A 57,671-nucleotide genomic window follows, 5' to 3' on the forward strand; every position below is an offset into this window, starting at 1 on the left:
AATATATGATAAAAAGCCGCATTCATGGATGCGGCTTTTTTATTTTGCTAAGCAATTAATTCATTGCAAGCTTTATGCTAATGACTAAATATCAGATTCTTTAAATTCGGCAATCGATTCACCGCGAAATTCCTTTTTGAGTTCTGACTTAGACAGCTCATTAATTTTACCACCAGCACCAATTGTAAAATGATCTGTTTGGGTTAATTTACGAGCTTGATAAAGCATAACGACCTGCAAAGTTGATTCTTTTTGCTCATCAGATAACACTGTACCGTCGTCCCACTTTCCTGTTTCAGCGGCTGAACGCAGGCGATGGTAAACTTCTTCAGGCATGTCATCGATGACTTTATTGATATCATTCATACGCTTTTCCGTTTGTGTAATACAATTCTGGCACGAGTAACACTATAGCCAACAAAACCAAAAACAAAGCAGCCAGTTGCTATATGAGACTGAATACCGGTTGCAGTTTCACCGCCCCAAAACCAAATCACCACACCTGCAATAAATAAAGTTAAAAACACAAAGCTCTGAGTCATTAACTTATTTGATTGCTGAATATGACTAATAATACGAACAGATTCATTATCACCGTCAGTTTTAGAACGGCAATGAGAACATTCTTTCGCTTTACTGGAAATACGCTTTTGACATGAAGGGCATTCAATTAACGCCATAACTTGACTACTCTGTTAAATTATCAACAACAGCAAGCATAGCCACTAGCGATGCTTCACCTAGGTATTCACAACGTGCTGGAGACCAACCTACAACAGGATCTGGTAAGTTGTCGTTGTCTTTAAATGGCATTTCTAACGTGTTTGCAAGACATTTAAATGTATTACCTACCCAGTTAGAACCGACCGTTAAGTTCGCTTTACCAGGCTCATCTTTGTCATAACCATATTTAGTTTGGAAATCAGCACTAGCCATTCCTAACGCAACAAGGAACTGTTCTTGTAACTTGGCCATATGTGGAGTGTAATTTGGTGCGCCTTCACAGCCTGCAACAAACACATAAGGTAAGCCTTCATCACCGTGGACATCATAGAATAAATCTACACCTGTCTCTTTCATCTTATTAGTAACGTAATACACTTCAGGGCTTCGCTCTAAACTAGGCGACTGCCACTCACGGTTTAAGTTAGTACCTACAGCATTGGTGCGTAAATGGCCTCTTACACTGCCATCTGGATTCATGTTCGGCACAATGTAAAAGTTGGCTTTATCCAGTAACAGTTTCGCTGTTGGGCAATCACTATCTAACAATTGGTTTAATAGACCTTCAATTAACCACTCAGCCATTGTTTCACCTGGATGCTGTCTTGCTGTAATCCAAATGTTCTTTTTAGCTGGGTCGTTATCACCTATTTTAAGTAAGCTCATGTCACGGCCATCAAGAGTTAAACCTAAGTTTTCAAGGCTTACAGATGGGTGCAATTGCACTGAACTAATTAAATCTAAATGACGCTCATAGCTGTATGGTGCAAAGTACGCAATTTGAATTGCTTCGCAGTCTAAGTCAACTTGAATCGTTAGCTTGCCGTCTTGGTAGCTAGTTGGTAGACGGAACCAGTGTTGGCGATCGTAACTCGCTACTGCTTGATAGTCTTCCCAACCTTTAGGGTATGATGCAGAACCAGCATTCATAATGTTTAAATTATAAGTTTGGCCGATGTCACCCTCCATACGGAAGTTAAACCATTGATAGAACTCGCCGCCTTCATCAGGTCTGATAGCCAATTGAATGTCATCGTGCTTGTCTAGATTGATAGTCTCAATGTTACCACCATCAAAATTCGCGCTAATACGCATAGGACTTCCTTATGTAAGGTTATTATCGATTTTTATGCCTGCATCTTATCAAATGCCGTTACTCAATAAAATCAAATGGTGAACAACTGCTAAACATCTGCTCAAATTATGTCAGGTTTTAGTCATAATATGGCAGTGATACAAACAAAGCATCACAGTATGGGCTATCTAACAATAATGAATGTAGTGGATTCAAATACAAAAATGCCGAATATACAGATATTCGGCATCTAAGAATCTTTACAGTGAAATGATTTTAAACAATGTCCGTCGTCTTCATAGTAAGTTTGACTGTCGCCAAAAACTTAAATACTGCGACTTATAACATTGTAATAAAAGCTTTAAATCAAAATTGGACTAAAACAATAACCTTTACCACGCACAGTGTTGATTAACTCACGTGGTAAAGAATTTTTAGCCATTTTTCGGCGTGTATTACTGATGTGCATATCAAGGTTACGATCAAACTCACCTAATTCTTTGTGCAATACTCGCATTTGCAACTCAGCTTTAGTAACCACTTCGCCTTTTCGTTGGAATAAGTACTTAAACAAGCGGTATTCAGTTTGAGTCAGTTTTAAATGCTGAGTATTTAACATGACGGTATTATTTACGTCTTCAAATAAAATATCATCAAAATCTGACCGATGAACAACCTTTTCACTACGGCGCCGCAAAACATTTACTCTCAATAACAATTCTTTTACGTTAAAAGGTGCTGCTATGTAATCATCTGCACCTTGTTCAAATGCATTAATGCGCTCTTGATCTACATTGTTGTTCGCCAACACAATGACTGGCGTTTGACAGTGCTTAGCCATGAGTAACCAAAAAGAATCCATCTTAGGGACATTGTAATCCAATAAAATTACTTCAAATTCGTGTCTCTCTAATTCAACCAGCGCATTAAAGCCATTATCGACGATGTGAATTTCATATCCCATCGACTCCATTTGTTGGCATAGGTGTAAGCTATTGGTGAGTTGTTGATCAATCAAGAGAATCTTTTTCATAGCGGTCTTAATCTAAACGAGAACAATTACCATTTAGATTATCACCATGAATTTATTATTACTAGCAAATTAATGTAAATTTGCGAACCAAGCTTTGTTTTGATCTGTTAATTCAATGGATTTTTTCTAGTCTGTAATTAATCATTGCAAGTATTTGATGAGAGGTATATATTAATCGTTAATCGACGATTGACTATGGGTCACAACTAATAACTAAGTACAAGTATGCCGTTCGTAATCATAGTGAGTAAGTTATTTAGACTTATAAAATGTTTTATAGAATTTAGTCATAGTCAAAACAAGCTCTACACCAATTTACGTTGGATATAGCTGGTTAGTTTTTACGTCATCTACATCAATAGGATTTTTCGTTATCTACATCAATAGGATTTTACGCTATGGCACAAGATTGCAGTCAGAAATCAGCGCTCGCATTTAAAGCCACAGAGCAGCAATTAAACGATGAGAAGTCATTTGCGGCTCAAGCTAAAGCGATGGCCCACCCTGCCCGCATAAGGATCCTCAAAATACTGTTTAACTTAGATAAACTTGGCGGCTGTTTAAGTAGTGATTTAGTAGCCGAAGTTGGATTGGCGCAATCCACTGTGTCAGAACATATTCGTATTTTAAAACAAGCAGGTTTTATTAGTGCTGAACCGAATCCACCTAAAATTTGTTATCGCATCAACCGCCAAGCACTTAATAATTATCAGCAGCAATTTAATCAATTATTTTAACTATTCTGATAAACAAAGTATTTGACTAAATCTTTTAATATCTATGGAAGATTTTAAGATCTTATATCGTACTTCGACGATAAACGAAGCAATTGTTAGAATATACAAACAAAGAGAACTGACCATGAGTGAAATGAATACAGACTCAGCCACCAAGAAAATGAGTTTTCTTGATCGCTACTTAACCCTATGGATATTTGTCGCTATGGCACTTGGTGTGTCTATTGGTGCCCTATTCCCACAAGTCGAACAAATCACCAATTCAATGAGCGTGGGTAGTACTAACATTCCACTCGCTATTGGTCTTATTTTGATGATGTATCCACCACTAGCAAAAGTAGATTATCGCTTGTTAGGTAAAGTGACAAAAGATAAACAAGCTATCACCCTTTCATTAATCATGAACTGGATTGTTGGCCCAATCTTAATGTTTATTCTGGCTATTACATTTTTAAGTGATTACCCAGGTTATATGGTTGGCATTATTTTAATTGGTATTGCACGCTGTATTGCTATGGTGCTTGTTTGGAATGATATTGGCGGAGGTAACAAAGAACTAGGTGCAGCACTTGTTGCAATTAACAGCTTATTCCAAATATTAACTTACAGTGTGATGGCATGGTTGTTTATCACTGTTTTACCACCGATATTTGGCTACGAAGGTTTTGTTGTTGATATTTCAATGGCTGATATCACCCAAAGTGTACTAATTTACTTAGGTATACCTTTCTTAGCTGGTTTTTTAAGCCGTAAAATCTTAGTCGCTCGTAAAGGTGAGCAATGGTACAACGAAGTGTTTATCCCAAAGATATCGCCTATGACCTTAATTGCGTTATTGGGTACCATTGTATTGATGTTCAGTTTAAAAGGAGACATGATCCTTGAGCTACCAATGGATGTACTCAGAGTCGCTTTACCGCTGGGGATTTACTTCATTTTAATGTTCTTTATCAGTTTCTTTATTGGCAACAAGATGGGTATTCCTTATGACAAAAATGCCTCGATTGCTTTCACTGCAACCGGTAACAACTTTGAACTCGCCATTGCAGTATCCATCGCTGTGTTTGGTATTCATTCTGACCAAGCGTTTGCCGGTGTTATTGGACCATTAATCGAAGTGCCTGTTTTGATAGCATTAGTAAATATTGCATTAAGAATGAAAGCTAAATCAGAACAAAAACATAATCAAGTGGTCTCTAACTCATAGCATTATTTCATAACATAATAACGTTAATAAGCTGAATTAAGTCGAATACAAGCCTGTAATGACAGGCTTGTATTATAGAACGGGCCATAAATATCACTACATAATGACTCTTTACTTATCACTGCATCACGTATCTTTTCCTCAGCAGTTAAAGATTTAATCTTATTTACTGATTAATAAAAACTGTCTAAACATGGCACCCCACCTCATTACAGAGTCCACATCGTTCCAATTGTCGTCATATTACTCTAATATCTTGTATTAGTTATTAAATTAAAGGGATACATTCATGACAACTCGCGTATACGTATTAGCACAGTTTAAGCCTAAAGAAGGCAAAGAAGCTGAACTGTTTGAAATTCTTAAAGCCCTAGAACCTGACTCGTATCGTGAGGAAGGCTGCATTCAATATATGCTGACTCGACAAATCGATCACCCAAGTGCAACCAGAAACGAATACCCAATTGTATTCAACGAAATCTGGGACAATGCCGAGTCTTGGGCTGCACATGGGCGTAGAAAGCAAATTCAACATTTCTTTGAAACTCAAGTTCAAGCTGAATCAGGTTTAGTAGAAGATGCCAAAGTAACGGCATACTCAGACGAAGGTTATCACTATGATGCGCCAATTTATGAATAGAAACGCTTAATAGCAGCACTGTTTTTTTAATTACCGATTCTCTAACTTAACGATTAATTCAAAAGGACTTGAATACGATGACTTACCCACTATTTTTCAAAAGAGTTTTCATTTTGGCGATGTTGCTAAATTCGCCTCCATTGATCGCGCTAATTTTAATTCCGATTGGACTGGAACCTGTGCTACTGATTATGTCATTAGCATTTTGGGCAAATATTCCGCTTTAGTTAGGCCTAGGCAATCTTACAGCTGAACCTAATATCGTTTATAGCAAGTTTGGCGTGATGGATACGTCATTGACGATAATAATGACTACTGTGATGTTTTGGGTAGTATGCGCTGCAATTTTATCTTTGTTGAGTTTATATATTCCAAACAAACATCAACTTAAATGACATATATCTACTTCAAATATATGTAAATGATTTAGTGATTGATATGCTCGAAATATAGATACAAAAAAGCCGACTTTATTAAGTCGGCTTTTTGATGTGTACTTAACCGTAAACTGAGTTATTTATTGGTCATCAATTGCTTAATGTACTTAACAGGTGCGCTACCATAGCTTAAGAACTTTTCATGGAACTCTTTCAAATCAAAGTCGTCTTTTTGAGCTAGCTTTAACTCTTCTCGTAAATCGTAAATTTCACGATAACCTGAGTAGTAGCTTGTTAATTGAACTTGGCTTAATGTTGCACGGCGCCACTTGCCTTCAGCTTCCGCTTGTTGCTGGAATGCTTCATTGGTCATTAAGTCGATAGCCTGTTCTTCTGTCATGCCATTCACTTGAATGCTGTAATCTAAAATGGTGTTAGCAATAACGCGTAAGTTCCACTTGTAATACATCAACCACATTTCAGGTTCAAAATCACCATAGCCTTCTTCAAGCATCATACGCTCAGTATAAACCGCCCATCCTTCAACCATTGCACCATTACCGAATAAGCTTTTCACTAAACTTGGTGACTCATTTGAATACACTAGTTGAGTGTAGTGACCAGGAATCGCTTCATGAATATTGAGCACTTGTAAAATCCAGTGGTTATATTCACGCAAATAACTCTCTGCTGATTCGTCACTCATACCATCAAGAGGAGTCACATTGTAATAGGTATTCGCATCCTTTTCGTAGGGACCAGGTGCACTGATTGATGCACCAGCAAAACCACGCATATACTCTGGGGTTTCACGTACAACTAACGGTTTTGAAGGATCTAACGTCATCAGTTGTTTTTCGTTGACGAATTTCACTAACTCAGGGATTTGTGCTCTGACTTCATCAACAAAGTCTTCGCGCTTTACGTGTTTAACTGATAACACATCGATCAGTTGCTTAATGGCCACATTGTCATCTTGTGGTTTAGGGGTATCAATATACTTAGACCAAATGTCATTGGTGATCTTTGCCATTTCCGCTTGCACGCGATGTTTATCAGCAGTCGCTTTTTCAAATAGTGCTTTGCCTGACATGCCTGCTTGAATATCTAAGGCAAATTTTTCTTCATACAATTCCTCACCAATTCTAAAGCTACGCGCGCCTTCTTTTTCAAGTTTAACTTCAAGCTGAGTTAACCATTCAATGTGTTCAGTTACTGCTACTTTGGCTAGTTCAAAACGCTTAGTAAATAGGTCTTTGTCAGCTTGAGTTAAACCAGAGTCCGCAACTTTTTGAGCAAGATCATCAGACAGTACTGAAAAAGCACCTTGGTTTTGCATGATCGCAAGTTGAGTATGCTCGATGGTTGGGTTGTTGATATTTGCTTGCGCAGCTTGGTAATAAGCAGGCACATTTTCTAAACGAGCCACTACAGATTTAAGTCTTTCATCCAAAGGGGCAAAATCTTCGTTAATGATCTGGGCAAACCCGCCAGCTACATTGTATTGTGAAGGGTTCCACTGCCATGCTTTAAAGCGCTCTTGCTGCCATTTGATACTGGCTAATAAGTTTGAAATTAATTCATAATCAATCAAATCATTGGTACTTAATGTGCTTTTATCAAACGCTGACAACTTAGCTTGCTGGGTATTTACAAACGCTAATGTTTTCGCTCGAGCAGCTTCATTTGGCACTTCTAAGTAACCATCATTAACATGCTTGCCACTGTACAGTGCCCAAGTCGGTGACCATTGCCATAAATCGTTAATGAACCCATCAGAAAAATCCGCAAAATTAACTTGAACTTGTTCAGCAGCGGTTACGGTTTCGCTTTGAGTACTAGCACTGTTACAACCGGCTAATGCACTCAATCCAAGTACAACAGCAAGTGAGATTGTGGCTTTTTTCATTGTCTGGCTTCCTTTAATTAATGTGATAATTTTATTATTATTTTTAACTAATTCGCTTTAATAAACCGATTAGCATTTTGTTGTTAACTTTTTTGTGGCATAAGTAAATCATGAACTTAAATAAATTTCAGCTCAATTCCTGTATTTGACATCTTTTGTGACATCTTTTAGTGGTACTTAATCTAGTGACAACTCGAAACTGGTACAACTGAATTGTTAACTAAATAAATGATCGAGTTCTTTATAATGTTTGAAAAGGAAAACACAATGACAGCAAAACGGTTTAGTCTTATTCTTAATGGTAAAAAAGCTGGGATACTGGAAATACGTAATGCTGTTTATGCACTGAGAGAGCAAGGTTATGACTTAGCAGTCAAAGTAACTTGGGAAGGCGCTGATATGCAGCGTTTGATTCAAGAATCGATGAATGCAGGTTTTGATAGAGTTATCATTGGTGGTGGCGATGGTTCACTTAACGAAGCAGTAACAGCTTTAATGCATCTAAAAGCCCAACATAAAGAATCGCCACTGTTATTGCCAGAGGTTGCCGTGTTACCGCTGGGAACAGCCAATGACTTTGCAACGTCAGCTCAAATTCCAACCGGAATAACTCAAGCTTTAACCTTTGCAATTACAGGAGAGGCATCAGCGATCGATTTAATCGCCGCTAACGATCGCCACTTCATTAATGTCGCAGCTGCAGGCTTTGGCGCACAAGTGACCGCTGAAACACCTGTTGAATTAAAAGACTTTCTAGGTGGTGGTGCGTATACCCTTACAGGTTTAGCTAAAGCCATTGGCTTCAAACCTTATGAGGGTACTATTAACACTGACAAAGGCAGCTATAGCGGAAATATAGTCGTAGGCGCAATGTGCAATGGACGCCAAGCTGGTGGCGGACAAGTACTCGCACCTAATGCCAAAATTAACGATGGATTAATGGATGTCACGCTATTAAAAGGGTTTACTCCCATAGACTTACCAAAAGTCATTGAAGAAATCAGCTCCTCTAACACCGATGGCGAGTTTTGTTTTCACTTTCAAACCCACTGGTTAGAAATCGACTTCCCGTTAACTTTGCCATTAAACCTTGATGGTGAACCATATCATTGCGAGCAAGTTCGTTTTGAAGTGAAACCCAAGGCAATTCAATTTGTTATACCACAAACTAGTCAACTACTTTAATAGTCAATTTACGAATAAATTCTAATAACTTTCTTGAACTCAAATACTAAAAAAGCTCGTTATTTTGCAGTAACGGGCTTTTCTAAAAACAGCATAGAGGTGGGATTTGAATCCAAGGCTTTCTTATCAAATGTAAAACAAGTCGATTATTTTACAATTGGTTACGAAATAAAGGGTTAATTATAAGCGCAATTGCTAATTAAGATTGGCTATTTTTCTGAAAAAAAATCGCGAGTAATAAGTTGCTAGTTATTCTGATGAGTTTAAGCGAGACTTTAAATTACTCAGCTGCGCTTGCTAGGGATAAACTAACAATATCTGGTGCGCTGAAAGTAAGGTATAATATTTATAATAAGATCCAAAATATTATCTTGTTAGCCGTAGCCAAGGAGCTAACCCTTCTGTTTTATATTGGCCGTGTTCAATACGTTCACTGCGATAAGTACCACAAGTTTGTAACCTTTCTCACAAAATCTTTCGCTGCAATACCACCGGACATGCTTGAACCCACGACGATCACATCAAAATCCATATTATGCGCTTTCATGCTTATTCATTTGAATTAACCTTAAACTGTTAAAGCCAAACTCGGCCAACCTCGGAGAGTTTAATCTCCTGATATGGCCCTAGGATGGAGTCAAATTTTAGAGCTTGGGTAGCACCGATTTTTGAAATGTAATAACCAATCACAATCAGTTGTTTAAGCTTGCGATAGAATGTATTTTGCTCAGAACCTTGGTACCTGTAACAATCAAGTATCTCTATTGACTTAGCTTGTTTATTGGATGACAGTTCTAAAAAGCTTGGATTAGCATTAAGTTAATTATCTAACTGGTCAACAAACTTAATTCGTTCATCAGGGGTCATAAAATGATGAACATAATAGTCAGCATACAAGTGCGCATCGGCTTCGCTGGCGCTGGGTGTATCTGTATGAGTAATAATGATATCGCTTATTAACTTAATACATTCCAATTGTTTTTCAGTAAAGCCTGTCTTTATTGTTTCACTCTCAAACGCAGATGTAACCGCGAGCACCATGCTATTAATTAAGGTAATAGTACAACCTAAAACAACGGAAAGGTTGATTAACAATTGGCGTCTATTTATACCAGTAACATCCATGAAATACAGATAAGAATTTAGAAACCGTTATCAGCTATCTAACAGCAACTCTTAAAACCTAGTGAAATAATAATGTTTTAATACAATAACGGTAACATTGTCTATTGCCTTCAATATAACAACTGTTTTTATTCTGCAATTAACTTGGTAATTTGACTGGTTGTTTTAAAAAGAGATTCAAGCAGGTCTTGATTCCCATTACTCCCTTTGTCTTGTACCTTAAAAGTTGACACACTCAAAGCAGCAATCACTTTTGCATTCGGTTGGCCTATGAGTACTGAATAATCTTTTACCCCAGTCAGTAAGCTATTAGACTGCACAATGAATCCAGATTGTAGAATAGCCTCTAAGTCTGTGGTTAATTGACTTCGTTCAGACGGCCCAAACTGACAATAAGTCGGATCATGCTCCATTAACATCGTCTGTACCTCTGCATTACTATTGGCTAATAGTAATTTTCCCGCAGTTGATTGACTAAGCCGAAATATTGCGCCTTCTGAAATACTAAGGTGAACTTGGCTAGTGCTTCTGGCATTCACAACGACCATTGCTTGGCTTTGATATAACATACTCAAGTAGCATGATTGGCCAATATGAACCGCTAAGTCTTCCATAAAAGGTAACGCTGATTGCCTGACGCGATCGATAGGCGAAATATTGCGAGATAAATGAAACAACTTCAATGATAAGCTGTATCGACCAGAGTTTATGTCCCGCTGTAAATAGCCTCGTTTTTCAAGTCCAACTAACACCCTATATATTTCATTTGGGCTACGTTTTACACCTCTGGCAATTTCGGTTTGTGTACACGCGATTCTGATATTAACCAAATATTCCAAAATATCTAATCCCTTATCTAACGCGGGAACAGCGTACTTATCCTTTAATACATCATTCATAACATCCCTTCTGCTTTAATCGATTCTTATATAAATTTAAAAATAAATTTATCTGTACATTTACAAATTTCAATTAACTATCAGCCACTTAAATATATTTAATTGATTCATATTTGAATGTAACGTTTTTATATAAATATAGGTTGAAATTATGAAGCCTTCGAGCGATTATTGTCAACAATAAACAAAGATTAATCATTAAGGATAGCATCAATGACTCGTTCATCACTTACGGAAGAGCAAATAGCTGAATTTGAACAAAAAGGTTTTCTTATCATAAAAAGTTATTACAACACCGAGGAAGTCACGCGATTACAACAGACTACATTTAATGATGAATCGCTTTATGACCGAGCATGGGATAAGAAAGATGCTCAAGGTGCGGTAAGTAAAGTTTGCCTTTGGCAACAAACCAGTGATGACTTTTACAGTATGTTTTCCCGCGGAAGACGCTTAGTTGATGTATGCGAGACCTTAATAGGTGAAGAGGTTTACCACACCAGTACAAAAATCATGATGAAAGAGCCTTTTGTGGGTGGCGCTTGGGAGTGGCATCAAGATTTTGGATATTGGCATCGTGATAATTATATGCTTTATCCTAAATGCATTAGCTGCATGATAGCCATCAACCAAGCCACGCAAGAAAATGGTTGTTTACAAGTTTTGGAAGGTTCACATCACCTAGGCCGTTTAGATCACAACAAAACTGGCGATCAAAAAGGCGCAGCCATCGAGTTTGTTGAACAAGCAATGCAATACCACTCGCTTGTTAATGTTGAGTTAGCCCCTGGCGATGTGTTGTTTTTCCACTGTAACTTACTGCACAAATCTAATCAGAACCGTTCTTCTGCGCCGCGATGGTCAATGATCAGCGCCTATAACGCTGTCAGCAATCAGCCGTTTAAAGAAAATGAAGCCGTTTATTACCCGCTAACTCCTGTTGATGATGATGCCATTTTGAACTGGCAACAAAGCAGTCTGTAATATTCACAAGTTTAATTAAACCTGAATCAGACTCAGTCATTAACGCTATTGTAAAACGTTCAAAAAGAGAAAGTTATGGTGCACACGTTATCAAATAATAAACAAGATTCTGAGCCGCTAAAGAGTCAACATCTAGAGGCTAAAGTGCTGGACACTGAGCATGCAATTCCAATTAATAAACAAGATCCCCATGGAAAAATCATCGGGGTCGGTGACTTTACTTATAAAGTCGATGCTCACTGGGGCAAGCTTGATCCCCAGCAATACCCAATCGAGAATTGTCATGGATTAGCGATAGATTCTCAGGGTCGTATCTTCATGGTGACAGACAATACCAGTAACAACATTCTGGTATACAGCCAACAAGGTGAGTTACTGGATGCATTTGGAAGTGGCTTTCCTGGTGGTCACGCAATAAGAATCGTTGAAGAAGAACAACAAGAATTTCTTTATGTGGTCGATTGTGGTTGGGTCCTGAACCGCCATTGGGACGGAAAATGTGTCGACCAATGGGACAACCCTAATAATAAGGTCATTCCTCAAAGTGGCTTTATTGCCAAAATGACCTTAGATGGTGAATTAGTCTATACCATAGGTCACCCTCAAACCTGCGGTGCATATACGCCAGAGCAAGCGTTTCGACCAACCGATATCGCTATTAGTCCAAACGGTGACCTGTACGTTACCGACGGCTATGGCAGTGATTATGTGCTGCATTACGATAAACAAGGTCGATACCTCAATCATTGGGGGGGACATGACAATAACAACCCCAATGATAATCTGCACAATACCCATGGAATTGAAGTCGATTTACGTGACAATGAACATCCAACAATAATGGTCAGTTCTCGCTTCGAACAATGTTTAAAAGTGTTTTCACTTGATGGAAAATTTCTCCATAAAATTGATGCAAATGGCGCTTATATTGGTGGACCCGTATTTAAAGACGATATCTTTTATGCGCCAGTGTGTTGGTCTCATATCAATAATCATAATGCCGATAATACTGGCTTTATCAGTATTTTTGATGTTAATAACACCCTAATCGCTAATCTAGGCGGAACAGAGCCTATCTATAAAGATAATGATTTACAGCCAATGCAAAGCACTGAAGATGTGTTTAATCACGTACATTGTATCTGTGTTGATCAAGACGATAATTTATATGTCGGTCAATGGAACGCTTCACAAAGTTACCCATTAAAATTGATCAAACAGTCAACATAAAATTCTCTATAAACAAGCGGCTTTCATGGCCGCTTCGATGTGTTATTGATTCTATTATGACAGCTTAGTTTGATGCTAGTTGGATGCTCGTTTGGACTCTTGTTTTGGTGCACATTTAAGAATTGGACAAAGTTTCAATGACAAGATTTAGCGGTCAAAATGTACAAACACAAGTTAAAAAGGACGATTTGAGATGGGCAATTTGAAATAGGCTATTTGAAACGAGACATTTGAAACAAGCGGCTTAAAATGAACGAAAGAAAATGGATAAAGGCATGAAGAAACCATCAAGTTACTGCGAGCCCTTTTCAATAAAGGACGACTATGAATTTGAGATCCATTATGTGAGTCACTTACAACATGATAGTTATTCCTGCTTTTTACACTTTCACCAAGTACACGAATTTATATTCTTTGAGCAAATAGAAGGGAAATACTTTTATCATCAAGGAGAGTCATTACTTGCAGATTTTGACGCCGTCTTTACACCCGCGATGGAAAGCCACGAATTCAGTTTAAACCCGCGTCCAAAGTCATGGTATATCGTGCAATTTATCCCAGAGCGACTTAATCACCCTGCCCTGATTGAATTCAGTCAAATATTACAATCGGGGTTACACCTTACATTCTCAGCGGAGATTAAAAACAAAATTCATTTGCTTCTATCATGGCTATTGAGTGAGTTTAGCCAAAACCCCAAAAGTAAAACCTGTCATCAACTGTTTAATAGTCTAGTGACTATGGTATGTGAATACGGTCAAACCAACTTACATCATCAACAATCACCATTGAATATTTCAAACAGCTATCGAAAACTCACCCCTGTGATGGATCAATTAAAAGTGAATAACAGCCACCAATTATCGTTGGAGCAAGCCGCTGAAATGTGCCATTTATCTCCGTCTTATTTTTCGAGGCTATTTAAAAAACATTTCAGAGTGACGTTTTCTGATTACCTAATCCAGCATAAGCTTTATAACGCAGCAAGATTATTAGGCCAAAGTACAACTTCGGTTACTGAAATTTCATATGAATTAGGTTTTACCAGCTCGTCATACTTTATCAAACAGTTTAAACAGCACTTTAATGTCACCCCACACCAATATCGGCAACAATTAAAGAGCTAATTTAATCGTTAGCTAGCAATTAACTATTAAAAAGAGTCTCTTTTGACAGAGGGGTCGACTGCTCGCTCAGAATTGTTTTATTCACCGTTAACCCTAACTTAATTGCCTGTGTCCCTAATACGTAAGCTTTTGCATGATTAACCGCTTCAACGCATAGCAAGGTGTTACCGCTAAAATACCAAACAGAAAATTGCTCAGATGATTCCTGTCGAACAAGATATTGATCATAGCCTTCTGATAAGCCGACAATTTGTAATTTATACTCATATTGATCTGACCAAAACCAAGGAACGGATAATGATTTAAGTTCCCTAGAATTTAAATTAGTACCAGAATTAGCAACTGATTCAGCTTCAGTATTAGCTTCTAATTTAATATTTGCTTTAGCATTAGCTACAATAAACTGCGCTGCAATTTTTGCCTGTTCAACCGCATTTTGTATCGACTCGAGTCTTATCCAGCGTTGATATCGTTGACTATAGTGCTGACTACAATCACCAATCGCAAAAATATCCGCAGATGATGTTTGGCATACCTCATTAACGTTAATGCCCTGTTCTACTGTTAGATTGGCCGCTTTTGCAATCTCGGTATTAAGCCTCACACCTACGCCAACTAAAATAAAATCCGCAGGATATTGGCTACCATCACTGCAAACAACGGTATGGCGTTGATTCTGGTTTTGACCTTCTGCTAACGGTTGATTTTGATGTACCACTTCAACCACATCTTTACCCATGGTTAACTCAACACCTTTGATTAAATGAAGTTGCGTTAAAAAATCAGACATAGCGACAGATGTGACTCGAGAGAGTATTCGAGGTTGTTTTTCAATCACGGTGACATTAGCACCTAGAGACATAAATGATGCCGCGCATTCTAGTCCGATATAACCGCCACCAATAATCACTACTCGCTTATGTTTACTTTGGTTAAGCGCTGCTTTAATCGCTATGGCATCGGCAAAAGTTCGCATTGAAAAATACTGACGCTTACCTTCAACGTCTACCGTTTCACGCAGTCCAGCAATGGGTGGAATAAAAGCTTGGCAACCGGTCGCGATAACTAACTTATCAAAACCAAGACATGTTCCGTTAGCTAACGTCACCACACGAGTTTGTTTATCAATTACTGCTACGGTTTGGCCTAACATCAAGTTAATATCATTATCAGCATATGCTTTCAGTGGTTTTAATGGGCTTGAGATAACCTCGACTGATTGGATTGTTTTTTTCGATAGAGGCGGCCTGTGATAAGGCAACTCGGTATCGCGATCTATCAGGGTAATGTTTCCCTGCCACCCTTGCTGACGTAAGTTAAACGCTAGGTTTACCCCCCCATGACTGGCACCTATGATCACCACCGTTGGTGTTTTTGAATGGTTAGTATGTTCTTGAATCATAGTTTAATCTGCCTCCAGCAAGGGCTAACGAGTTTTTAATTAGCAACAACAAATGTCATTCCATCAATTGAGTCTGATACCGCTATTTGACAGCATAAACGGCTGTATTCAGTCACCTTGTCATCGAGTTCTAACATGTCAGTTTCAACTTCTTCTGCAGCTGCTAATTTGTGTGCATCTTCAGCGGTCACATATACATGGCAGGTGGCGCACGAACATACCCCGCCGCAATCACCATCAATACCAGTAATGCCATTTGCTGTAGCAAGTTCCATTAACGAACCACTATCCCCCTCAACTTCAATGGACTCACCTTGTTGAGTAATAAAAATAACTTTAGTCATGACTATTCCTTAATTCGTTTGATTGAGTATTTCGCTTGATTGAGTAATTGCTTAATTGAAATAATTAACAGCTAGATGACTTGGCCACGAAACGGACATGCAGTTGATTAAAACCCACTTTTCTTGAGGTGGTGCCTAACTGCTCTATTTTTTCATCTGCTTGAATGGGGTGAATTTCAGCCACTCTATTGGCAAGTGAAGTAACCAAAAGGCGTAAAATCTGGCGGGCGTGAGTTGCCCCTAAACAATTATGATGACCGAATCCAAAACTCACATGGGGGTTCACTTTACGATCAAAGTCGACGGTATTAGGCTGGTTAAAAACCTTGTCATCGCGATTAGCCGATGCCCAACATAATGAAATACGGCTATCCTTTTTGATTGCATGTTCGCAAACAGAAGTATTTTCAGTGGCAACACGGCCCATCTGAGTTAACGGGGAGAAATATCGAATGAGCTCTTCAACTGCTCTATTTACAATCTCTGGTTCGTTAGCGATTCTCGTCAAATCACTGATGTTTTCACTAAAATAAGCAAGGGTATTAGTAATTGCATTAATCACGGTATCTCTGCCGCCAGCAAAGGTTAGGATCATCACGCCCTTCACTTCTTCTTTAGTGAGCTTTTTACCATTAGCTTGTGCATTTAATAGCACTGAGTACAAATCATCACTTGGATACTGCATGGCTTTATCAATTTGAGTATCAATATAGTCATATAAGATATTGGCTTTACTCGCATCAAGGTCGCTTTCTTCACTACGAAATACGTGAGTGCCCCAATCTATCCATGTTTGCGCTTCGTCAGCCTTAGTATTTAACAATAGAGTCAGTGCTTTTGATTGCAGCGTTAGCGCAAATTCAGCAACAAGCTCTATTGTGTCAACCGACAAAGCATAATCAATTGTGTCATCAATGATCTGTTGCAGCTGCTTTTGGTATTGCGCTTCCAATGGTCTTTTAAACCAAGGATTAAGTAACTCTCTGAAGCCTTTATGTTCAGGTTGGTCAACTTCAAAAGGGATTTGACGAGTCTCTCGAATCGCGACTTCTGAAGGAATGACAATACGTCCAGGTTTTGCGCCTGATTGAAAAACAACACTATTATGCGCAGCTTTACGGACATCTTTTAATCCTAAAACCATAGTAACGGGATCGTTTTGATCGTCCATATAACCCAAGCCTGTCGTGTCGCGCAGCTTGGCAAATGCATCATCAAACTGGCTTATCCCACTTACTCGAACAGGTGACGTTTTTTCAATCATGGCGAATCCTTAAAAGTAATATCTACGTCATATCCTAGCGGCCAATTTGAATGCAAAATACACAGATAAAGGTTAAAAATATCACTTTGATGTCATTTTTATGATTTCAGTTATTGATGCATCCTGCTGGTGGTATTTATATAAAAAAGTGCTAACACAATGTGTTAGCTCTTCAGTTTTTGCTGATTACAATTTTAGTGATGCTATGACTACTAGCAGCTTGTTAATTCGCCAATTTTTGTTGATATAGGTTCGAGGTCACCTCTTTAACAGCATCAATGAGTTGGGGATAAGGCGTATCGGTCACTGTGACAAAACCGATGTTGGCATTTTCACCATCAAAAGCTCTTCCCGTTAACGGCTCATCCATATATTGAAACCAATGGGCGCCAACCATATACGGTTTTTCCAATACACTTTGCATGTATCGTTTGTATTTGTTAGCTCTATCTTGCTGCCCACTAGCATGAACAATTCCAGGATTAAGTAAGCCTGAACCTTCTGTGCTACCGATATGAAATTCTCCAATCACTACGGGTAAATCGACTTCTTCTAAGAACTGCCAAAAATGGGTTTGCATGCCTTCTTCATAAATATTAAAACTCAGCACATCTGAATACTTGATGGAGGCTTTAATAATTTCATCAGGCATGCCCCAGTTAGCCATTCTCGCGCCCATATACAAATGATTGGGCATTTTTTTGGCAAGCGTATTGTGGACGACGGTGAAGTATTGTTCACCTAACATTTCAAGCATTCTCGATAAATCCGCGACTTGCCTTGTGGAGTGATGCTCTGATGTGAAGCCTGCATCAAAACTAGACCAATCAGAAATTTCAGTCTGCCATGCTGTATTTAGCTTGTTAATTTCACTGTATTTATCTTTTAAGTGAGTGCTAAATGCCTTTTTAGCGGGGCTGTTAGTCGAATTCTTTGATAACGCATCTAAAATAACCCCATAACGAGCAGCAATTGAGCCTTCTCGTTCACCCCAACTCTTTTCATTATCAATAAAAATACCCGCACACCATGGTGAATCTTTTACTGAACGAGAAATTTCATCAATGGTCACTTGAGCGCGATGAGCAAACTCAGGATCATATGGATCGGGCATGAGCCCCCAATGGTTCACTGACCCAGATAAGGTTTGAAAGTCACCAATAATCCAGCCATTTGCAAAATACGGCACTTTATTGGCTTGATAAAACGCAGGATCAACCCAATTACCAAATGAGGTAAATCCCCAGTCTTTCATTCTTGCAAGGGTAACTTCGTGCCATTTAGTTAAATATCCATCTGCATCATTTCCATATTTGCGTTCAAGGTTTGCTTGATAAAAACTAAAGGTTTCACCGTGTGGTATCGCGCCTTTATGAGTTGAGCGGCGATAGCTATAGTGTTTCGCTAAAGGCTCATCATATTCGGGTAACCAATTGAACATATTGTGGCGTAAAGGCGACGCCACATAAGCAGTGTCTTTAATTGATTGCGGAACCTGTATTGTGCCCATTGAATCTTCAGGAGTGGTTTCATTGGGGTCGCGATATCTCACTTTATCGTTTTTATAATCAACCCCTGTTAAGGTCGACATATTAGCCATCCTGACATTAGCGGGTCCATGTGAGAAAAAAACATTCCCCAATGGATCGATCATCCACCATTTCCCGTCAATTTTTTCAGTCCTAAAAAAGCCAGTGGCTTTTCGCTTTGCAGCAGCCGTATAGCCACCGTAGATAGAGCGATTAGCCATACCTTTTGAGCTATCTAACTGTGCCAATTCTTTTGTCGTTTGGTTTTTAAGTTGTTCATCAGTTTTGATTTTTAATGGATAATCAATTTGAGCATGTTGGCCATACTTATCGACAATATTATGCATCCACTTGGGATCTAAACTTGGGTTTTGTCTTATACGTAGGTTATTAACTGTAATCTCATGACTTTCTAACAAACCAATAGTAAAAAACTTAAGCGCTGCGATTTGGGTTAAATCAACATTATCGTCACGCCACGATCGCCAAACCATTAACAGATCCTTGGTATCCCAAGGTTTAGCATCACCCCAAAAACCTGTTTCAGTTTCAGCCTCGACCCCATCAAGAGGAAAGAATACGGTGCCGGTATAATTAGGTTTAATACTGATAGAACGGCTTTGTGATTGACCAGAGTCATTTTCAAGCGCTAAGTAAAAATGGACTGATTTATCTTGGGGATTCACGACATCAAACGCCAAATTGTATCGGCTAAAATCAGATAAATCCCACGCGTTATCAGGGGTAATTGTTACTGTGGAAATATTATGTTTATCTGAAAATAAGATGCTTAATTTATCATCTTCAACTTGGCTGGTAGCTGATGTTTGTTGAATCCATTGTTGCTGTTTCGTCATTGAAAAATCAATCAATGATAATAACGGACTGGTTTCATCATTGGGTAATAGCTCTGTAGGCTTTGAAGGTTGGTTTAGTGGCTTTTTAGCTGATAAGGCTTGGCTGGATATATTGGCATCGTTGCATCCTATTAATGCTAATGCACTGACTAATAATAATGGTCGATATGGAAAAGGCATGTTAATACGCTCCAATCTATAATGTTTCTAATGAATTCATTGATAACTTGTTGATTATTCATTACTGATATTTGGTCTGTCTGGCTTGGATTAACCCTATGATGGTTTGCAATAGAGTTAGCACAACTCACTAATTTAATGATAAAAAAAAGGGCCACCAAAGTGACCCTTTTATACATTATCTAATTAGAAGTTCATTCGTGCGTTTAAGCGGAATGTACGACCTGTTTGATATTGGTAAACCGTACGAGAATCTGTAGCACCTCCACTGAGTGGGCTGCCTTCATCTAATACTTCACCATTCACATTTAAGAAGCGGCTAGTGTAGTACTGACGTGTACCTTCGTCGGTTAAATTAACCGCTTGGAATGAGAACGTCACATAATCATTCAGTTGATAGCTTGCTGAAAAATCTAATGTTTGACGACCTTCTTCCCACAACGAACCTGACTCCCATGAGCGCTTGGCTAACTGATCGCTATTACCACGGTATGATAAGCGAAGTTGATGGCCATTCTTCTCCCAAAAAGCGGTTAAGTTGTAGCTATGCTCCGGCGTGTAAGCCACTTGCAAAGAAGGCAACTTAACGGAATCATCGATTGATGAAACTTCTTGATCATACTCACTGTCTTGATAGGTATAATTGGTTTGAATACCTAAACCTGATAACCAACCAGGCAGCATATCAAAGGTTTGAATGTATTGAAGTTCAACACCTTGAATGGTTGCTCCTTTACCATTTTTGATTCGAGTGGTTTTAAACTGAGCACACATTTGTTCTAAGTCGCCAGAGTACATCCAATCTTCACTGAACTCATCGTTACCTTGAAAACGTTTAGGCATACATTGCTCAAGACTGTCTTGACCGGCAATTAACACCAAATCATCAGGATTGTAGCTGTCACCTTCTGTCAGACCCACATCACGTAAATCGTCCATGTATGTAACAACGGTTTCTGACTCTTCAAAGTTTGTCATGTCTTTATAGAAAATACCTGCAGATAGCATGCTGGTATCGTTAAAGTACCACTCATAAGATAAATCAAAATTGATTGATTCAAGTGGATCAAGCTTAGGCGATGTTAATGTGATGGTGTTATTACGGTTGTAACCACCCCACTGAGTTTCGCTCACTTTAAAGCCTGGACGCAGGGAATCGATTTGTGGTCTTGCCATGGTTTTAGATGCGGCAAAACGTAACACGGTATCGTCTAACAACATGTAATTTAAGTTAATACTCGGTAAGAACACATCGTAATCATGGGTTCCTGTTACCCCAAATGAACGCTTACTTCTGTCTTCTGTTGCAACTAGCTGACCATTTTCATCAAGTTGTCTGTCACCGTAAGCGTAAAATTTCTCAGTTGAAATATCACTGTGGCGCCATAACCACCAATCGGACTCATTCGGATTACCTTGTACGGCATTAGGGTCAAAACAAGCTCCCTCATTAGCACGAGCTATATCATCAGATAAATCTGTTGTTCCTACAGTGTCATATCCGTTACCGTCAACACGAGCCCAACGGGTTTCTGCATTCCAGTCAGTCCCATAAAATGGGATGCCACTGCATTCAGGTAGACTAGCATCACGCAGTTCAGCTAATTTGAATGGATCCATTAAGCGACCGACATTGCCTGGGTCAAACGCAAACTGCACCCCTGAAGACCCCGCGGCTTCAACCTCAGTTTTCACGTAACGCACCCCTAAATCACCCGATAATTTACCATCGAATAAATCAAAGTTAGCTTTTAAGTAAGTCGCAAAATTTTCTAACTCTGCAGAGCGGGTATTAGAGTTATCTGGTGTGAAGCCTACAGAAGGCGAACCTAATGCAACGTCAAAGGCTTTAAATGCCGAGAAAGTTGACCAACCATCGGTAATAGAATCACGACCATAACCGTTACTAGACATAAAGTTGTCTACTGGGAAGTTTTCATCAGTTGCAAATAAGTCACCACTTAATGAATTAAGTCCATCGTTAAGCACGGTAGGTGCGCCAGTATAAGGGTTATTAATGACTACCCCTTCACCAACACTGTTAAATGCGTTCTGTTGATTATCGACATATTTTTCACGATTCGAATATTTAGCACCAAATTCAATACTTCTTAAAGGACCAACATCTACAATCCAATCAAAATCAACAAATGCCGATTTTTGTGTATCTTCTACCGCGACGACTGAACGATTTAAGAAAGTCAGATGCTGTGCATTTAACTCATCAGCATTGAAACCGGTAGTGGAATAGTTATCCCAAACATTTAGCGGGTCGCCAAATTCATTATTGGCACCAAAATCAATTAAGCCGCTGCCACCAACAATGGTACAAGGACCGCCAGTACAGTCATAACCTACTGGTTCAATGTCTGTTTCTGGAACATTCTTAATTAACCAGCGGTTAATATTGCTGTAGTTTTGCAGTGCGATATAAACTTGATTATCTGGTATACGTTCAGATTTAGAGTAACCAACACCCGCATTTAAGATCAGGTTATCGGTGAGATCTTGACGTAAGTCGAAAGAGATTACCGTGTTTTCTTCATCATATTTGTTTTCAGACTGCATTAAGCCGCCATCACCAAAACGATTTAGATATTTAGTAAAGGTGTTGGTTTTAGTATCAATGGTGTGCCAGTTTTCTTGAGGATCCGTCCACAGTGAAGGTCCGCCGCCCAAACCAGGATCGACACCTTCGATCATATTGCCTTGTTGACCACTTCTGACTTGTACACCATGCATCGAGCTATCAAAAGATTGTTTGGTAAAGTTAGTGTTTAAATTAAATTCTGTTGAATCTGTTGGAGCCCACTGCAAACCTAAGTTGAAGTTCATACGGTCTACATCGTTATTATATAATTCATAACGCGTGTTTTTATTGGTGATGCCCCAAACGTCTTCAACTAGGTTACCTTGTGTGTCAGCAGCAAGGTGGGAATATTCAGACACCCAATTGTCCGCGGCGTACTGATCTTTACGGTAAGTATTAGTTTCTTTAACGGCAGTAAAAATAACACCGAAAGTTTCATCAAAAAACTTTTCAGAAATCGTGCCTGAAATTTTGTAGTTTTCGTCTTCAATCAAATCGTTGTAACGACCTTCAACCGTAAGGGTTCGAATGTCATTACTGATATCAAGTGGCTTGTTGGTGATCAAGTTAATGTTAGCGCCTAATGCACCTTCTTCATGATCGGCACTGGGCGTTTTAACCACTTCAATTTTTGATAAAATATCAGATGAGTACTGAGATAAATCAACACTTTGGCTAAAATCCGTTGTACCAAGTTGCACGCCATTCATACTAACGTTATTTTGCTGTGAATTTGCACCACGTACAGTAATACGAGTACCTTCACCGTCAACAGACTGAGCTGTTACACCTGTGACACGCGATAGCGCATCTGCAATGTTTTGGTCGGTTGATTTACCGATATCTTCTGCATTGATTGAATCAGTTAAGTTCTCTGCAAAGCGTTTATCGTTGATTGATTTCTTTAAACTGCCCTTCAGTCCTTTTACCTGAATCACTTCCATCTCTTCTGAAGCTTCATCTGTTGTTTTTTCTTCAGCAACAACTTGCATCGACATTGCAGTTAACAATGCAAGATACACAGAGCTGTATTTATATTTTACTGTCTTAATTGGCATATCTACTCCCCCAAGAGCGTTTGTGTTTCTGCCTAACTGAATTGCAAAAGTTAAGATAATGTTGCAACTCTGTTTACAGACATTACTGATCAAGGGAATAACTGTCAACATAATTTTGTTAACAATCTTCAATTAGTATAAATCAATTTGTGATGTGTATTCCAATAGAACCTTTATCAATCTTGGTGTGATTATACCGCATTTAACAAACTGATAACCATCGAGGTAATAATTGTTTGCTACTGATTTAAAAGGGTTTTGTGACAACAATTATTTACGCCAGCATCAATTAACATCATCCACTCATATCCGCCTTTATCCAGTTGATATCACTTTATCTATTATCTCTCAACAGTCATACATGCTAATAAATTTGATCTTATATGTAAGTTGAAACCAATAGTTGTTTAAAAACAAATGTTAAATCACAGCTAAAATCTACCCGTTTTAATTTGTTAATTGAACGGACATAAACAATTTCTGAAATGTGAGACACAAAAAAGCCATCCGAAGATGGCTTTAACTTAATGTGACATTTCTGTTTTAAAATTTGTGTATATATGGCCAACCAGCAAATTGTTTACCTTGAGTTGGATCGGTATCCCACTCCCAGCATTCGAATTCAAATTGTTCGGCATGATGGTTTACTTTTACAATACCGTAGCCTTCACTTTTTAAGCTCCTATCAGCTAAATAGTTACTCCAGGAATTATTGGTTTGCTGTTTAAAATCATCATAGGTCACCTTAGGGTTGGCAACGGCTAGTACCCGCATCTTATTACCAAATGTATCGGTAAAATTACCCGTGTTAGGATCATTATTAAATTGATTATCAAGTTTATCTAATCCTTCAAACCATCGCTGCCAAAAGGCGGCTCCAGCAGGGCCAGCATAAAATAATGGTCCATCTTCAAAGGTGTCTAACCCTTGTTTAGCCACCATGGCTAAATGTTGATCACCGCAAATGACTACAGCGCCTGCGTCTTTAATCAATTTGACTGCGCGAGTTCTACCGTCAGGTGGATAGCCGTTTGAGTCGTAATCTAACAATGGTTCTAAATTACTTTTGGTCTGAGGCGAGCCCCACATGGATGCAGCAATACAGATTTTAGGCAGTGCTTTATCCATATCTGCCCATTCGCGTAAAAACTGCTCTTGCCTATGACCCAATAACTCACCTTGGGCATAAATCGGATCGATATTAATATTACGGCGGGATTTAAACTTTCTATCTTCTACCATGGCAAAACTGACACCACCATAAACGAAGGCACCATAAGTCACAGAAATACCGTGTTCTATTGGTGTTGGATCGTATGCATCAGGATTATGACCATGTTGCATTCGATAAACCATTTTGACCAAGGCTTTGGTTTGCATATAGCCACCGTCTTCTTCGGTGCGTTTATCACCTTCTAATACAACGGGGTCACGGCCACCTACTCCCCATAAATTACCTTGTAGCACGTCATGGTCATCCGCTAACAATATTGCGGGTTTATTTCGAATAGAGTCTTTGAATGTCCAATACCAAAGATACCAGCGATAAAGCATGTCTAAGTGTGAGTCAGGTCGATTACGCCATACTTGTGTTGGCGTTGCTTCATAATACTGATCACCACAAAATACATACATATCTGGTTCGTGCTTGTCGCAATTATTCACCAGTTCTGTATGAGGAAACAAAATATTCTCAGGACTAAAACGACCTAATTGCTTTTCTTGTTTTAATCGGGTCTTGAAATGCTCAATATCTAATGACTGATTGGTGGCCACAAGGCAAGAATATAAAGCGATAGATAATGGCTTGGTTTTACCTGGATCTTTTAGCACTTGGCCTTGGTATAACACGTCCACCTGATCTGATGTGCTATCGGTAACTACTCGATAATTGTGTGTTTGGCTGTTATCCCAGTTATCGACACGGTATTGAATAATGTAACCGGGCTCCATTTGGGATGAAGGCGCAGAGACCCACTCCTTACTGCCGGCGATTTGATATTGTAACTTGGCAGTTTGATACTCATCGTCAGCAACTGGCATAAACTGGGCACTGAGTTTTAATACCGACTTATTGACACTGTGCATACAGCCCATAACAGGCCCAATGGCTTGTCGATCAAGCTTCGATAGTTTTTCACCACCCGTTTGAATATCTGAAAATGCCCAGCGCGCCCCACTTTGCTTAGGTGGCGTTGAAGATAACAACATCACCCCGCCTAGTAGTTCATCATTAGCAACGCCAGTTCTAACAATAAACCCAAGCTCTTTACCGGTTTTACTGTCAATGGCAACTAAACGAACATCAAATGACGTTTTTGATACAGGATCAATATGGCAATCTAAGATAATCTCACGATCATGAACAGCGCCAATATTAACGCTATTGGTTCTCACGATTTTTTCATAAGCCAATGGTTTTTGTTTGTTAGTGAAGTCATTAAAACTAAGTTCACCTTTTTCATTAATGACAGCCATAAAGCCGCCATTTTCACCTGATGCCCTTTGGATCAAAGCGCTGGCTCGATAATCTAAACTATCCGAACCCGCCCCCAATAAAAAACCGCAAAAGCCGGCTTTATTAGGTGTTAAGTTTGAAACTTTTGCTTTAATACGAGCAGGCTTAATACTGTTATTAAGTTGTCGCGTTAATATCGACACCGTGCGCATTTCAAAGCCACGCCCGTTTCGAATGCATTCAATTTTACCTGCATTCAATCGCCAATCTTGCAGGCGATTACCCCAAAAAGCAGAACCAAGCCAAGGACGTTTACTATTACTGACTAATGTTTCCACTAAAGAAACGTCAGTAACAGACAATCTATTGGCTGCCGCTCTAGCTGCTTGAGATGGGAATAATAAGCCACCCGTTGCTAAAGCCGAAAGTTTTATAAAACTGCGTCTATCCATACCTTCCTCAGTTTTGTTTACAAGAGTCCATTTGTACTCAATAAAGCGATTAAGTGATGACAACACCAGCCTTTAGCCGAACATTCTCTGTTATAAAGCAAAAGCAACGACGTAAAATCATTAAGGGGTCGAGGCCATATACGATAAAATTAGCATCGGGTTCGATGCCCTAACTAGTAGCTACTAACTGCCAAGTACTAACTGCTAACGACCAGTCACTTGCTAGTTACTATTTTGAAAAGTCCCAGCATCTAACACTTGTCGTTTGATGTTAAAGCGACAAATAAAATTCCAGTTCCAAGAAGCATCATATTGATGACAAAGCCCCCAAGTTAGGCCGGGTCTTTGGCTGTCATTCACACCTACATCTGAGCTACTTGCTGCAACACTGTTAGGCTGAGTAGGTCTAAACAAGCCAATGGCTTCTGGTGCCCCTTTTATGTGGGCTTTAATATCAAAATTTAGGCCATCATCTGCAAACTGAATGGTATTTTTTTCAGGACCATCAGTTGTTAATAGCGAAGCTATGCCACCTTCAAAATTCCACACAACCACTTCATGACCACTGTTTGAAATAGGGTTTAACTCAGACTTGATATAGGGGCCTTCAATGTTGTCAGCAATCGCTACACCGTGTTTAATTTCGCGGCCACCAAAGTTCATTTCTTCACCCATGGTTTCACCTTTGTAGTAAAGGTAAAACTTGTCATTAAAAAACTGTAGACAAGGATCATGCACTTTGTGACTGTCAAAACTTCCCTTACTGTTCACATGAAAACGGTTGTCTTCATCCCCTCGCCACTGGCCATCTTTACTTGGGCTTAGGATTGGCGATGCAGACTTAAGCCATGGACCATATGGGCTGTCAGAACTGGCTAGTGCAATTTCTTCAAACTGCCTATTGGTATAAGGCGTGGTGACGGTTTGATAAACAAGGTAAAAGCGCCCATTGTGCGCCAGCACTTCTGGGGTAAAAATGGCGCGATCATCATATTGGCCAGCTTGACCACGTTTAATCGCAACGCCTTGTTCTTTCCACGTTTCGCCATCGTTCGATGTCGCGTGCCACACTTCAGTCAAATCCCATGGGAAAACTTTATCCTCAAGGTTATCCGACCCAAATCCTACGGTTTCCCCTTGGCCTTTGGTGTACCAGCAATGCAACACACCATCAACTTCAATGACCGAAGAAGGGTCACGCCTGATGACTCCATGCTCAAAAGCAAAGTCCCCTTTAAGCGGTGTCACTGCAAACTCGACCATCCAATCAGAGCGTGTTTTATCGTAACCACGCTCAATAGCGCGTCGACTTGCAAGGCTCAATGGTTTATTTGAATTCATAACTATTCCTAAACGTCAGGTAGTGCCACGTCATAGTTGACGGTGGTGATTTTGATTTTGTTAAAGGGCAACATAGCGATTGACTGATGTTCTCATTCACTTGTTAATCGTCTTATTGAGTCAGTAAGCTTTGCTGCGCTGTTTTAATCTCTTGGTAAATATCGGGGGCTAATATCGCCCCTTTATGCTGCACGACTTCTCTGGCAACAAGACATGCTTCACCTAACGATGTCTCTATATCATGCTCGCAATTACGGCTCGCAAGATAAGTTCCAGCAAAAGAGTCTCCTGCTGCAGTCGAGTCAACTTGAATAGGCGCTGGATTAAAAGGTTGATGGGCGATCAACTCACCACACTCATATGCGTAGGTTCCGTCTAAGCCGCTTTTTACAATAATCTCTTTGGCACCCAAAGATTGGCAATGCAGCATCACTTCAATGGCTGTTTGTTGCCCGTATAAAGCGTCATGTTCTTCAATACCTGGTAAAGCGATATCACAATGCTGGTATGCAATATCAAACCACGTTTTAGCATGACTGACCGATTGCCACATCGCTTGGCGATAATTAGGGTCAAAGGCAACCAATGCACCTTTTTGACGTAAAGCTTGAATGAGTTGCATCATTAAGTGCTTATCTTCATCAGCTAAAATACCTAACGAGATACCACTAAAAAAAACAATATCCACAGAGCCAATTCGTGAAACTAACGCTTCAACCGCTACAACTCCCATCATTTGTGTTGCAGCAGAATCCTTTCGCCAGTAACTAAAACTGCGCTCACCTGCATCATCAGTCGCAATCGCATAAATGCCAACTGTCGCGGTATCTATGGTTAACACCGCTTGATCATTAATACACTGTTTTTGCCATGCTTTTCGCATTGCACCGCTGGTTGCATCATCACCCACTGCAGTAAACAACTGGCAATCGATATTGGCGTTATAGTGTTTTGCGTACACTAATGCATTGTAGGTATCACCCGCAAATGCCCGTTTTAATAATGATTCTGAATGCTCAGTCAATTCCATCATGCATTCGCCAATCGCTAGAATAGACTTCATCACTACGCTTCTCTTTTCGCTAATGGCAGAGTGTCATCACTCGTGTCTTTGGTATTTCGAGACAGTAAAATTTCAATTTCTTCAATGGTTTTGTTTTTAGTTTCAGGCATAATTTTGAACAACAATACAAACCCTATTGCACCGCAGATTGCATAAAATAAGAAGATTTCGTCGGCTCCAAATACACTCAACTGCCAAGGGAAAAACTGTTGAACTAAGTAGCTTACAAAACTGGTAATGAATGCAAATACCGGAATGGCAACACCACGAATATGAGTTGGGAATATTTCAGAAAACAATACCCACATGATTGGGCCAATTGAGAAATGAAATGCAGCAATAAAGCCAATAATTCCGCCAATAATCAAATTGGCATTTATTGAAGCTGCACTTTGTAATAACTCGCTTTCGTATAACTTGGCATCAGACTCACCTAACACTGAAATTAACGCCGTTTTAAATTCCACATCACTGTGAAAGACCACATTTGCCATAGAGGTGAGCTCTGACACATTCATCTGTCCAGCTAGCGCCACTAACGCTTGATCGGTTAATGAATAAGTTGCTTGGCTAAAGCCCCAGTAACAAGCAAATAAACTGATGGTTGCCGTTGCAAGCCCCCAAATGACGAGTGGTCTTCTACCTAATCGGTCAATGAGTAATATTGCCACCACAGTAAAGATGATGCTGACTAAACCTACCACTACAGCTTGAAAGAACGCTGCATCTGTGCCAATACCTAACTGTTCAAATACAGTTGGGGCATAGAACATAATGGCGTTAATACCGGTAATTTGCTGAACAATACCAATGGTCAGTCCGATGATCATGACGCCACGTACTTTGCTATCAAATAAGCTTTTAAATAACACCCAAAATGATTCTTTATCATTGTGGCTTTTTAGGCTTTGTTTGATTTGCGCAATTTCTTCTTCACACTGAGTGGTATTGTTAAACTGATTAATAATGAGTTTGGCTTTTTCTTCTTTACGCTTCATGATCAACCAGCGCGGGCTTTGAGGAATGTTAAGTAGTAATAAGAACCAAACAATAGCGGGCAAAATTTCAATCCCAAGCATCCAGCGCCATGTTTGAGTGTCTATTTGTAATGCTGACACCCATGGATGACAACTTTCTGAAAACTCTAAAATGGCAAAATTAGCAAAGTAAGCGATCGATAAACCAACCACTATGTTGATTTGAATGATTGACACCAGTTTACCGCGTAAATGAGACGGCGCTATCTCGCCAATATACATTGCGGCAACAGATAAAGAGGTAAATGCTAAACCACCGATAAATCGTGCTATTACCAGTGATTCAAAGCTAGTTGCCATGACTGACATCACTGCTGAAATGATATAAATAAATGAGATAATGACTAAGGTTTTTTTACGACCGATTTTGTCACAGATGACACCTGTCACCATTAAGGCAAATATCACCCCAAAGCCTGGTGCACTTACCACGGTTCCGATTTCTAAGTCGGTTAAATTAAACTCGGTAGTGACAAATCGTACTGTGCCAGATATCAACGCTGCATCTAAGCCGAAAATAAAACCGCCTAATGCCACAACTAGTGCGCAATACAAAACACTGTGACTTTTAATAATCATATACACATCCACTATCAATTAATTTATCTACTTATGTTTGTGCTGAACAACTTGTTCCAACAATTTGGTATGCTATATAGAACAAATAAATCCATTCTCTTAGCCTCTCAACTCGCCAAACCCGTTAACAACTCAGATAACATTACATTAGCATTAACATGAAATAGATAGCAACTATTGTTAACAATTTACTAAAAACCAATAGCTCATTGACGTACTTTATATATTCCAAAAGCTCGATAACTTAGTTAACCTACCGTTTTGTCTATACATTTATTTTTGGAAGATTAAATAAAAGCGTATCCAGTTTGTTACAACACAGCTCGTTTCGAAATTATCACGGCATTTTTCAAATTAACGTATTGCCAATAAAATATTAACAATGTAGATTGTTAACAATAAAGTGTTTCTGATTATTGAATTTTAAAATGCACAATGGATATGAACATGATCAATAAATTGAACGTTAAATATGCCCTTACAATGAGCTTGCTTGCTGTAGCAATTACCCAAAGCTTGGGTTGCCAGAACGATACACAAACTGCCACTGATGTTATCAAGCCTGCTAATACCCTTGATGGCACAAGTGACGCAGTCCCTCAATCTCAGTCGATGGATTTAGTTAATTTTGATCCTGCTAACAGTGGAATGATTAAACCTGTCGCAGCAGATACATCAGTCACTAATGGTGTCCTGCACGTTAAATTTAATGCTAAAAATAATAACTACAGTGGCATCAGTATTCAGCCAGAAAAAGCTTGGGATTGGAGTGATTTAACTGACTTTAATTTAGCGTTTGATATTGTGAATACTGGCGAGCACAGTGTGCAATTATATCTCGATATCAGTGATATAGACGGGTTTAACTATACCCGCACTGTGAATGTTCCGGTGGGTAATAAAGTGCAAACTTATTATGCAAAAATGGCAGGACACGATCTGGGTGTGATGGACAGCGATCATAAAGTCGAACTTAACTTTACTTCGGGGCTGCGTTCAAACCCAGATACTTGGGAAAGTGACGAACATCAGTTCACTTCTATGTGGGGTAAAAAGAACCTCAATACCAGTGGCATTGCAAAAATTAACTTAAGTGTTCAAAGCAACCTACATAACAAATCAATTGATATTAGCCGAATACAAATCAGGCAAAACCCTGAATTTAATCAACAATTCTTAACAGATATCGTCGATAAGTATGGTCAAAATAATACAACAGACTTCGTAGGTAAGATAACTAACGATCTTGAACTTGAACAACAACGCATAAATGAAGCTAAAACATTCAGTGGTGACGTTGCAGCTGACAGAAGCCGTTACGGCGGGTGGTTATCAGGACCTAAGCTTGAAGCAACGGGTTACTTTCGAACAGAGAAAGTGAATGATAAATGGTCATTAGTTGACCCTGATGGTTACTTATACTTAGCCACAGGCATTGATATTATCAGGCTGTCTAATTCATCGACCATCACCGGATTTGATTTCAAGCAAGAATTTATTGTTCAGCCGACTAAAGACAATGTTACCCCTGAAGACTCTCAAAAACTAAACCGAGTGTCAGATGATGCGATAGCTAGTCGCTTTGTCGCATCGAATATGCGAACTGACATGTTCAGTTGGTTACCAAGCTATGACGAACCACTGGGAAAACACTTTGGTTACCGCCGAAGTGCTCACTCAGGGCCATTAAAGCACGGTGAAACCTACAGTTTTTATTCAGCAAACCTAGAAAGAAAATACGGTGAACAACCTGAAGGTTACATGCAAGCCTGGGAAGACACCACTGTCAATCGCATGCTGAATTGGGGCTTTACGTCGCTAGGTAATTGGACCGACCCGCGTTACTACGACAACAATAAAATTCCTTTCTTTGCCAATGGCTGGATTATCGGAAATTACAAAACCGTATCAAGCGGCGATGACTTCTGGGCTCCAATGCCAGATGTATTCGACCCAGAGTTTGAAACCCGTGCCATGGCAACGGCTAAAGTTATCTACGACGAAGTAAAAGGAAATCCTTGGTGCGTGGGTATATTTGTCGATAATGAAAAAAGTTTTGGTCGTTCAGACAGCACTGAAAGTCGTTACGGTATTGTGGTCAACACATTAACTAAAGACGGCGCTAACGTGCCAACCAAAGCCGAATTCACTCGATTAATGCAACATAAATACGGTGACATCAGCAAGCTAAACCAAGCATGGAACAAGTCTATTGCCAATTGGGACGAATTTGATAACGGTATCGACTCCAGTATCAATAATCCTGTCCAAATCACAGATTACGGCATACTGCTGACCGCTTATGCTGATAAATACTTCAGCACCGTCAATAAGGCGGTTAAACATTACATGCCTAATCATTTGTATCTGGGTTCGCGATTCCCTGATTGGGGAATGCCAAGAGAAGTGGTCAACGCTTCAGCTAAACATGTGGATGTGATTAGCTTTAATTCTTACAAAGAAGGCTTAACGAAAAAGTCATGGGCATTTTTAAAAGAAATCGATATGCCAAGTATTATCGGTGAGTTTCATATTGGTGCTAAAGATTCAGGTTTATATCACCCTGGGTTAATTTTGGCGTCAGACCAACAAGACAGAGCCCAAATGTATAAAGACTATATGAAATCAGTGATTGATAATCCGTACTTTATTGGCGCACATTGGTTTCAATATATCGACTCACCTATCACAGGACGCGCATACGATGGAGAAAACTATAATGTCGGTTTTGTCTCTGTCACCGACTCGCCTTACCCTTTTATGGTTAATGCTGCTAAAGAAATAAACCAGCAGATGTACCAAAGGCGCTTTGGTAAACAAGAGTAATCCTATCTCTCACCGTTTTACTTTTCATTGATTAACTGACAATGAGTCAATGAAAGTAAAAGTGGTGATTCATCAAAACAACTTTGTGAAGTATTTTCCTCCCCATTAAGTACTTCTTTTTTGCTCCAACCGTTTAGGTTGATTGATATCTGATTAGGTCTTCAGATAGTCCATTGTGCAGCTTGTTAGCAATGTTTGTTGTTAACAATATATCTGCCAATGGGCATTTTTTTGATTTTTTACTCAAAGGTATCAATTTAAACATCATAAATTCAGTTAGTTACATAATTAATTTGTGTATATTTTTAACAATATGACATTTGACAATTGTAATAAAACGCCTAAGTGTCTAGAATGTTAGAATATTATGATCAAACTGGGTATATCATGGCAGCAGCTAAACCAACCAAAATTTTATCGGTAAAAGATCAAATTGCCGACCAATTACGTTCAGATATCATTTCTGGAGATTTGGCGCCAAATACCAAATTAAATGAGCAAGAATTAGCAAAACGCTTTGGCCTTTCTCGCGGTCCTATTCGAGACGTAATCCTACAATTGACCAAAGAAGGTCTGCTCATTTCTAAAAACAACTGTGGCGCGTCGGTCAACAGTATTTTAGAACCGAAACTGCAAAAGTTAATGATCAACCTTCGCCAAAACATCGAAGTGTATGCCATTGAAAACTTTAAACACAATCCAATAACTGACGATGATGTTGTGCAATTAGAAGCGATACTTGATGAGTTACAAGGCGCGTTTGATAGAGAAGATTTTACTGAAGTCACAAAAATCGATATCTCGTTCCATAATTACCTTATTTATAAAGCTGGCGGCGAAGATTTAGTTAATATCTGGTATCCATATGTGATGCGCATGCGCCTTAACTACAAGCGCATTACCAGCAGCTCTGAGTGTGTTGATGAGCATAGAGGAATTTTACAGGCGTTACGTGAAGGCGATATTAGCCGTGCAGCAAAAGCGATTAAAGCTAACATAAAATAATTACCAAGCCACCATATCTTAATAAAATGGGCAGTATTCACTGCCCTTTTTTATTGCCTGGATTAATGATTATTACCGTCTTATTTATTTCTCATTTTATATTGCGTGCTGCAATAGGCCCTATTAACACTGCTAGAACGTAATTTAAGGTGCTTAGTATTGCGACCTGACACCCTGCTTCGCCACAAATTAAAACTGCTACGTTTTAAATTTTTTCGCATAAACTGAATAACCGCGCTTTCATTAACACCAAATTGATGAGCAATGGCTTCAAATGGTGTTCTATCCTCCCAAGCCATCTCAATGATCCTAGAACGTTCATCATCAGTAAATTGTGCTGTAAACAATGGCTGCTTTATCATAGTTAACCTTTAATGTTTCTCTGCGATATTTAACGTCACGGTAAATTACGCTGTAATTTCAAATCTGGTTTAGTTTTAAGACTGTAAAAATGACAAATTCTGGATAGTTAACTCATAAAATACCAATACCGATTAAATTTACACATCAAAATTATTCAATCTTTTTTCCGTTAATTCATTGAATCAATTTTTTAATATTACAATACAGACACTTAAAACAATAAATAAATCATCGCACCGACATCATTAAAATCAATCACACACAAATTGTTAACAATCACCATTAAACAATGTTAGGTTTAATATCTTATTGAGGAGTAATATGTTTGAAGCTGAGTTGTGATATCAAACGAAAGCTTGTTGTCTACGAAGTTATTAAGCCTTGTTTTAGTAAATTTATTTAAGCGAATACTATGACAAACGTTGACCCAAACGACTTAGGCAGTCGTTATTTTAAAAAAACATTGTTCACCGCAATCATTATCACAAGTTTACTCGGTTGTGGCTCTTCATCAGAAGAACCTAACCCAGTAGAAAATACCCCACCAGCAGAATCTGAACCTATAACTGACACTTCGCCAGAACCTTTTAGTTTTATGGCGGTAAATGATGTCGAGTTAAGTACGGCAGTTATATCTGAATCAGTAACAATCACAGGCATTAATGCTGCGACCGATATTAGCGTGACAGGTGGGCAATATTCGATAAATGGCGGTTTGTACACAGCTGAGGACAGTACCGTTTCTACAGGTGATCAAATCTCACTGCAAGTCACTGCTCCAGATACCGCTCAAACCACTACAAGTGTAGAAATTAACGTTGGAGATATCAGTGCGACGTTTACCGTTACAACAGCAGAAGAAACTGCAGCGCCGACACCAGCGTTAACATCATTGATATTTAATCTCGATACCATTCACAGTATTAACGATCTCAATGTGTTTGATCGTAAGAAATTTATCACCATCCACGCATCCCACACTGAAAACGACTGGTATAACGTCGGCACAAATGCGTCATCAGACTTAATCACAGAGTTCGCTGAAGGTTATGACGTATATTTTGGTCGTGATACTGGCGGTATGCGCTACCAGCTTAGTTTATTGGCTGAATCTGCTACACAAAGTGGCTTTGTCGATGCTGAAATGGCAACCAGTAATGGCGGTAACTCTCGTTGGACTTATAAAACAAACACCGATCAAAGGGCTGAAACACAAAGACAGCATGAACACCGCAATCTCAATATGGTGGTGGCAGCACAGCAGCACCCTTATTGGCCTGATGGCAAAGATACCGGCCAAGGCTGGGCATTCTCTCAACTTGATTCAGCTGCAGAACCTTTTGGTACTGCAACGGGTGACTATATGGGGCAATTTGTTGCCAAGTATTTTAATAAAAATGATGGTGTTGATATCTACGGTCAACCTAAGCCCAAATACATTGAGGTAATGAATGAGCCACTGTACGAATTAATTGATTTTGCAGAAGACCCTACCACCATTGAAAAGGTTTTTGAGTTTCATACTAACGTTGCCGCGGCGATTAAAGCGGTAAACCATGACTCATCACTGGCTAACACAGATGTATTAGTTGGCGGCTATACCGTGGCTTTTCCTGATTTTGATAAGCAAAACTTTGATCGATGGGAACAAAGGGACAAAGCATTTATCGATATCGCGGGTGAGAATATGGACTTTATCTCGCTGCATTTATACGACTTCCCCGCATTTCAAAACCGTGAAGAACTCCGCGCTGGGAGTAATATCGAAGCCACTTTCGATATGTTAGAACACTATATGGCATTAACTCTGGGTGAAGTTAAACCCTTCATGGTGTCAGAGTATGGGTCACAGGTTCATTCTTTATTTAATCAACCTTGGTTAGCACAACGAGATTGGTACCATTTAAGGGCGATTAACAGCCAACTGATGTCATTTTTAGAACGCGCGAATAATATTGAAATGGCCATCCCATTTATTCCAGTAAAAGCAGAATGGGGACGATTAAGCGAAACAGTTCCCTATTACGCACGCTTAATGCGCCAAAATAAAGAGATTGAAGGCCAAACAGGTGATGAATACGTTTATACCGATATGGTTAAATTTTACCAATTGTGGTCAAACGTTAATGGCACACGCGTAGACAGCTATTCAACCGATCGCGACTTTCAGTTAGACGCTTACGTCGAAGATAATAGCGCATACCTGATAATTAACAGCCTTGAAAAAGAAGTTCAAACCATTGATGTATCTTTACTTGGTATTAATCAAGACAAGATTAGCGACATCATGCTGAAAATTTTATTCCACGAAAATGGGACAACCCATTTAGTAGAGTCAGATTTGTCATCAATAGAAGAGCTAAATCAATTAACCATTGCAGCCGAAAGCACAGTCATAATTGAATTAACGTTTAGCGAAGATATTGAACTGCCACACACGCAAACTGAAACCAAGTATTACGCAGACAGTTATAAACATCCCATCACCGCAGATACCAGTGCGAGCTTTAACATTAACAATGTTGATATTGCAGAAACTGGCGAAGCAATATTGCGCCTTGGTTTAGGGCGAGAACACGGTAAATCTTTGCAACCCAACGTCACAATTAATGGTAACCCTGTTGAAATTGATCCTGACTATCGTGGTTACGATCAGTATCAAGACGGCCAAGGTCGTCAGCAATACTTTGGCGTGATTGAAATCCCTATCTCTAATGACCACCTGCAGACAGATAACCTCATCACAATCGAATTTGCTGATGACGGAGGATTTATCACTTCTGTCGCCATGCAATATTTTGCTCACTCTAAAGTCATGCCACGAAATTAATCACAAGCTAAAAAGACTTCTGCACTCTTACGCGTGAAGAAGTCTATCCATCTTGTCATTTTGGTAGTGTGCGGTCATTGAAATGACATGATCTATTTCTGCAAGGTAGCAGAAATAGTCAATAACAAGACACTTTATACGTAAAGTGATCATTATATAAAAAGGGAAATTTATGAAACGTCATATTAATCTCATCCATGCTACAACCCTGATAACCACAAGCGCCCTTTCGAGTGTTTGTTTTGCAGCAGACTGGGATAACATTCCGTTACCTGCCGATCCAGGTAACGGTCTTGTTTGGCAATTAAATGATCAATACTCTGATTCATTTAATTACCAAGGTAAAACCTCAACTTTCACCAGTAAATGGAATGATACTTACTTTAATGCTTGGGAAGGCCCAGGATTAACGCGCTGGAATAGCGGTGAATCTTGGGTATCTGATGGTAACTTAATCATTAGCGCGTCACGTAAAGCCCCTAATCTTGTGAATGCTGGCGTGATCACTTCAAAAACTAAAGTAAAGTATCCCATATTCCTAGAAGCCAACATCAAAGTGAGTAACTTGGAGTTATCTTCAAATTTCTGGTTACTCAGTGAAAACGATGAACGTGAAATTGATATTCTAGAAGTATATGGCGGCGCCCGTGAAACTTGGTTTGCACAAAATATGTCGACTAATTTTCATGTCTTTGTTCGTAATAATGACAATAGCATTAGAAGTGACTTTAACGATCAAACCCACAACACACCGGTATGGGGCAATAATTGGCGCGAAGGATTTCACCGCTTTGGCGCCTATTGGAAAAGCCCAACCGACGTGACCTTTTATATCGACGGACAAGAAACCCCACAAGGTTCTTGGGATGAAGTCGTGATGAAAGATAAAGATTATACTGGCGCACTCATGGATAAAACCCAGTACACGATGGATGAGGAAATGTTCATCATTTTAGACACTGAAGATCATTCTTGGCGCTCAGAGGCGGGTAATGTGGCTACAGATGCCGATCTGGCTGACGGTGCTAAAAACAAAATGTATGTTGACTGGATCCGTGTTTATCAACCTGTCAGTGATGGCAGCTCTGGAGGTGATAATGGAGGAAATGACGATATTAACCCCAATACCCAATACCAGCTTGTGGCTAAGCACAGCGCTAAGTGTATAGATGTCATTAATAACCAAACCAGTAATGGCTCTACTTATCAGCAAGCAGGCTGTGACAATACTAATGCCCAGCAGTTCAGTTTCACTCAACTCAGTAATGGTTTTTATAACATCAAATCTAATCTCAGTAATCTTTGTTTAGATTTGGCTGCGGGCACAACCGCTAATGGCGGTAAAATCCAGCAATGGGTTTGTAACAGCAGCAACCAAAACCAAATGTGGAACTTAAATGATAAAGGAAATGGTTATGTTGAAATCATCAGCAAAGTCAGCAATAAGTGCCTCGACATTGCAGGAAAGTCGACAGCTAATGGCGCAGCTTTAACACAATGGAGTTGCTACAACGGCGATAATCAGCAGTTTACATTAGATTAACGCTTATTAGATTGTTAAGCCCAATGTTAATTACAAAATTAGCTTCAATGTCGATAGAGCTGATGGTCAGCACACATTGAGTCATACGTTAACTAACGTCGTTTGGGCGCTTTAAAATTCATCTGCCACTACATTCCCATACTCTGCTAATTCGATGAGCTAGTTGTGATGAGCTAGTTTTGATGAGCTAGTTTTGAAGGGCTAAGTCCTACAAACGGTATTCTGTCATCCTCAATACTCGTCTTACAATTCATTCATAAAACAATGAAGCATCATAATTTGCTTATCCAACGAATAATAAAACAGCGAGAAATAATGAAAAAATCAATAATTGCAGTAATGATGATGTCAGTAAGCATAGGCGCATTCGCTGAGTCCGAAGTCGAATCAAAACAACAGCTAGATTCAGCAATGGAGCAACTCGTCAGTGTTGAGTCGCAAACCGATATTTTTATTACTGTAGATGAAGAAGCAAGTTTTGAAAGCATTACTTATCAAGGTTTTATTACAGAAAAGTACAGCGAGATTTATGTCTCTAGCCACGATGCAAAAGAGAATGGTCTTGAAAAAGTGAAGAAATTTTACATATACAACGAAAAAGACATCGACGAACTAAGCCATAAGATTGCGGCAAGGGTTGATCAAGATAATCCAACCGCTTTCTCAGTAGACTTATACCGTGATTATCAAAATGATTCAGGTAAATTCACTTACATAGCACGTGTAACCGAATATAAATAAACCTTAAACAGAGTTTTACTATTCCCCATTGCTGAGTGAACTGTCACTCAGCAATGCGCAGACATTCATCATTAATTAGCCGATAATTGCTCATTTTTTAAGACGATTAATTTCTGTAAATTGCTCATAGATGCTGACAGTAAATGGCATGCTTGCAAATACCCATTACGATGAAACTCAACTAAAATCGCCTCGTCTAAGCTCGACAAATTTGCTTCATTAATCACATAAAGTCCATCAAACTTATGCTTTTCCCCACCTGTAAATGTCACGCCAACTTGAATCGCTTCGATTAAATCATGCTCAACTAATGCTTTAATAAACGATTCTGTGCGGATAATACCTTGTGCAAGGGTCGTGACCAGTTGATTCATTGTTTTTAAGTAATCAGTAGGTGTGCCTTTATCATCAAACAACCTTTTCCCATCGCCTTTGTTATAACTTGAATCTTTTACTCTGTTGGAATTCATATCAATGGTTAATAGCGATTTTTGTTGATTTGTCATCTCATTACGTTCGCCTACTCTGCCAACCATAAAAGGCTGACGCTGAATATGCATTGGTATGGCATTAGCGCACCACTGCTCACCTGATAAGAACAAGTTTTCTCCGGGAGTAAACCCCAGTAACGCGTGTAAACCAAATTGACCTGTCTGGTTATTCTTTAACAAGCAGCACGGGTACTCAACAATAAGTTGTCGCAACTCTTCTGCTACTACAGGGACATAATGAACATTCTCACCATATTGCTGACCATGTGCGCTGACGACTTGTGTGTGTAAATGAACGGTTGGATCTACGATTGCATTTTTCATCATTGCTTCCTTTGCGCTTGTTATACTTTTTGTAAGCCGTATTGTTTAATTAATTGTATTAACTCACGATTGCTTGGCAGCGAACCCGTAAGCTGTTGAGTCATGACTTTGTTGTGTTCAAATTGTTTCTTCGATGCTTGTTGGCACTGACTATTCAATGGCCAAGGCGACGCTTCAGTGTTAAACCCCATGCCGTAAAGCACATATTGATAACTCGCAGCAGGGAACACTTCTGTGGCATGGGTAAAATCGTTATCGGAGGGAATTTGAGTTTGCCATAGCGTCAATAAGGTCTGTAAGCTTTTTGGAATGGACTCCACACAACGATTATCAATCCAAAAATCACTGTCATCGCGTTGATTAAGCATGTAATGCAGTTTCAAAAAATCAATAATTCGATCCCAGCGGTATAAAAACGTGTCATTGAATCGCTTGGCAACAATATCCATTGCTACCCTATTACTCGGTAATTGTTCTGCAACCATATTGGCCGAAATCTCAACTAAGAGCAGCGCAGATGCCTCCAACGGCTCCAAAAAGCCTGCAGACAGTCCAATAGCAACACAGTTTTTATGCCAAAACTTCTCTCTATGGCCTGGGTTTATGGCTATTTTTCGAAATGTTAATGAGTCAACATCTGACACAGAATCTGCCAGATACGCTTTAAGCTCTGCTTCTGCATCTTGATCATTGATATAACGGCTTGCGTAAACATGCCCTACACCGCGCCTGCTTGATAAACCAATATCCCAAATCCAACCCGCTGATTGCGCCGTTGAAATGGTATGTGAAGCAATAGGTGATTGCTCATCGTCATAAGGTACCTGAACCGCAATGGCTGTATCTGCGAACAAGACGTCTTTGCAGCTTTTAAACCCGACCTTGTAATGCTCACCGAGCAATAAAGATTTAAACCCAGTGCAGTCAATGAACAAATCTCCATTAATGTCACCTAAATCGGCTGTCGTTAATGAGTCAATGTAGCCATCATTATCATTGTTGATAGCAACCACATCAGAGACCAAATGCCGAACATGTAAATGATTAACGCAATGCGCTTGCAGAAATGCTGAAAAACGCCCTGCATCTAGGTGATAGGCATAGTTAGCCACAGCGTCATATTCTGCGGTGGTGATATATTTAGGTGCCAGCCCAGCTTCACATATGGCTTCTTGTGGGCTCAACGTCGCTGAAAGTGAAGTTATAGTGTCGGCTGTAAACCACTGCTGAATCAGACTGTCATGATGGCTTCCTTCTGGGAGCATCAAAGGATGATAGTAAAAGTCATCATCTTTACCAGTAACCCATTTAGCAAATTTAGCGCCTTGCTTAAACGATGCATGACAATGGTTAATAAAGTCAGTTTCACGGATCCCCATATTGTTAAGCGTGGTACGCATTGTTGGCCAAGTGCCCTCACCAACACCGATAGCTGGCACATTAGCGGACTCAATTAAGGTTACGGTAAAATTACCAGCATGGGTTTTATTGAGTTTGGCGGCAATAGTGCCAGCGGTTATCCAACCTGCACTGCCACCACCAACGATGACAATATGATTTGTTGTATGAGTTTGTTGGTTTGCAGAAGCACAGGCTTCATAATTTGTAGAATCGATTGGATTGGTCATATTTGCTCCAATTCTTGTTGTGAAAATATTTAACGATATTTGTTCAAAAAAAATGTGGCTGCCATATTTATGACAACCACATTGAGTTTTAGCGAACAGTATTAATCATCACACATAAGAGTGATAAGCTATTTATCTGTAAATCCATGCTATCGATGGTTAACATCAAATCACTGTTTAATACATGCTATAGCGTTAACTAAGCTTAAAACTTAGCACTAACACCCACGGTATAACGTGGACCGTATTGCTCAGCCGCGAGTAACTGCTCTTCAAAACGGCCATAACGTCTTACGGTTTCATCAGTTAAGTTAAGACCATCAAGTGAAACGGTAAACGTATCATTAATGTCATAACTAATACTCATATCAAGTTGCCCATAAGCTTCGGTAAATGTCGGTTCATTACCTAATGCCAGTAAGAACTCATCACGCCAGTTGTAGGCAATACGAGCTTGGAAACTGTCATTTTCATAAAACGCGACTAAGTTACCTGAATCACTCAAACCTGTAAGTGCAATGGTTTGATCAAAGTTATATGGATCAAAAGACTCATCACTGTTGACGATGGTGTAGTTAGCAACAGTACCAAAACCACTATCCCAGAACATGTATTGCGCGTTTAATTCCCAACCATCAACTTCACGATTCTGTAGGTTATCTGGTGTAGCCACTTCCCAAGTAATTACCGGATCAGTCGCTGTACCTAAACAATCAGGGTTTGGCGTGTCTGATGCATCAGGGCAACCCGCTCTAGGGTTAACACTTGGATCGGTTAACGGCTGACCATTTACATCGTTAATTGAACGATTTTCGGTGCCTGCGCCAATAAAGTTTTCAACATATTTCTTAAAGTAACCAGCAGACGCAAAACTACCGTCATCAAAATACCATTCAAGTGATAAGTCAAAGTTATCAGAAGTAATCGGTAGCAGATTTGGGTTACCTTGTGATGCGTTAAACGGACCACCAGGTCTTGCAGACACATTGGTTGCTGGGAATAATGCACTTACCCCTGCACGAGACAAGGTTCGGCTATAGGAAAAACGGGTAACGATTTCATCAGTCACTGACATATTAAAGTCAAAGTTAGGCAAAATACGCGTGTAGCTACCGGTTAATTCGTCAGCGGTTGGTGTGTCATCATAAACAGGTCGTAATTCCTGCGCATGACGATAATTCATCGCGATAATACCGTTTTGAACCGAATAGGCTTTTACGTCTGTGTCTTCGTAGCGTACACCCACATTCATTTTCACTGGCATGTCATTAAATTCAGTATCAAAATCAAATGAGATGTATGCCGCTAATGTTTCTTCATTCACACCATTAGTTTGAATATTAGGCTCAGCAAATAAGCCTTCTGATTTAACAATGTCGATGAACTGATTCACGTCATATTGCGAGATATATGGAAACAGGTTATTTGCACCAGGGAATTGATCTGCAGTATCGCCTAATGGAATAAAGCCTAAATCTAAATTATCGAGTGGCACATCAACAAAAGAGAATACTTCGCTTAAACGGGTATCAATGGTGTAATCAGTATTCATGATCCCAAAATTGATCTTGGTTAATGCGCTGTCTGATGCGGCATTTTCCCATGTACCAGCAAAGCGATATTGCTTAATGTTGTTATCCATTGAATAGCCGCGCTTTTGGTATAAATCAGAGACAATATTGTCTTTGTTATAAGCACCGCCAGGTAAATTAGAATCATCGACAATAATTTCTGGAATATCGCCAACAAAATTAGCGCCAATTAACCCAACAGAACCTGATGGATTTTTAAGGTTAGCTAGGGTTTCAGCCGTTTGACCATCAGGGTTTGATTTCGATGTTGAGTCATGAATATCTAATTCAAAACTCAATGTATCAGTGGCTTGCCAATCAATGTTTAGGCCAAGTGAATCGTTTTCTTTCTCTTCGTAATATTCCCACGCCCAAAAGTTTAACTCATCATCTTGATCTCGTGGGTTCCATAATGTGCCATTGGCGTTGGCTGATCCGCTTGGATTATCAAACCAAAACGCTGAACGATTGGTATAACGAGTTTGTTCAAAGCGAGAAATCGTGTAATCAAGTGTGGCAACAACAGAGTCAATCGGTTGCACTTGTAATACCGCTTGGGCATTTTGGCGGGTACGCTCGGTATCAATCAGCTCAGTTTTAGCTGTCCAAGGTGTCCAAATGGCTTGTTCTGGATTTTTGTTGGTATCAATAGCCGATAAATCAACATTGTCACGACTACGATTCCTTACCCAACCATCAGTACCGACAAGGTCTGTATGACTGTCGCGTTCTGCATGTGACGCCGACAATAAAAAGCCCACTTTGTCATCAGCAAAGGTTTGACTGATCATGCCTGAAATTTCTGGCGTAACGGAATCACCTGTTTCTACGCTAGTATCATAAATCCCTTTAGCGCTAACAAATGCTTTAAAGCCGTCGTAATCAAATGGTCTGGCAGTCGAGATATCAATCGTTGCGCCAATACCGCCTGATGTAATATTCGCTTTACCGGTTTTGTATACTTCCACACCAGAGACACTTTCAGCGGCGATTTCACGGAAGTTAAAACTACGCGAAACCCCTTCTGACTGAAGTGCTGAAGAGTTAGGCATTTGACGACCATTAAGTGTCACCAAATTAAATTCAGGCCCAAAACCACGAACGGTAACCTTATTACCTTCGTTATTGGCACGATCGATCGATACACCCGCAATACGTTGCAAAGATTCCGCTAAGTTAGTATCGGGTAACTTACCTATATCTTCTGCACTAATGGCATCAACCACACCATCAGAGTAACGCTTAGTTGATGCAGATTTAGTTAACGAGCTTCTGATGCCTTTAACTTGAATCACTTCAACTTCTGTTTCCGCATTATTTCCATCAACGCTATCAACTTCATCAGCATGTGCCCCAACACTTGCTGCGAGTAACATCGCACAGTAAACAGAATTAAATCTGAAATTTTTATTCTTCATCTTGAAAAAACCTTCTTGTTATCGGATTTTTGCTTTAGTCCGACCAATGCATAAGTGCATTACTTGTGATCGAATTGTTAACAATCTGCTATTTTTTAACCATTATGTCAATAGTTTTTTGGTATTAGTTAATTGTTAACAATATATACTAAAGAAGTTTAATAACGAGTAGGTGAGGTTTGAATTGAATATTAAAGACAAAAAAACACGGATTAATAATATAATTCATCCGTGTTGAGAGCATGACTTTTTAATTGAAATAGCCAATTACTTTCATTATGCAGTGTTGATTAAATAGTCCTTTTTTTAAAAAGCCTTCATGCTTTAAAACCGCTATTACTTTGGTTCACTCAGTATTTTTTCAGTGGTAAAACGCTGAGGGTACAGTGTTTTATTGACCATCTTGGCCGCATTAACTAGCTCGGTGTAAGGTTGGTCTGTCACTGACACAAAGCCTACATTGTAATTCTCACCATCATAGGCCCGCCCTGTTAAAGGTGAATCAATATATTGAAACCAATGAGCGCCAACAAAGTAATCGTTCTCTATGACACTGTTCATAAAGTCTTGATACATGACTCCCCTATCCGCCTGAGACTCTGCAGGCACTAATCCAGGATGGATTAACCCTGAATCAAGCGAGCCATTGTGAAATTCTCCAATGATGCTTGGGCGGTCTACTTCATCTAAGAATGTCCAAAAACCTTTATCAAGGCCTTCTTTATAGTAGTTGTAGCTCATCACATCAGCGTATTTCGCTGCAGCTGCGCGCAGTTCTGGTGTCATCCCCCAACTGGCAAACCTTGCGCCCATGTACAAATGTTCTGGCATATGCTGCTTTAAAGCCGTGCTGACCGTTTTAAAGTATTGCTCCGCATATAAGCTCAGCAACATGGAGAGATCTGCGGTTACTGCATCGTTAATGTCTTTTACAACCAAGCCATTGGCCAATTCATCCCATGTTACCGACAATCCCCAAGCAGTATTTAACAAGTCGATAGATGCGTACTTGTTTTGCAACGCGTTAACAAATGCCGCTTTGGTGGGGCTTTCTGTCGCAGAGCGGCCAAGCGTATTAATCACAATGCCGTATTGGCTTTGCAACGACGTCATCATTCCCCAGCTTTTTTCATTATCAATAAACACCCCTACACACCAAGGGTTGTTATTGACCTCAAGTGCAATTTGCTTAACCGTTGCTTGGGTTCGCTGTTCAAATACTGGGTCGAACGGATCAGGTAGTGGGCTCCAATAATCATTACCGCTACTGACGGTTTTAAAATCACCAATGATCCAGCCATTAGCAAAATACGGGAAGCGATTCATCTGATAATAGCCAGGATCAACCCAGTTACCAAAAGAAGTAAAACCCCAACTTTGCATACGATTTATAGTGTTATCTTTCCATTTATCAAACACACTAACAGCGTCATCTAAACTAAATTTCCGCTGTAAATTAGTTCGATAGAAACTGAAGGTTTCCCCCGCGGCTAACGGCCCAGTATGCACACTACGGCGGTAACCAAAGTTTTGTCCTAAAGCTGACTCATAGCTTGGTAACCAAGAAAACATCTTTGCCCGTAGGCTAGATTCAAGCTTACGACTCGGTAATGCTTGTTTATCGACCTGATTCAGCCCCAATGAATCTTCAGGGGTTAAATCAGTGGCTAATTTAATATTGATCAACATAGGATCGAAATCAAAGCCTGTGATGGTAGACGTATTGGCCATGCGAACATTAGCAATACCATTGGAAAAGAATAGGTAACCTTCAGGATCAACAAGTGTCCACTTGCCTTGATATTTATCCGTTCGGTAATAACCTGTAGCATCAAGTTTAGGCCCATTTAACCAGCCGTTATATTGACTGCGATCTGCAAGTTTAGGGGCTTTTGCAAGCTGTGCGATTTCGGCATTGCTACTCTGCTTAAGTTGCTCAAGCGAGTGCACCTTGCCATTAAACTCTTGTTTGGCATTTTGACCAAACTCATCAACTAAACCATTCAGATAGTCTGCATCGACCCCTTTGGGGCTAATCATACGGATATTGTCAAAAGTCAGGCTTTTATTTACTAATGAACCATCAATCTGAAAGTGAAGCGCTGTGATATTGGCTACATCTAAGTGCTTATTACCGCCTCGCCACTCCACTGGTTCAAAATAAGTAAGCCAGTATTTGGGATTAGAGCGAATGCCCGTCTCTTTAGCCAGTTCATCACCCTTTAGCACAATGTAGTAAGTCTGAATCGAATTGGCAGGAATGACAGTACTGCGCGATTGATGATGTTCAGTATCATAGGTTTTAACGTAAATAGGAGTCGAAGCCATTGACGCATTACTGATATCAACAGCGATCGCTACGTCTTGATGACCGCTTAAATCCCATGCTGTATCGGGTTTAATAGCAATACTGGTTACATTGTTATGCTCAGAGTTAAAGTTAACTTCAAGCGCTTTACTGCTGACTCCTGCAACTAACGATACATCTGCGTGCTGGCTTGTAACTGAAGCTAAATCTTGTGCACTTTCAAAATCTAACAGCACCTTAATCAAATTAACATTGCCAACGATTGCGGGTTCAATCTGAGTTATTACTGATTCATCCTCTACACTTGCTGTGGGTGTTTTAACCGCTTTATCACAAGCAGAAACTAGGCTTAAACAGCCTATTATTAGTGCACATGATAATTGGGGATTGCTTGATAAATGTGGGATATGCATATCGCCTCCTGCAATATAATCAGCAATACCGCTGCGCTGATGATGAAATGCTCATAGCTAAATACGTTGTAACGCTCGGTTAACACCCAGCAGGAATCGATACTAGGCTGTATCAACTAAGAGAAGAGTTGTTGGATTGAAGCCTTGAAGAGAGCCCTCAAGGCTTACCGTTTAAACAAACTGGCAGTTAATCAGCTTCGTTCATATAAACGGTTTTCTTTTCTACATATTGTTCAAGGCCGTATTTACCATCTTCACCGCCCATACCGCTCATCTTCCAGCCGTTGTGGAATCCTTGATGTTGCTCACCTAACCCACGGTTTACATACACCTCACCGACTTCCATTTCAGCAATAGCCTGATGAATATAAGCTAATTTCTTAGTATATAAATAGGCCGACAAGCCATATTCACTGTCGTTAGTATAAGCGATTGCATCATCAATGCTGTGAATTTTGATGATAGGAAGTACTGGACCAAAGGTTTCCTCATGAACAAGAATGTTATTTTGCTCTACATCCACCAATACAGTTGGTTCGTACCAGTTGCCACCTTCAAAGCCTGCAACGGTAGCGACTTTACCACCAGTGGCTAAAACCGCCCCTTGTTCAAGGCTCTTTTTAACAATCGAGTGAATATTTTTGATTTCACTTTGATTCACTTTGGGCCCCATATCAGATGATGCATCCATCGGGTCACCCACTTTTAATGCTTTCACTTTCGGGATGAACTTTTCGATAAAGGCATCATATACATCAGCATGAACATACAAACGCTCGGCGCAGGTACATACTTGGCCACAGTTAGCAAAACGTGCCACCACAACATCATCAACCGCTTTATCTAAATCAGCATCTTCCATGACGATAAATGGCGCTTTGCCACCAAGCTCTAGCATAACGGGTGTTAAGTGTTTGCCAGCCGCTTGATAGATAATTTGCCCAGCTCGTGTACTACCTGTCATGGTAATCAGTTGCGTAACAGGGCTTTCACACAAATGCTGACCGACAACCGATCCACTGCCATTGATAATGTTTAGCACACCCGCTGGAATACCTGCATCATTGGCAATACGTCCAAGTTCCATTGTTGCTAAGGGTGTTTCTTGGGTCGGTTTAACCACAATTGAATTACCAGTAATTAGCGCAGGACCAATTTTTCGACCCGCTAATGCTAATGGGAAATTCCACGCAGTAATCGCCACCACCACACCTTTCGGGACTTTATGGATGAAGATTTTTTCGTTTTCATGATCAGAAGGTAGAATATCGCCTTGTAGCGTCAACGCATTATCACAAGCGTATTCAACAAATGTCGCTGTTGCTTCCACTTCCATGCGCGCCACATCAATCAATTTGCCTTGCTCTTTAACTAAAAGCGCTGCTAAGTCTTCAGCACTTTGGCGAATACCTAATGCAAATTGGCGTAAAATATTGGCTCTTGCTCTTGGTGTTTTCTTGGCCCACTGCTTTTGTGCTTGCTGCGCAATTTCTAACGCATCTTGTGCATCATCCACACAGCCCTTTGGGATTTCACCAACAAGCTCACCTGTACTAGGTGAAAAGACTGAGATAGTCCCCGTCGCCTTTGATGGTACATAGGCACCATTGATAAAATTAACTTTGTTTCTAATTTCCATTGGATTATCTCCCCATCCAACCGCCATCGACCAATAAAATACCGCCATTCATGTAATCTGATGCAGCGGATGCTAGAAATACTGTTGGGCCTTTAAAATCGTCAGGTGTACCCCAGCGACCTTGAGGAATACGCTCTAATATCGACTTTGATCGCACGGGATCGTCTCTTAACGCCTCGGTATTATCTGTCGCAATATAACCTGGGGCAATAGCATTAACGTTAACGCCACTTCCTGCCCATTCGTTTGCTAATGCTTTAGCTAACTGGCCTATCGCGCCTTTACTTGCAGCGTAACCTGGCACTGTTATGCCACCTTGGAAGGTTAATAACGACGCTGTGAAGATTATTTTACCTTCACCACGCGCAACCATTTCCTTACCAATTTCACGGCTTAAGATAAACTGAGAATTTAAGTTTATCTCCATGATTTTATCCCAGTATTCATCACTGTGCTGGACGGCTGGGTCACGTAAGATTGAACCCGCATTATTCACTAAGATATCAATAGTGTCATGCTGCGCTTTGACGGTTTCAACAAATTGATACAGGCTTTTACGATCTGAAAAATCACATTGATAAGCATGAAATTGACGGCCTGTTGCTAGCACCGCTTTTTCTACATCAGAGCCACTGGCTGCTAATGACGCTGATACACCAATTATATCTGCGCCTGCTTCTGCAAGTGCCTCTGCCATTGCTTTGCCAATACCACGACTGCAACCAGTAACTAAAGCCACTTTACCTGTTAAATCAAATTTATTAAGCACATTATTTAGCATTGCGTTTCCCTTACTCTACTGCACAAGACACGAGCGCTTTCATGCCTGTTGGGTTGTTATCCATACTTTCGAAAGCATTGCTGATATTGTTCAAGTCACTCACTGAAGTAATAAACGGGGCAAGATCAACTTTACCCGAGGCAACAAGTTCAATCGCCATATCAAAATCTGCATGCTCGTAAACTCGGGCACCTAACAGCTCAAGCTCTTTCCAAAAGAACTGAAACAAATCTACTTGTGGTTTTTGTGCATGAATGGCCACCATACAAATTCGGCCACGAACGGCTGCAACATCAACCATCGCATCCACTGCGGGTTGAACACCTGATACTTCAAAAACGACATCAGCGCCTTTACCGTTTGTCCAATTTTGTACATATTCGCCAAGGTCTTGGTCAATAGGATTGACCGTTGGGATATCAAATTTATTTGAAAACTCACGGCGACTTTCATTTGGCTCAGAAATAATCACTTCAGCGCCAACCGATTTAGCCACCAAAGCCACTAATTGCCCAATTGGCCCGCCTCCAATAACCACGGCCTTTTCACCTGCAGATAAGCGTGAACGTGATACGTCATGACACGCTACAGATAAAGGCTCAATTAACGCACCTTGTTGTAAGCTCACGTTTTCTGGCAACTTATGTAATGTACGCGATTTAACCGTCCAAGAGTTTTGAAATGCACCCGGTGTGTCAATACCCATAAATTTAAGGTTTTGACAAACATGTGAATGACCAGCATCACATGCAGGACATTCACCGCACCAGTCAAGTGGCCTAACTACAACGCGTTCACCAACGCTGTAGCCGCTGACATTCTTACCTAACTCAGCAATCGTACCTGAAATTTCATGACCAATGGTATGCGGTGGATTGACTCGAGTGTCCATTACACCGTGGTAGATATGCATATCTGTGCCACAAATCCCCACGTAGCCTACATTTAATCGAACTTCATCATCTGCTGGCGCAATTGCTTGAGCTTCGACGACTCTGAAAGATTTATTACCTATATATTGAGCAGCTTGCATAATGTTGACCTTATGAACTCATTTTTAAATGAGGAGTTAATAATGCATCATCAAAAACGACACCCGTACCTGGAATATCAGGTGCGACAGCTTTGCCATTGACGATTTTAAGAGGGTTAGTGGTGTATTGATCTATCGGGAATGAGTGCACTTCTAGAAAGCCTGCATTAGGCTGTGATGCCAAAAGCGACACATGTAACTCATGCATTCCATGGCTACATACAGGTAAGTTATTTGCGTAAGCTAATTGGGCAACTTGCAGCCAACCGGTTATACCACCAATGTTAGACGCATCGGGTTGTAAAAAACCTAATTTTGATTGAGCAATAGCATAGGTAAACTCATGAATAGTATGTAAGTTTTCGCCCATTGCTAGTGGAATATTAGTCGCATCGGCTATTTTGCCATAACCAAGATAATCATCTGGAATGGTCGGCTCTTCAAACCATTTAATATCGCAATGTTCAATAGCACGTGAAAAACGAATCGCTTGTTCTTGAGTAAGAGAATAATTAGCATCCACCATAAAAGTGGCATCTGGACCAATAAGGTTTCTTACTGCTTCTACACGACGAACATCTTCTTTGTAATCAGATTTACCCACTTTAATTTTAACCGCTTCAAAGCCACGATCTAAATAACCCTGAATATTCGCTAATAACTTTTGTTCGCTAAAATTTAAGTCGATGCCACCAGCATAACAGTCAACATGCTGATTAACACCGCCAGCCACTTGCCATAAAGGTTGGTTAATGCGTTTGCATTTAATATCCCATAAGGCAATATCAACCGCCGAAATAGCAAAGCTTAATAAGCCACCACGGCCGACATAATGAAAATGCCACTGTAGCTGATCCCAAATGCGATATATCTCGGTACTATTTTGCCCTAAAAGCAGTGGTTTCATTTCATCATTTAATAATGAATAAATAGCCCTTCCGCCTTTACCACCAGTATAGGTATAACCAACGCCTTCACAGCCATCAGCAGTGCGTATGCGCATTAAAATTAATTCAAAATGAGTATGATCGCCATGCTTAGCATCAGACAATACTTCAGCTAATGGCACTTGATAATATTCAACATCTATCGCTTCAATTCTTGTCACTTCGTTGGTCATAAATAGACTCGCACCCAGATAATATTTTACGATTTATTGTTAACAATCTACACTTTTGTATTTTTAATGTAAAGCATAAGTTAATTTTAAACCTTGAAATATTTGAGTCTGCTTAACCCCATAATTCAAACAACAATCTCAGTTCACTAAGGCTGGACTTTGAATCAAATGAAAACATATTTACAATTTACCACCCTTTGTTTAATGTTAACAAAAAAACTAACAGAGCTTTTTATGAAAATGACGCCATGCACAACAGCCTCACTTACAATATCAGTAGGACTCACCGTTATCGCTAGTGCCACCTTCTGCTTGCCTAGTTTCGCCGCACAACAACCATCGATGCTGTTCGAAAACATAACCAAAGAAAGTGGGTTAACCTCTTATCCAGCATGGAAATATGGTGGGCCATCCACCGTAGATATTAATCGAGATGGCCACTATGACTTATTATTAACCAATCATGATAAGTGGCCTGTTCAATTGTTTTATGGCAATGAAAACGGCACTTTTAACAATGGGCCAAACCTGATGGGTCAAGCAGATGTACATGGTATATCTGCAGCGGATTATGACAATGATGGTCAAGTTGACGCCATCATCACCTTAGGTGGTGGTAATGGCTCCCAACCTAAACCACCAAGATTATTCAAACAAAATGATGGCAAGTTTGTGGATGTGACTGAAGCCAGTGGTTTAGCAAAAATGGGCGCCCGTGGACGCTCAGCCCGTTGGTTAGATGTCGATAATGATGGTGACTTAGATTTAATTCAGATTAATGCTGAGAAAATGATTTCAGAAGAAGTACCACGTAACTTATTGTTCATTAATCAAGGTGACGGCAGCTTTGTCTATACACCGAGTCCATTGTTTGAAGATATCGATGCTGAAAAAATAGTAGTGACCGAACTCAATAATGATAAATTTCCTGATTTAATCACCTTTAATGCCTATTCACCTTTGCAAATATGGTTGGGGCAAGCAAATGGTCAATATCGAAATGCCAGCACCGAGTACTTACCTGAGCACCTACAACAATCACACTTTGTCACCGCAGTAGCTCAAACTGATATTGATAATGACGGCGATATTGATCTTTATTTAGCAAGAGGTAAATCCTTATACCAAATAGCTAATAATGCGCTGCAATTTAATCCTGATTCAGGGCAACTTGATATTCGTGATGAAGGCAACAAAAGCCATGATGGCATCAGCTTTACCAGTGACGGTCCAATCACATTGGAAGACTTTTACCATTTTCCTCGCGGGGCAAAATTGAACAAACTGCCCGTCTTTATTGGCCAACATCAAGCCCGTATTGATCCTCCTAACAAACCTATCGTTATCACACCTGAACTAGCAGGAAAAACATCAACCAAAGAACAGAATAACCAAACACAATCAGGTTGGTACATAAGTTACCAAGGCCTTTCTGCACAAACAGAAACCAAAGGTCAGCATCAATGGCGTCTTGATTGGCTGCTTAAAGATAATTTAGCCTGGGACATTCGCGCATCGATAAAAGGTGTCAAGGCGATTCAGCCCGATTGGCAGCCACAAGAATTAGGAGTAGACGACATATTACTTGTTAATGATAATGGCCGCTTTGTAGACGCATCTTCAAGGCTTCCTCCTCAATCTAAGCATAACAATTGGGGAGTGATCAGCGCAGACTTTGACAATAATAGCTATTCAGACTTTTTTGTTTACCGATTTGGTGAACTTAATAAACGAGTTGAAGATGTATTACTGCTAAATCATCAAGGTCAATTTATTCAGGTTAAAGGCCATGGCGCTACGGCATTAGGTTCTCAAGCCCATGGCGATATGGGTGCGACGTTCGATATTGATAAAGACGGTTTTGTAGACATCATCAGTGGCGATGAGGACGGCCACTGGCAGGTATTTAATAATCGAGGAACTGATGCGCAAGCTGTCATTAATAAAGCTAATTTTATTAATGTAAATGTAGGTTACAGCGATTCTGGTATTGACCCAGTAGGGGCGAAAGTAGTGATTGAATACTATCAAAAAAACGCCACTCAAGCGAAAGGAAAAATAGCCAAACAAGTATTTATTGTGGGCTCTATTAGCGCGGCTCACTCTCAAAGTTTGATGAACATAGCACACTTTGGTTTGGGTGAAGTAAATCAGGTAAAAACAATAACCGTGACGTGGCGGGATAGCAGCCAGTTACAACAACATGGCGTTGCTGCAGGTCAATGGATTAATGTAGGAAATTAATCGGTTAAACTTACTGAAACATTAGCAAACAAATAACCCGATAACTCAATGGTTATCGGGTTATTTTATGAATAACTAGCTAATCATAAACCACAGCTAATACAAAATACTAAAGCTGTTGAGCCCCTTGCTCTGCAGTACAGATAAATATCGATGCCGTTAAATGACTGCGTTTTGTGTATTGTGCATTAACCGCTTCGACCACTTGTTCAATCATGTTTTCTGGCAATATTGAAACCACGCAGCCACCGAAGCCACCGCCAGTCATTCTAACGCCACCTAATTCACCTACTGCTGTTTTCATAATGTCTAGCAGCGCATCCACTTCAGGCGCTGTAATTTCAAAGTCATCGCGCATTGATGCGTGGGACTCTGCCATTAAACGCTGTAGTACAGGCATGTTGTTTTGACGAAGGGCTTCTGCTGCATCTAAAGTGCGTTGATTTTCAGTAATAATATGTCGTGCACGTTTAGCGGTTATAGGGTCAAGACCTGGCTTACGTTGCTCAAACTGACTAATACTGACATCACGTAACGCTTTTACCCCAAAAAATGCGGCAGCCTGTTCGCATTGTTCTCGTCGAGTATTGTATTCGCTGTCAACTAAGCCTCGTTTTTTGTTGGAGTTAACAATTAAAATTCGCCAATTATCAGGGATCAATACCGGCGCAGTTTCTAATGTTCGGCAGTCAATAAGCAAAGCATGATCTTTTTTCGCTTGCGCTGAAATCAACTGATCCATAATGCCGCAATTACAACCCACAAACTGATTTTCAGCTTGCTGGGCATTTAAAGCAATATCTTGCGCTGTTAACGGTAAATCAAATAACGACTTAAATGTTAACCCAACAACCACCTCTAATGCAGCAGATGAACTTAAACCTGCCCCTTGTGGCACATTACCACTCACCACAATATCTGCACCGTTAAAGGTTAAGCCTCTTAAGCGCAAATGCTTCACCACACCGCGAATATAATTAGCCCAGGTTTGTGGTGATTTGCTAATATCGTCATCAATTAAAAATTCATCTTCAGCATTATCATAATCAACCGATATCACTCGTACGCGATTATCTTCACGGGGGCTAGCAGCTACAACAGTGGCAAAATTAATTGCACTAGGTAAAACAAAGCCATCGTTATAGTCAGTATGCTCACCAATCAAGTTCACTCTTCCTGGTGCTTGGAAAACATGATTAGCTTGATAACCAAACGCATGTGAGAAGCTATCTTTTACACTCTTTATTAATTCTTTACTCATGATTAACCTATAAAAATATCAACTAGCTTAATTTATAATGTACTTCTGAAACGGCTCTTAAGCGCTCAGCAGCTTGTTCAGGAGTCAAATCACGCTGTGATTCAGCCATCATTTCATATCCCACCATAAACTTACGTACCGTGGCAGAACGTAATAATGGCGGTAAAAAGCTGGCGTGTAATGTCCACTCAGGGTGTGCAGCCCCATCAAATGGCGCACCATGCCAGCCCATTGAATAAGGGAATGAACAATTAAATAAATTATCGTATCGAATAGTAATTTGCTTGATAATATCGGCGAGGTTAACTTGTTGTTCGGCAGTTAAATCAGTCATTCTTTGAATTGGAAATCTTGGTAATAATAGAGTTTCAAATGGCCACGCCGCCCAATAAGGCACTACTACAACCCAGTCGTCGTTGCTAACCACAACCCGAGTTTGTTCTGCTAATTCACGTTCAACATAATCAGCAAGCAAATTGCTGCTATGATCAGAATAATACTGATTAAACGCGTTTTGCTTTTTTTGCGCCAAGGTAGGTAATTGGTTTTGAGCCCATACTTGACCATGTGGATGCGGATTTGAACACCCCATCACAGCCCCTTTATTTTCAAACACTTGCACCCACTTATAATGCTTACCCAACAATTCAGTTTGATGTTTCCATGCTTCAACGACATGAGTTAACTCTGTAATAGATAATTGTGGCAAGGTTTTACTGTGATCTGGTGAAAAACAAATCACTCTGCTAATCCCTTGCTCGGTTTTAAGTTTGAATAAAGGGTCATTTTGCTCAAACTTAACGGTATCTTTTTTTAACGCAGCAAAATCATTTTCGAACACAAACGTTTTTTTATACTCAGGATTAACCTCGCCATTAATACGCACATTACCCGCACACAAATAACAACTTTCATCGTGAGATTTTTTTTCCTGATCATCGACTTTTTCAACTTGGCCCTGCCAGGGTCTTTTAGCTCGATGGGGTGATACCAACACCCATTCATCGGTCATAGGGTTATAACGTCGATGAGGATGCTCAGTTGGATCAAATAAGTTATTTTCTTGCTGCATGATGACCTTCTAAAAAATTATCAATTAAACATAAAACATTTAAAACAAGGAGTTAATAAAGCATAAAAAAGCTATTGTCCTTATCCCCTTACTATGAATAATTAACCAATACTTTCCTATATTGGCAAATTCAATTCACTACTCAAAACTGATCTTATTATTGACAAGTTATCACAGAACAATAATATTGTTAACAATTAACTCAATACAATTAATGGTATTAACAAAATAATTATTATCCTAAAAGCACAGTAACACCATAACTGGTAACAACGAGTCATTAGCAAAAGATTGTGACAGCAGTAGTTCATTAACTTGCAACACTTAAAAACTGAAATACCGCCGCTAAGTAATCTTTATTGCCTTTATAACTTCTGCCCTGTGTGAGCAGTTCATCACGGTACTTCATCGCATCAGCCGAGGTGATGTCGTTAGCGCAAATAGTTTGAGTACTTTTTGATGATCGGTTAACGATTGTTAGCAATAACTTAATGAAGTGATGGGGTCGCTGTTCAAGTTGTGTAATAGAGAGTGGTTTAATACCTAATTTCTCTTTTGAAGTAACAAAACCCACTAGGCATTATTCGCGGTCACCACGCGAATTGCTTGAGCGACAGCGGTGGTTTCAAGGTGTTCTTACACCTTAGTATCTCTG

Annotated in this window: 40 protein-coding genes and 1 pseudogene; 13 read left to right on the forward strand and 28 right to left on the reverse strand. The window is 39.8% G+C overall.

Going from position 1 to position 57,671, the window contains the following annotated elements; translation table 11 throughout:
* Positions 1–84: 84 nt before the first annotated feature.
* The 4 genes from K5Q58_RS12260 to K5Q58_RS12275 all read right to left on the reverse strand — a co-directional run bounded on the left by K5Q58_RS12260 (position 85) and on the right by K5Q58_RS12275 (position 2,831).
* Entirely contained in the window at positions 85–366 is a 282-nt protein-coding gene (locus K5Q58_RS12260) for a YeaC family protein (protein ID WP_220754220.1), read from the reverse strand.
* Positions 363–680 carry a zinc ribbon domain-containing protein gene (locus K5Q58_RS12265; protein WP_220754221.1) on the reverse strand — a complete coding sequence of 106 codons (318 nt, stop codon included), beginning with the start codon at positions 678–680 and terminating at the stop codon, positions 363–365. The genes K5Q58_RS12260 and K5Q58_RS12265 overlap by 4 nt, the downstream gene beginning before the upstream one ends.
* A gap of 7 nt (positions 681–687) precedes the next feature.
* Complete coding sequence (locus tag K5Q58_RS12270) at positions 688–1,818, reverse strand: M14-type cytosolic carboxypeptidase (protein WP_220754222.1); 1,131 nt, start codon at positions 1,816–1,818, stop codon at positions 688–690.
* A 341-nt stretch (positions 1,819–2,159) separates the two neighbouring features.
* Positions 2,160–2,831, reverse strand: a complete 672-nt coding sequence (locus K5Q58_RS12275; protein WP_220754223.1) for a response regulator transcription factor — start codon at positions 2,829–2,831, stop codon at positions 2,160–2,162.
* Between the two features lie 398 nt (positions 2,832–3,229).
* Here K5Q58_RS12275 and K5Q58_RS12280 point away from each other — a divergent pair, with 398 nt between their 5' ends.
* The 3 genes from K5Q58_RS12280 (at position 3,230) to K5Q58_RS12290 (ending at position 5,415) form a co-directional block, all read left to right on the forward strand.
* Positions 3,230–3,568: a helix-turn-helix transcriptional regulator gene (locus K5Q58_RS12280; RefSeq protein ID WP_220754224.1), complete on the forward strand. Its 339-nt coding sequence runs from the start codon at positions 3,230–3,232 to the stop codon at positions 3,566–3,568.
* 133 nt (positions 3,569–3,701) lie between these two features.
* On the forward strand, positions 3,702–4,775 hold the full coding sequence (gene arsB / locus K5Q58_RS12285) for an ACR3 family arsenite efflux transporter (RefSeq protein WP_220754277.1): 1,074 nt from the start codon (positions 3,702–3,704) through the stop codon (positions 4,773–4,775).
* Positions 4,776–5,064: 289 nt separating this feature from the next.
* Positions 5,065–5,415, forward strand: coding sequence for a putative quinol monooxygenase (locus K5Q58_RS12290; RefSeq protein WP_220754225.1), 351 nt, complete (start codon positions 5,065–5,067; stop codon positions 5,413–5,415).
* A 513-nt stretch (positions 5,416–5,928) separates the two neighbouring features.
* Here K5Q58_RS12290 and K5Q58_RS12295 read toward each other — a convergent pair.
* Positions 5,929–7,701 carry a DUF885 domain-containing protein gene (locus K5Q58_RS12295; RefSeq protein ID WP_220754226.1) on the reverse strand — a complete coding sequence of 591 codons (1,773 nt, stop codon included), beginning with the start codon at positions 7,699–7,701 and terminating at the stop codon, positions 5,929–5,931.
* Positions 7,702–7,968: 267 nt separating this feature from the next.
* Between K5Q58_RS12295 and yegS the strand changes: the two genes are divergently transcribed.
* Positions 7,969–8,886 (forward strand): lipid kinase YegS, encoded by a 918-nt coding sequence (gene yegS, locus K5Q58_RS12300; RefSeq protein WP_220754227.1) that lies wholly within the window; start codon positions 7,969–7,971, stop codon positions 8,884–8,886.
* Positions 8,887–9,462: 576 nt separating this feature from the next.
* On the opposite strand, the pseudogene K5Q58_RS21350 reads toward yegS, so the two are convergent.
* Together K5Q58_RS21350 and K5Q58_RS12315 are read right to left on the reverse strand one after the other, a co-directional pair.
* A pseudogene (locus K5Q58_RS21350) lies at positions 9,463–10,011 on the reverse strand (gluconate 2-dehydrogenase subunit 3 family protein).
* Between the two features lie 128 nt (positions 10,012–10,139).
* Complete coding sequence (locus K5Q58_RS12315) at positions 10,140–10,910, reverse strand: IclR family transcriptional regulator (protein ID WP_220754229.1); 771 nt, start codon at positions 10,908–10,910, stop codon at positions 10,140–10,142.
* A 213-nt stretch (positions 10,911–11,123) separates the two neighbouring features.
* Between K5Q58_RS12315 and K5Q58_RS12320 the strand changes: the two genes are divergently transcribed.
* The 3 genes from K5Q58_RS12320 (at position 11,124) to K5Q58_RS12330 (ending at position 14,251) form a co-directional block, all read left to right on the forward strand.
* Complete coding sequence (locus K5Q58_RS12320) at positions 11,124–11,894, forward strand: phytanoyl-CoA dioxygenase family protein (protein WP_220754230.1); 771 nt, start codon at positions 11,124–11,126, stop codon at positions 11,892–11,894.
* Between the two features lie 75 nt (positions 11,895–11,969).
* Positions 11,970–13,124 carry a 6-bladed beta-propeller gene (locus K5Q58_RS12325; RefSeq protein WP_259651334.1) on the forward strand — a complete coding sequence of 385 codons (1,155 nt, stop codon included), beginning with the start codon at positions 11,970–11,972 and terminating at the stop codon, positions 13,122–13,124.
* 275 nt (positions 13,125–13,399) lie between these two features.
* Positions 13,400–14,251, forward strand: a complete 852-nt coding sequence (locus K5Q58_RS12330; RefSeq protein ID WP_220754231.1) for a helix-turn-helix transcriptional regulator — start codon at positions 13,400–13,402, stop codon at positions 14,249–14,251.
* A gap of 19 nt (positions 14,252–14,270) precedes the next feature.
* Here K5Q58_RS12330 and K5Q58_RS12335 read toward each other — a convergent pair whose 3' ends face one another.
* The 9 genes from K5Q58_RS12335 to K5Q58_RS12375 form a co-directional block, all read right to left on the reverse strand.
* Positions 14,271–15,653: an NAD(P)/FAD-dependent oxidoreductase gene (locus K5Q58_RS12335; protein ID WP_220754232.1), complete on the reverse strand. Its 1,383-nt coding sequence runs from the start codon at positions 15,651–15,653 to the stop codon at positions 14,271–14,273.
* Between the two features lie 35 nt (positions 15,654–15,688).
* A complete protein-coding gene (locus K5Q58_RS12340) occupies positions 15,689–15,997 on the reverse strand; it encodes a 2Fe-2S iron-sulfur cluster-binding protein (protein ID WP_220754233.1) in 309 nt (102 codons plus the stop codon).
* Positions 15,998–16,061: 64 nt separating this feature from the next.
* Positions 16,062–17,261 (reverse strand): cytochrome P450, encoded by a 1,200-nt coding sequence (locus tag K5Q58_RS12345; protein WP_220754234.1) that lies wholly within the window; start codon positions 17,259–17,261, stop codon positions 16,062–16,064.
* 223 nt (positions 17,262–17,484) lie between these two features.
* Positions 17,485–19,827: a beta-galactosidase gene (locus tag K5Q58_RS12350; protein WP_220754235.1), complete on the reverse strand. Its 2,343-nt coding sequence runs from the start codon at positions 19,825–19,827 to the stop codon at positions 17,485–17,487.
* Positions 19,828–20,013: 186 nt separating this feature from the next.
* Entirely contained in the window at positions 20,014–23,475 is a 3,462-nt protein-coding gene (locus K5Q58_RS12355; RefSeq protein ID WP_220754236.1) for a TonB-dependent receptor, read from the reverse strand.
* 543 nt (positions 23,476–24,018) lie between these two features.
* Positions 24,019–26,385, reverse strand: a complete 2,367-nt coding sequence (locus K5Q58_RS12360) for an alkaline phosphatase D family protein (RefSeq protein ID WP_220754237.1) — start codon at positions 26,383–26,385, stop codon at positions 24,019–24,021.
* A 222-nt stretch (positions 26,386–26,607) separates the two neighbouring features.
* The gene (locus K5Q58_RS12365; protein ID WP_220754238.1) at positions 26,608–27,726 is read right to left on the reverse strand and encodes a family 43 glycosylhydrolase; all 1,119 of its coding nucleotides are present in this window, start codon (positions 27,724–27,726) and stop codon (positions 26,608–26,610) included.
* A gap of 112 nt (positions 27,727–27,838) precedes the next feature.
* Positions 27,839–28,789, reverse strand: a complete 951-nt coding sequence (locus tag K5Q58_RS12370) for a sugar kinase (protein ID WP_220754280.1) — start codon at positions 28,787–28,789, stop codon at positions 27,839–27,841.
* 2 nt (positions 28,790–28,791) lie between these two features.
* A complete protein-coding gene (locus tag K5Q58_RS12375; RefSeq protein ID WP_220754239.1) occupies positions 28,792–30,405 on the reverse strand; it encodes a sugar porter family MFS transporter in 1,614 nt (537 codons plus the stop codon).
* 447 nt (positions 30,406–30,852) lie between these two features.
* On the opposite strand from K5Q58_RS12375, the gene K5Q58_RS12380 reads away from it, so the two are divergent.
* Both K5Q58_RS12380 and K5Q58_RS12385 read left to right on the forward strand, forming a co-directional pair.
* On the forward strand, positions 30,853–33,231 hold the full coding sequence (locus K5Q58_RS12380) for a beta-galactosidase (RefSeq protein WP_259651335.1): 2,379 nt from the start codon (positions 30,853–30,855) through the stop codon (positions 33,229–33,231).
* A gap of 387 nt (positions 33,232–33,618) precedes the next feature.
* A complete protein-coding gene (locus K5Q58_RS12385; RefSeq protein ID WP_220754282.1) occupies positions 33,619–34,236 on the forward strand; it encodes a GntR family transcriptional regulator in 618 nt (205 codons plus the stop codon).
* Positions 34,237–34,316: 80 nt separating this feature from the next.
* On the opposite strand, the gene K5Q58_RS12390 is transcribed toward K5Q58_RS12385, so the two are convergent.
* Positions 34,317–34,598, reverse strand: a complete 282-nt coding sequence (locus K5Q58_RS12390) for a TIGR03643 family protein (protein WP_220754240.1) — start codon at positions 34,596–34,598, stop codon at positions 34,317–34,319.
* A 413-nt stretch (positions 34,599–35,011) separates the two neighbouring features.
* On the opposite strand from K5Q58_RS12390, the gene K5Q58_RS12395 reads away from it, so the two are divergent.
* From K5Q58_RS12395 to K5Q58_RS12405, 3 genes are all read left to right on the forward strand, one after another.
* Positions 35,012–37,429, forward strand: a complete 2,418-nt coding sequence (locus K5Q58_RS12395; RefSeq protein ID WP_220754241.1) for a hypothetical protein — start codon at positions 35,012–35,014, stop codon at positions 37,427–37,429.
* A gap of 172 nt (positions 37,430–37,601) precedes the next feature.
* Positions 37,602–38,972, forward strand: a complete 1,371-nt coding sequence (locus K5Q58_RS12400; RefSeq protein WP_220754242.1) for an RICIN domain-containing protein — start codon at positions 37,602–37,604, stop codon at positions 38,970–38,972.
* Positions 38,973–39,287: 315 nt separating this feature from the next.
* The gene (locus K5Q58_RS12405; RefSeq protein WP_220754243.1) at positions 39,288–39,713 is read left to right on the forward strand and encodes a hypothetical protein; all 426 of its coding nucleotides are present in this window, start codon (positions 39,288–39,290) and stop codon (positions 39,711–39,713) included.
* Positions 39,714–39,784: 71 nt separating this feature from the next.
* Here the strand turns inward: K5Q58_RS12405 and K5Q58_RS12410 are convergent, their stop codons facing one another.
* From K5Q58_RS12410 to K5Q58_RS12445, 8 genes are all read right to left on the reverse strand, one after another.
* The gene (locus K5Q58_RS12410; protein ID WP_220754244.1) at positions 39,785–40,528 is read right to left on the reverse strand and encodes a SapC family protein; all 744 of its coding nucleotides are present in this window, start codon (positions 40,526–40,528) and stop codon (positions 39,785–39,787) included.
* Positions 40,529–40,548: 20 nt separating this feature from the next.
* The gene (locus K5Q58_RS12415; RefSeq protein WP_220754245.1) at positions 40,549–42,156 is read right to left on the reverse strand and encodes a tryptophan halogenase family protein; all 1,608 of its coding nucleotides are present in this window, start codon (positions 42,154–42,156) and stop codon (positions 40,549–40,551) included.
* A gap of 205 nt (positions 42,157–42,361) precedes the next feature.
* Positions 42,362–45,145: a TonB-dependent receptor gene (locus K5Q58_RS12420; RefSeq protein WP_220754246.1), complete on the reverse strand. Its 2,784-nt coding sequence runs from the start codon at positions 45,143–45,145 to the stop codon at positions 42,362–42,364.
* A gap of 336 nt (positions 45,146–45,481) precedes the next feature.
* Positions 45,482–47,866, reverse strand: coding sequence for an agarase (locus K5Q58_RS12425; protein WP_220754247.1), 2,385 nt, complete (start codon positions 47,864–47,866; stop codon positions 45,482–45,484).
* Positions 47,867–48,053: 187 nt separating this feature from the next.
* Positions 48,054–49,505 carry an aldehyde dehydrogenase gene (gene aldA, locus K5Q58_RS12430; RefSeq protein WP_220754248.1) on the reverse strand — a complete coding sequence of 484 codons (1,452 nt, stop codon included), beginning with the start codon at positions 49,503–49,505 and terminating at the stop codon, positions 48,054–48,056.
* Positions 49,506–49,509: 4 nt separating this feature from the next.
* Positions 49,510–50,274: an SDR family oxidoreductase gene (locus K5Q58_RS12435; protein WP_220754283.1), complete on the reverse strand. Its 765-nt coding sequence runs from the start codon at positions 50,272–50,274 to the stop codon at positions 49,510–49,512.
* Positions 50,275–50,296: 22 nt separating this feature from the next.
* A complete protein-coding gene (locus K5Q58_RS12440) occupies positions 50,297–51,319 on the reverse strand; it encodes a zinc-binding dehydrogenase (protein ID WP_220754249.1) in 1,023 nt (340 codons plus the stop codon).
* Between the two features lie 10 nt (positions 51,320–51,329).
* Complete coding sequence (locus K5Q58_RS12445) at positions 51,330–52,439, reverse strand: mandelate racemase/muconate lactonizing enzyme family protein (protein WP_220754250.1); 1,110 nt, start codon at positions 52,437–52,439, stop codon at positions 51,330–51,332.
* A 234-nt stretch (positions 52,440–52,673) separates the two neighbouring features.
* Between K5Q58_RS12445 and K5Q58_RS12450 the strand changes: the two genes are divergently transcribed.
* The gene (locus K5Q58_RS12450) at positions 52,674–54,683 is read left to right on the forward strand and encodes a CRTAC1 family protein (protein ID WP_220754251.1); all 2,010 of its coding nucleotides are present in this window, start codon (positions 52,674–52,676) and stop codon (positions 54,681–54,683) included.
* 109 nt (positions 54,684–54,792) lie between these two features.
* On the opposite strand, the gene galK is transcribed toward K5Q58_RS12450, so the two are convergent.
* The 3 genes from galK to K5Q58_RS12465 all read right to left on the reverse strand — a co-directional run bounded on the left by galK (position 54,793) and on the right by K5Q58_RS12465 (position 57,590).
* Positions 54,793–55,944: a galactokinase gene (gene galK, locus K5Q58_RS12455; RefSeq protein ID WP_220754252.1), complete on the reverse strand. Its 1,152-nt coding sequence runs from the start codon at positions 55,942–55,944 to the stop codon at positions 54,793–54,795.
* Positions 55,945–55,966: 22 nt separating this feature from the next.
* Positions 55,967–57,016: a UDP-glucose--hexose-1-phosphate uridylyltransferase gene (locus K5Q58_RS12460; RefSeq protein ID WP_220754253.1), complete on the reverse strand. Its 1,050-nt coding sequence runs from the start codon at positions 57,014–57,016 to the stop codon at positions 55,967–55,969.
* Positions 57,017–57,326: 310 nt separating this feature from the next.
* Entirely contained in the window at positions 57,327–57,590 is a 264-nt protein-coding gene (locus tag K5Q58_RS12465; RefSeq protein WP_220754254.1) for a hypothetical protein, read from the reverse strand.
* Between the last annotated feature and the right edge of the window lie 81 nt (positions 57,591–57,671).

It is taken from the genome of Shewanella sp. KT0246 (assembly GCF_019654955.1).
GTDB classification, from domain to species: Bacteria; Pseudomonadota; Gammaproteobacteria; order Enterobacterales; family Shewanellaceae; genus Shewanella; species Shewanella goraebulensis.

Excerpts from the sequence above, each read along its gene's own strand:
- K5Q58_RS12315 (WP_220754229.1), bottom strand. The coding sequence starts at position 10,910 with ATGAATGATGTATTAAAGGATAAGTACGCTGTTCCCGCGTTAGATAAG.
- K5Q58_RS12440 (WP_220754249.1), bottom strand. The coding sequence starts at position 51,319 with ATGCAAGCTGCTCAATATATAGGTAATAAATCTTTCAGAGTCGTCGAA.
- K5Q58_RS12360 (WP_220754237.1), bottom strand. The coding sequence starts at position 26,385 with ATGGATAGACGCAGTTTTATAAAACTTTCGGCTTTAGCAACGGGTGGC.
- yegS (WP_220754227.1), top strand. The coding sequence starts at position 7,969 with ATGACAGCAAAACGGTTTAGTCTTATTCTTAATGGTAAAAAAGCTGGG.
- K5Q58_RS12330 (WP_220754231.1), top strand. The coding sequence starts at position 13,400 with ATGAAGAAACCATCAAGTTACTGCGAGCCCTTTTCAATAAAGGACGAC.
- K5Q58_RS12320 (WP_220754230.1), top strand. The coding sequence starts at position 11,124 with ATGACTCGTTCATCACTTACGGAAGAGCAAATAGCTGAATTTGAACAA.
- K5Q58_RS12400 (WP_220754242.1), top strand. The coding sequence starts at position 37,602 with ATGAAACGTCATATTAATCTCATCCATGCTACAACCCTGATAACCACA.
- K5Q58_RS12405 (WP_220754243.1), top strand. The coding sequence starts at position 39,288 with ATGAAAAAATCAATAATTGCAGTAATGATGATGTCAGTAAGCATAGGC.
- K5Q58_RS12410 (WP_220754244.1), bottom strand. The coding sequence starts at position 40,528 with ATGAAAAATGCAATCGTAGATCCAACCGTTCATTTACACACACAAGTC.
- arsB (WP_220754277.1), top strand. The coding sequence starts at position 3,702 with ATGAATACAGACTCAGCCACCAAGAAAATGAGTTTTCTTGATCGCTAC.
- K5Q58_RS12415 (WP_220754245.1), bottom strand. The coding sequence starts at position 42,156 with ATGACCAATCCAATCGATTCTACAAATTATGAAGCCTGTGCTTCTGCA.
- K5Q58_RS12370 (WP_220754280.1), bottom strand. The coding sequence starts at position 28,789 with ATGAAGTCTATTCTAGCGATTGGCGAATGCATGATGGAATTGACTGAG.
- K5Q58_RS12345 (WP_220754234.1), bottom strand. The coding sequence starts at position 17,261 with ATGATTGAAAAAACGTCACCTGTTCGAGTAAGTGGGATAAGCCAGTTT.
- K5Q58_RS12290 (WP_220754225.1), top strand. The coding sequence starts at position 5,065 with ATGACAACTCGCGTATACGTATTAGCACAGTTTAAGCCTAAAGAAGGC.
- K5Q58_RS12340 (WP_220754233.1), bottom strand. The coding sequence starts at position 15,997 with ATGACTAAAGTTATTTTTATTACTCAACAAGGTGAGTCCATTGAAGTT.
- K5Q58_RS12380 (WP_259651335.1), top strand. The coding sequence starts at position 30,853 with ATGATCAATAAATTGAACGTTAAATATGCCCTTACAATGAGCTTGCTT.
- K5Q58_RS12425 (WP_220754247.1), bottom strand. The coding sequence starts at position 47,866 with ATGCATATCCCACATTTATCAAGCAATCCCCAATTATCATGTGCACTA.
- K5Q58_RS12260 (WP_220754220.1), bottom strand. The coding sequence starts at position 366 with ATGAATGATATCAATAAAGTCATCGATGACATGCCTGAAGAAGTTTAC.
- K5Q58_RS12265 (WP_220754221.1), bottom strand. The coding sequence starts at position 680 with ATGGCGTTAATTGAATGCCCTTCATGTCAAAAGCGTATTTCCAGTAAA.
- K5Q58_RS12280 (WP_220754224.1), top strand. The coding sequence starts at position 3,230 with ATGGCACAAGATTGCAGTCAGAAATCAGCGCTCGCATTTAAAGCCACA.
- K5Q58_RS12450 (WP_220754251.1), top strand. The coding sequence starts at position 52,674 with ATGAAAATGACGCCATGCACAACAGCCTCACTTACAATATCAGTAGGA.
- K5Q58_RS12365 (WP_220754238.1), bottom strand. The coding sequence starts at position 27,726 with ATGAATTCAAATAAACCATTGAGCCTTGCAAGTCGACGCGCTATTGAG.
- K5Q58_RS12295 (WP_220754226.1), bottom strand. The coding sequence starts at position 7,701 with ATGAAAAAAGCCACAATCTCACTTGCTGTTGTACTTGGATTGAGTGCA.
- K5Q58_RS12350 (WP_220754235.1), bottom strand. The coding sequence starts at position 19,827 with ATGCCTTTTCCATATCGACCATTATTATTAGTCAGTGCATTAGCATTA.
- K5Q58_RS12335 (WP_220754232.1), bottom strand. The coding sequence starts at position 15,653 with ATGATTCAAGAACATACTAACCATTCAAAAACACCAACGGTGGTGATC.
- K5Q58_RS12445 (WP_220754250.1), bottom strand. The coding sequence starts at position 52,439 with ATGACCAACGAAGTGACAAGAATTGAAGCGATAGATGTTGAATATTAT.
- K5Q58_RS12390 (WP_220754240.1), bottom strand. The coding sequence starts at position 34,598 with ATGATAAAGCAGCCATTGTTTACAGCACAATTTACTGATGATGAACGT.
- K5Q58_RS12325 (WP_259651334.1), top strand. The coding sequence starts at position 11,970 with ATGGTGCACACGTTATCAAATAATAAACAAGATTCTGAGCCGCTAAAG.
- K5Q58_RS12275 (WP_220754223.1), bottom strand. The coding sequence starts at position 2,831 with ATGAAAAAGATTCTCTTGATTGATCAACAACTCACCAATAGCTTACAC.
- K5Q58_RS12375 (WP_220754239.1), bottom strand. The coding sequence starts at position 30,405 with ATGATTATTAAAAGTCACAGTGTTTTGTATTGCGCACTAGTTGTGGCA.
- K5Q58_RS12270 (WP_220754222.1), bottom strand. The coding sequence starts at position 1,818 with ATGCGTATTAGCGCGAATTTTGATGGTGGTAACATTGAGACTATCAAT.
- K5Q58_RS12395 (WP_220754241.1), top strand. The coding sequence starts at position 35,012 with ATGACAAACGTTGACCCAAACGACTTAGGCAGTCGTTATTTTAAAAAA.
- K5Q58_RS12460 (WP_220754253.1), bottom strand. The coding sequence starts at position 57,016 with ATGCAGCAAGAAAATAACTTATTTGATCCAACTGAGCATCCTCATCGA.
- K5Q58_RS12385 (WP_220754282.1), top strand. The coding sequence starts at position 33,619 with ATGGCAGCAGCTAAACCAACCAAAATTTTATCGGTAAAAGATCAAATT.
- aldA (WP_220754248.1), bottom strand. The coding sequence starts at position 49,505 with ATGGAAATTAGAAACAAAGTTAATTTTATCAATGGTGCCTATGTACCA.
- galK (WP_220754252.1), bottom strand. The coding sequence starts at position 55,944 with ATGAGTAAAGAATTAATAAAGAGTGTAAAAGATAGCTTCTCACATGCG.
- K5Q58_RS12355 (WP_220754236.1), bottom strand. The coding sequence starts at position 23,475 with ATGCCAATTAAGACAGTAAAATATAAATACAGCTCTGTGTATCTTGCA.
- K5Q58_RS12420 (WP_220754246.1), bottom strand. The coding sequence starts at position 45,145 with ATGAAGAATAAAAATTTCAGATTTAATTCTGTTTACTGTGCGATGTTA.